The 56999-nt window shown below is 63.7% G+C and carries 50 protein-coding genes, 4 tRNA genes and 1 pseudogene (2 of these 55 running past the window's edge); 40 read left to right on the top strand and 15 right to left on the bottom strand.

What is annotated here, in order from left to right; all coding sequences use genetic code 11:
- Window positions 1-224 carry the 3' end of an isoaspartyl peptidase/L-asparaginase family protein gene (locus tag IGX34_RS09295; protein WP_192555438.1) on the top strand. It extends 817 nt beyond the left edge of the window, so only the last 224 of its 1041 coding nucleotides appear in the window; its start codon lies off the left edge, out of view; its stop codon occupies window positions 222-224.
- A 24-nt stretch (window positions 225-248) separates the two neighbouring features.
- Here the strand turns inward: IGX34_RS09295 and IGX34_RS09300 are convergent, their stop codons facing one another.
- From IGX34_RS09300 to IGX34_RS09310, 3 genes are all read right to left on the bottom strand, one after another.
- A complete protein-coding gene (locus tag IGX34_RS09300) occupies window positions 249-836 on the bottom strand; it encodes a response regulator transcription factor (RefSeq protein WP_192555439.1) in 588 nt (195 codons plus the stop codon).
- Between the two features lie 70 nt (window positions 837-906).
- Window positions 907-2184, bottom strand: coding sequence for an ATP-binding protein (locus IGX34_RS09305; protein ID WP_192555440.1), 1278 nt, complete (start codon window positions 2182-2184; stop codon window positions 907-909).
- Between the two features lie 132 nt (window positions 2185-2316).
- Entirely contained in the window at window positions 2317-3864 is a 1548-nt protein-coding gene (locus IGX34_RS09310) for a peptide MFS transporter (protein ID WP_192555441.1), read from the bottom strand.
- Between the two features lie 247 nt (window positions 3865-4111).
- Between IGX34_RS09310 and IGX34_RS09315 the strand changes: the two genes are divergently transcribed.
- From IGX34_RS09315 to IGX34_RS09330, 4 genes are all read left to right on the top strand, one after another.
- Window positions 4112-4486 carry a diacylglycerol kinase gene (locus IGX34_RS09315; RefSeq protein WP_192555442.1) on the top strand — a complete coding sequence of 125 codons (375 nt, stop codon included), beginning with the start codon at window positions 4112-4114 and terminating at the stop codon, window positions 4484-4486.
- 85 nt (window positions 4487-4571) lie between these two features.
- Window positions 4572-5192, top strand: coding sequence for a LemA family protein (locus IGX34_RS09320; protein ID WP_192555443.1), 621 nt, complete (start codon window positions 4572-4574; stop codon window positions 5190-5192).
- Window positions 5193-5204: 12 nt separating this feature from the next.
- Window positions 5205-6074 (top strand): TPM domain-containing protein, encoded by an 870-nt coding sequence (locus IGX34_RS09325; protein WP_192555444.1) that lies wholly within the window; start codon window positions 5205-5207, stop codon window positions 6072-6074.
- Between the two features lies 1 nt (window position 6075).
- On the top strand, window positions 6076-6579 hold the full coding sequence (locus IGX34_RS09330; RefSeq protein ID WP_192555445.1) for a TPM domain-containing protein: 504 nt from the start codon (window positions 6076-6078) through the stop codon (window positions 6577-6579).
- An 8-nt stretch (window positions 6580-6587) separates the two neighbouring features.
- On the opposite strand, the gene IGX34_RS09335 is transcribed toward IGX34_RS09330, so the two are convergent.
- A complete protein-coding gene (locus IGX34_RS09335) occupies window positions 6588-7109 on the bottom strand; it encodes a GspH/FimT family protein (RefSeq protein WP_192555509.1) in 522 nt (173 codons plus the stop codon).
- A 187-nt stretch (window positions 7110-7296) separates the two neighbouring features.
- On the opposite strand from IGX34_RS09335, the gene uvrB reads away from it, so the two are divergent.
- The gene (gene uvrB, locus IGX34_RS09340) at window positions 7297-9333 is read left to right on the top strand and encodes an excinuclease ABC subunit UvrB (RefSeq protein WP_192555446.1); all 2037 of its coding nucleotides are present in this window, start codon (window positions 7297-7299) and stop codon (window positions 9331-9333) included.
- Between the two features lie 52 nt (window positions 9334-9385).
- Window positions 9386-9460 (top strand) — tRNA-Val (locus tag IGX34_RS09345).
- A gap of 149 nt (window positions 9461-9609) precedes the next feature.
- Here IGX34_RS09345 and IGX34_RS09350 read toward each other — a convergent pair.
- The gene (locus IGX34_RS09350) at window positions 9610-10986 is read right to left on the bottom strand and encodes a HipA domain-containing protein (RefSeq protein WP_192555447.1); all 1377 of its coding nucleotides are present in this window, start codon (window positions 10984-10986) and stop codon (window positions 9610-9612) included.
- Between the two features lie 512 nt (window positions 10987-11498).
- On the opposite strand from IGX34_RS09350, the gene fliE reads away from it, so the two are divergent.
- The 5 genes and pseudogenes from fliE to fliI all read left to right on the top strand — a co-directional run.
- The gene (gene fliE, locus IGX34_RS09355) at window positions 11499-11816 is read left to right on the top strand and encodes a flagellar hook-basal body complex protein FliE (RefSeq protein WP_192555448.1); all 318 of its coding nucleotides are present in this window, start codon (window positions 11499-11501) and stop codon (window positions 11814-11816) included.
- A 15-nt stretch (window positions 11817-11831) separates the two neighbouring features.
- Window positions 11832-13454 carry a flagellar basal-body MS-ring/collar protein FliF gene (fliF, locus tag IGX34_RS09360; protein ID WP_192555449.1) on the top strand — a complete coding sequence of 541 codons (1623 nt, stop codon included), beginning with the start codon at window positions 11832-11834 and terminating at the stop codon, window positions 13452-13454.
- Window positions 13447-14490 (top strand): FliG C-terminal domain-containing protein, encoded by a 1044-nt coding sequence (locus IGX34_RS09365; protein WP_225737341.1) that lies wholly within the window; start codon window positions 13447-13449, stop codon window positions 14488-14490. The genes fliF and IGX34_RS09365 overlap by 8 nt, the downstream gene beginning before the upstream one ends.
- Window positions 14490-15143: a FliH/SctL family protein gene (locus tag IGX34_RS09370; RefSeq protein ID WP_192555450.1), complete on the top strand. Its 654-nt coding sequence runs from the start codon at window positions 14490-14492 to the stop codon at window positions 15141-15143. Before IGX34_RS09365 ends, IGX34_RS09370 begins: the two co-directional genes overlap by 1 nt.
- A 443-nt stretch (window positions 15144-15586) precedes the next feature.
- A pseudogene (fliI, locus tag IGX34_RS22480) lies at window positions 15587-15916 on the top strand (flagellum-specific ATP synthase FliI); the annotation flags it as partial.
- Here the strand turns inward: fliI and IGX34_RS09380 are convergent.
- Both IGX34_RS09380 and flgB read right to left on the bottom strand, forming a co-directional pair.
- Window positions 15899-16213: a flagellar basal body rod protein FlgC gene (locus tag IGX34_RS09380; RefSeq protein ID WP_192555451.1), complete on the bottom strand. Its 315-nt coding sequence runs from the start codon at window positions 16211-16213 to the stop codon at window positions 15899-15901. The pseudogene fliI and the gene IGX34_RS09380 sit on opposite strands and share 18 nt — an antisense overlap.
- A 2-nt stretch (window positions 16214-16215) precedes the next feature.
- Window positions 16216-16578, bottom strand: coding sequence for a flagellar basal body rod protein FlgB (flgB, locus tag IGX34_RS09385; protein ID WP_192555452.1), 363 nt, complete (start codon window positions 16576-16578; stop codon window positions 16216-16218).
- A 192-nt stretch (window positions 16579-16770) separates the two neighbouring features.
- Here flgB and flgA point away from each other — a divergent pair, with 192 nt between their 5' ends.
- Both flgA and IGX34_RS09395 read left to right on the top strand, forming a co-directional pair.
- Window positions 16771-17496: a flagellar basal body P-ring formation chaperone FlgA gene (gene flgA / locus IGX34_RS09390; protein WP_192555453.1), complete on the top strand. Its 726-nt coding sequence runs from the start codon at window positions 16771-16773 to the stop codon at window positions 17494-17496.
- Window positions 17497-17583: 87 nt separating this feature from the next.
- Entirely contained in the window at window positions 17584-18030 is a 447-nt protein-coding gene (locus IGX34_RS09395; RefSeq protein WP_192555454.1) for a CopD family protein, read from the top strand.
- Window positions 18031-18146: 116 nt separating this feature from the next.
- Here the strand turns inward: IGX34_RS09395 and IGX34_RS09400 are convergent, their stop codons facing one another.
- Window positions 18147-19157, bottom strand: coding sequence for an NAD-dependent epimerase (locus IGX34_RS09400; RefSeq protein ID WP_192555455.1), 1011 nt, complete (start codon window positions 19155-19157; stop codon window positions 18147-18149).
- A gap of 266 nt (window positions 19158-19423) precedes the next feature.
- Between IGX34_RS09400 and thrS the strand changes: the two genes are divergently transcribed.
- From thrS to IGX34_RS09460, 12 genes are all read left to right on the top strand, one after another.
- Window positions 19424-21325 (top strand): threonine--tRNA ligase, encoded by a 1902-nt coding sequence (thrS, locus tag IGX34_RS09405; protein ID WP_192555456.1) that lies wholly within the window; start codon window positions 19424-19426, stop codon window positions 21323-21325.
- Window positions 21326-21368: 43 nt separating this feature from the next.
- Window positions 21369-21896: a translation initiation factor IF-3 gene (gene infC, locus IGX34_RS09410; protein ID WP_338015446.1), complete on the top strand. Its 528-nt coding sequence runs from the start codon at window positions 21369-21371 to the stop codon at window positions 21894-21896.
- Window positions 21897-22011: 115 nt separating this feature from the next.
- Window positions 22012-22182 carry a hypothetical protein gene (locus IGX34_RS09415; protein WP_192555457.1) on the top strand — a complete coding sequence of 57 codons (171 nt, stop codon included), beginning with the start codon at window positions 22012-22014 and terminating at the stop codon, window positions 22180-22182.
- A gap of 140 nt (window positions 22183-22322) precedes the next feature.
- Window positions 22323-23429 (top strand): MvdC/MvdD family ATP grasp protein, encoded by a 1107-nt coding sequence (locus IGX34_RS09420; RefSeq protein WP_192555458.1) that lies wholly within the window; start codon window positions 22323-22325, stop codon window positions 23427-23429.
- Window positions 23430-23614: 185 nt separating this feature from the next.
- Window positions 23615-23812, top strand: a complete 198-nt coding sequence (rpmI, locus tag IGX34_RS09425; RefSeq protein WP_019467379.1) for a 50S ribosomal protein L35 — start codon at window positions 23615-23617, stop codon at window positions 23810-23812.
- A gap of 16 nt (window positions 23813-23828) precedes the next feature.
- Complete coding sequence (rplT, locus tag IGX34_RS09430; RefSeq protein WP_128898432.1) at window positions 23829-24188, top strand: 50S ribosomal protein L20; 360 nt, start codon at window positions 23829-23831, stop codon at window positions 24186-24188.
- A gap of 300 nt (window positions 24189-24488) precedes the next feature.
- Entirely contained in the window at window positions 24489-25484 is a 996-nt protein-coding gene (gene pheS, locus IGX34_RS09435; protein WP_192555459.1) for a phenylalanine--tRNA ligase subunit alpha, read from the top strand.
- Between the two features lie 24 nt (window positions 25485-25508).
- Entirely contained in the window at window positions 25509-27887 is a 2379-nt protein-coding gene (pheT, locus tag IGX34_RS09440) for a phenylalanine--tRNA ligase subunit beta (protein ID WP_192555460.1), read from the top strand.
- Between the two features lies 1 nt (window position 27888).
- The gene (gene ihfA / locus IGX34_RS09445; protein WP_126674889.1) at window positions 27889-28191 is read left to right on the top strand and encodes an integration host factor subunit alpha; all 303 of its coding nucleotides are present in this window, start codon (window positions 27889-27891) and stop codon (window positions 28189-28191) included.
- Window positions 28172-28528, top strand: a complete 357-nt coding sequence (locus IGX34_RS09450) for a MerR family transcriptional regulator (RefSeq protein ID WP_115477489.1) — start codon at window positions 28172-28174, stop codon at window positions 28526-28528. Before ihfA ends, IGX34_RS09450 begins: the two co-directional genes overlap by 20 nt.
- Before the next feature lie 60 nt (window positions 28529-28588).
- A tRNA-Pro gene (locus tag IGX34_RS09455) sits at window positions 28589-28665 on the top strand.
- Complete coding sequence (locus tag IGX34_RS09460) at window positions 28638-29555, top strand: hypothetical protein (RefSeq protein WP_192555461.1); 918 nt, start codon at window positions 28638-28640, stop codon at window positions 29553-29555. The genes IGX34_RS09455 and IGX34_RS09460 overlap by 28 nt, the downstream gene beginning before the upstream one ends.
- A 106-nt stretch (window positions 29556-29661) precedes the next feature.
- Here IGX34_RS09460 and pbpC read toward each other — a convergent pair whose 3' ends face one another.
- The 4 genes from pbpC to serA form a co-directional block, all read right to left on the bottom strand.
- The gene (pbpC, locus tag IGX34_RS09465) at window positions 29662-32070 is read right to left on the bottom strand and encodes a penicillin-binding protein 1C (protein ID WP_192555462.1); all 2409 of its coding nucleotides are present in this window, start codon (window positions 32068-32070) and stop codon (window positions 29662-29664) included.
- A 114-nt stretch (window positions 32071-32184) separates the two neighbouring features.
- Complete coding sequence (locus tag IGX34_RS09470; RefSeq protein WP_192555463.1) at window positions 32185-37170, bottom strand: alpha-2-macroglobulin family protein; 4986 nt, start codon at window positions 37168-37170, stop codon at window positions 32185-32187.
- A 120-nt stretch (window positions 37171-37290) separates the two neighbouring features.
- Complete coding sequence (locus IGX34_RS09475) at window positions 37291-38961, bottom strand: methyl-accepting chemotaxis protein (protein WP_192555464.1); 1671 nt, start codon at window positions 38959-38961, stop codon at window positions 37291-37293.
- A 174-nt stretch (window positions 38962-39135) separates the two neighbouring features.
- Entirely contained in the window at window positions 39136-40368 is a 1233-nt protein-coding gene (gene serA, locus IGX34_RS09480; RefSeq protein ID WP_192555465.1) for a phosphoglycerate dehydrogenase, read from the bottom strand.
- A 148-nt stretch (window positions 40369-40516) separates the two neighbouring features.
- On the opposite strand from serA, the gene IGX34_RS09485 reads away from it, so the two are divergent.
- Entirely contained in the window at window positions 40517-41902 is a 1386-nt protein-coding gene (locus tag IGX34_RS09485; protein ID WP_192555466.1) for an FAD-binding oxidoreductase, read from the top strand.
- 114 nt (window positions 41903-42016) lie between these two features.
- Window positions 42017-42976 (top strand): prolyl aminopeptidase, encoded by a 960-nt coding sequence (gene pip / locus IGX34_RS09490; RefSeq protein WP_192555467.1) that lies wholly within the window; start codon window positions 42017-42019, stop codon window positions 42974-42976.
- Window positions 42977-43141: 165 nt separating this feature from the next.
- On the opposite strand, the gene upp is transcribed toward pip, so the two are convergent.
- The 3 genes from upp to IGX34_RS09505 form a co-directional block, all read right to left on the bottom strand.
- A complete protein-coding gene (gene upp, locus IGX34_RS09495; RefSeq protein WP_192555468.1) occupies window positions 43142-43786 on the bottom strand; it encodes a uracil phosphoribosyltransferase in 645 nt (214 codons plus the stop codon).
- A 105-nt stretch (window positions 43787-43891) separates the two neighbouring features.
- Window positions 43892-44218 carry a PsiF family protein gene (locus IGX34_RS09500; RefSeq protein WP_192555469.1) on the bottom strand — a complete coding sequence of 109 codons (327 nt, stop codon included), beginning with the start codon at window positions 44216-44218 and terminating at the stop codon, window positions 43892-43894.
- 162 nt (window positions 44219-44380) lie between these two features.
- Complete coding sequence (locus IGX34_RS09505) at window positions 44381-45877, bottom strand: aminotransferase class III-fold pyridoxal phosphate-dependent enzyme (protein WP_192555470.1); 1497 nt, start codon at window positions 45875-45877, stop codon at window positions 44381-44383.
- A 277-nt stretch (window positions 45878-46154) separates the two neighbouring features.
- On the opposite strand from IGX34_RS09505, the gene IGX34_RS09510 reads away from it, so the two are divergent.
- The 12 genes from IGX34_RS09510 to secD all read left to right on the top strand — a co-directional run.
- Entirely contained in the window at window positions 46155-47072 is a 918-nt protein-coding gene (locus IGX34_RS09510) for an ABC transporter ATP-binding protein (RefSeq protein ID WP_192555471.1), read from the top strand.
- Window positions 47072-47866 (top strand): ABC transporter permease, encoded by a 795-nt coding sequence (locus tag IGX34_RS09515; protein WP_192555472.1) that lies wholly within the window; start codon window positions 47072-47074, stop codon window positions 47864-47866. Before IGX34_RS09510 ends, IGX34_RS09515 begins: the two co-directional genes overlap by 1 nt.
- Before the next feature lie 37 nt (window positions 47867-47903).
- Window positions 47904-49112: a sensor histidine kinase gene (locus IGX34_RS09520; RefSeq protein ID WP_192555473.1), complete on the top strand. Its 1209-nt coding sequence runs from the start codon at window positions 47904-47906 to the stop codon at window positions 49110-49112.
- A complete protein-coding gene (locus IGX34_RS09525) occupies window positions 49109-49711 on the top strand; it encodes a response regulator transcription factor (protein WP_192555474.1) in 603 nt (200 codons plus the stop codon). The genes IGX34_RS09520 and IGX34_RS09525 overlap by 4 nt, the downstream gene beginning before the upstream one ends.
- 712 nt (window positions 49712-50423) lie before the next feature.
- Window positions 50424-50496 (top strand) — tRNA-Arg (locus IGX34_RS09530).
- A 2-nt stretch (window positions 50497-50498) separates the two neighbouring features.
- Window positions 50499-50564, top strand: a tRNA-His gene (locus tag IGX34_RS09535).
- A 406-nt stretch (window positions 50565-50970) separates the two neighbouring features.
- A complete protein-coding gene (locus IGX34_RS09540) occupies window positions 50971-52095 on the top strand; it encodes a slipin family protein (RefSeq protein ID WP_192555475.1) in 1125 nt (374 codons plus the stop codon).
- Window positions 52096-52147: 52 nt separating this feature from the next.
- Window positions 52148-53371 carry an RtcB family protein gene (locus IGX34_RS09545; RefSeq protein WP_192555476.1) on the top strand — a complete coding sequence of 408 codons (1224 nt, stop codon included), beginning with the start codon at window positions 52148-52150 and terminating at the stop codon, window positions 53369-53371.
- A gap of 90 nt (window positions 53372-53461) precedes the next feature.
- On the top strand, window positions 53462-54493 hold the full coding sequence (gene queA / locus IGX34_RS09550) for a tRNA preQ1(34) S-adenosylmethionine ribosyltransferase-isomerase QueA (RefSeq protein ID WP_192555477.1): 1032 nt from the start codon (window positions 53462-53464) through the stop codon (window positions 54491-54493).
- Between the two features lie 125 nt (window positions 54494-54618).
- Entirely contained in the window at window positions 54619-55743 is a 1125-nt protein-coding gene (gene tgt, locus IGX34_RS09555) for a tRNA guanosine(34) transglycosylase Tgt (protein ID WP_192555478.1), read from the top strand.
- A gap of 164 nt (window positions 55744-55907) precedes the next feature.
- Window positions 55908-56237: a preprotein translocase subunit YajC gene (yajC, locus tag IGX34_RS09560; protein ID WP_192555479.1), complete on the top strand. Its 330-nt coding sequence runs from the start codon at window positions 55908-55910 to the stop codon at window positions 56235-56237.
- An 82-nt stretch (window positions 56238-56319) separates the two neighbouring features.
- Window positions 56320-56999 carry the 5' portion of a protein translocase subunit SecD gene (secD, locus tag IGX34_RS09565; RefSeq protein WP_192555480.1) on the top strand. It continues 1213 nt past the right edge of the window, so only the first 680 of its 1893 coding nucleotides appear in the window; it begins with the start codon at window positions 56320-56322; its stop codon lies off the right edge, out of view.

The following is a 56999-nucleotide window of genomic DNA, read 5'->3' on the forward strand; positions in this document are numbered from 1 at the left end:
GCGCTGCCGCCGAAGTGATCAATCAGGAAATCCCTTCGATGGGCGGCAACGGCGGCGCCATCGCGCTGGACAGCGACGGCAATATCGCGATGCCGTTCAACACCGACGGCATGTATCGCGGCTGGATCGGCGCCGATGGCGTGCCGCACGTGGCGATCTATGACGACGAGCCGGATCCGTCGAACCATGCGCAGCCGCCGGCCGAGGCATCGTCGGCCGATTAGCTTCTGCGCGTCGGGCCGGCGCGATCAGTCGGCCTGCGCAGGCCGCTCGCGTACCGGATGCTTGCTCAGCTTGCGCTGCAAGGTGCGGCGATGCATGCCCAGGCGGCGCGCCGTTTCGGAAATATTGCCGTCGCATTCGGTCAGCACGCGCTGGATGTGTTCCCACTCCAGCCGGCGCAGGGCCAGCGGCGCTTCGGGCGCATCGATCACTTCGTCATCGCCGGGCTGTGCGCTTTCCCCTTCGAGCAATGCGCGCACTACCGCATCGGCATCGACCGGCTTGGCCAGGTAATCGTGCGCGCCACGCTTGATCGCTTCGACCGCGGTGGCGATCGAGGCGTAGCCGGTGAGCAGCAGGATGCGCATGTCCGGCACCAGTTCGTGCAGCTCGGGAATCAGGCGCAATCCGTTTTCTTCGCCGAGCTTCAGATCGAGCACGCAATGGCGCGGCTGATGGCGGCGCGAGAGCGCGCGGGCTTCGTCGGCACGGCTGGCGGTGAGAACTTCGAAACCGCGGGAGGTGAGGGCCCGGCTGAGTACACGTACAAAGGTGGCGTCGTCGTCCACGATCAACAGTGGACGGGTGCTGCTTGCCTGATTCGGGGGGATCATGTGTTGCTACCGGTCATAATTGCCCGCCTATTTTGCCGGATTCGCGGACTGCGTGCGCGGCAATGCGGGATCAGTGCTGCGTGATCACCGATAAAGGCAGGCGCAGGCGCATTTCCGCGCCGCTGTCGGTATTGGCGGCGATCAGCTCGCCATCCAGCCGTTCCGCCGTGGCTTCCGCCAATGCCAGGCCGATGCCGAGGCCGCTCTGCTTGTCGCTCTGGCCGATCGACGCGGTATGGCCGGCGGGGTGGAAGCCCGGCCCATGGTCGCGCACGATCCATTCGAGCCAGCGCTGATCGCGGCGCACTTCCAGCGCCACATGCTGCGACGCGCGCAGGGCCGAGGCATCGGCGGCGTTGTTGAGCAGGTTGATCAGGGCGTGGCGCAGGCCCGGCGGGGTGTGCAGGCGCAGGGGTTCGAGCGCCGCTGGCACCAGCAATTCCAGTTCTGCTTCTGGGCGCAGCAGTTTGAAGCGTTCCACGAAGCCATGGATAAATGCCTGCAGGCTGATCTGCTCGGGCTCCTGCGAGAGCTGCGCTTTGCCGAAGGCGACCATCTCGCGCAGGATGGTGCGGCAGCGTTCGACCTGGTCTTCCAGCAGCTCCAGGTCTTCATTAAGCACCGTGTCGGTGGCATGTTCGCGCCGCAGTTCCGGCAGCAGGGTGCGCATGGTCGACAGCGGCGTATTGAGTTCGTGCGCCGCGCCGGCAGCCTGGGTGGCAATCGCCAGGATGCCTTCGTCGCGCAAGGCGCGCTCGCGCACGCGCTGCACTTCCAGTTGCTGCAGGCGTACCGCGGTGGCCAGTCGGTTGATGAAAAAGCCCAGCAACAGCGCGCTGATCGCGAAGTTCACGCCCATGCCGACCACGTGCAGCGAGTAGCCGTGATCGCTGTCGCGCAGCTCGTTCATCGGCAAGGGCACGTACCAGCGCAGCAAGGTCAGATAGGCGAGCCCGGCGATCGACGCTACCGACAGCACCGCCGGCACCGACAAGGCCGCCGCACTCAAGGCGATCGGCACCAGCAGCAAGGTGACGAAGGGATTGCTGGCGCCGCCGGTGTAATAGAGCAGGTAGCTGAGCACCAGCGTATCTGCGGCAACATGACACACCGTTTCCCATTCGCGCACCGGCCACGGCTGGCTGATGCGCCAGGCGGCAAACACCGCGAACACCGCCAGCAGATCGATGCCGAGCAGCAACGGAATCTCGGGAATATCGATGCGCATCCACCAGGAGCAGACCATCACCGCCATGCTCTGGCCGGCGATGGCACACAGGCGCAGCCACACCAGGGTGCGCGTGAGCGCAAACGGGCCAATGGCTTGCTTGAGTGGGTGCGGCGACATAAGCGTGCGGGCGGGACTCATCGTTTCCCTGGCATGGCGGGGGAACCGGGAGGGTGTGGCATGGGCTGCTTCAACGCAAGCGTGGACAACCACGCCGAACCCTCCCCTGCTTGGCAGGGGAGGGCGATGACATCAGGCGTTGAATTCCTCGCTGCGCACGGCGGGCAGCGAGTCGTGGTTGGTGGCCGGATCCGAATGGCTGGCCGACAGGCGGTTCATCAGCGGCAGCATCAGGATGGCGATGGCGGTGCAGCCGATGCCGACGAAGCCGAGGATATTGAACAAGTGCGTGTAGATCGCCAGCGACTGCATCGGGTCGGTGATGTTGTCCGGGATATGCGCAATGTTGGCGATCACGCTGCCCAGGTACTGCGAAATACCCACCGCCACAAAGTAGGCGCCCATCATGAAGCCGCCCATGCGCTCGGGCACGTAGCGGGCGATCATCGCCAGGCCCAGGCCGCTTACCAGCAGCTCGCCCAGCGAATACAGGCCGTAACCCCAGACCATGATCCAGGACGAAACCTGGCCGTTCACCGCCGAGCGCGCGCCCACGCCATACATGAAAAAGCCCAGCGCCACGGCGGCGAAGCCCCAGGCGAACTTGGCCGCCACCGACGGATCCTTGCCGACGCGGCCGAGCGAGTTATAGATGAAGACCAGCACGGGGCTGAGCAGCACGATCCAGATCGCATTGAGGTTCTGGTACTGCTCGGGAATCCAGGTGAGCATGTGCCAGCCGAACAGGTTGAACGACAGGTCCACATTGCGTTGCGCGAACAGATTCAGCGACGTCGCCATCTGCGCGTAGAAGATGAAGAAGAAAATGGTCTGCACCGTCAGCACCAGTGCGGCGATAAGACCGGCGCGTTCGCTCTGGCGGCTGCCGCGGATCAGATGCACGAAAATACCGAGGATCACCACGCCGGCGCCGTACACGCACCACTTGGCCACCGTTTCGCTCTGCAGGATGAAGGCGGAAACGAACACCGTGCCGATGCCGGCCAGCATTACCAGCGCCAAAAGCTTGAGGTCGACCGGACGATCGTCGGCCGGCGAACCGATGTGCGACAGCGTGCGGCGCATGAAGCTGTAGTTGAACAAGCCCGCGATCAGGCCGACCGAGCAGGCGCCGAATGCGGTATGCCAGCCCATCGAATCGCCGTACAGGCGCGCCACGTAGTCGCGGATCCACGGCGTGGCGGTCATCGAGATCATCGAGCCGACATTCACCGCCATGTAGTAGATGGTGAATGCGCTATCGATGCGGGTTTCGTCGCCTTCGTAGATCTTGCGCACCAGGTTGCCGGCATTGGGCTTGAAGAAGCCGTTGCCGACCACGATCACGCCCAGCGCCAGATAGGTGGCATACGCGTTGTCGGAAGGCATCCACAGCAGGCCATAGCCCAGCGCCAGGATGACGGCGCCGATCAGCATGGTGCGGCGCGTGCCCAGCAGTTTGTCGCCGACCCAGCCGCCGATTGCCGGCGTGGCGTAAATCAATGCGGCGGCGGCGCCCCAGACCAGGTTGGCCCGGGTGTCGACGAAGCCGAGCTTCTTCATCATGAAGGTGACCATCAGCACCTGCATGCCGTAGAAGCCGAAGCGCTCCCACATCTCGATCAGGAAGACCGTAAAGAAGGAGCGGGTTTGAGAAACGGGGCGTAATTGATTTGCCATGAAGTAGTCCGGGTACGTGTACTGCCGAGGCCGGAATCGACCTGTAATTCAGTGCTTTGCTACAAGCACAATCGGCGAAGGGTAACCCATTCGTCATTAGCTTGAAGTTGCAATGCGGCATACAAAAACCTGCGGCCCGGGGCCCCCGGCCCGGCTTGTGGCATGATGGCGCGCTTGTTGCCGCCCCAGGGGAGCCCGCCTGCCATGCCGAACCATGCCGTAACTCCCCGCGCGGCCGGTCTCCGCCATGCCCGGTAGCGGTTTTCGCGGCGACCCGCGCCAGCTCTGGCGCGCTTTCCGCTGGTCGATGAACGGCCTGCGCGCCGGCTGGCGCCATGAGGCCTCGTTCCGGCTGGAGGCGATGCTGACGGTGATCCTGCTGCCCATCGGCCTGTGGGTGGGCAATGGGGCGCTGGAAAAGATCGCCCTGGTCTCGCCGGTGATCCTGGTGCTGTCGGTGGAACTGCTCAATTCCGCCATCGAGGCCGTGGTGGACAAGGTCAGCCCGGAATTCCACGAGCTGGCCGGGCGCGCCAAGGACATGGGCTCGGCCGCGGTCTTCCTGCTGCTGGTGCTGGTGATGCTGTGCTGGGGGCTGATCCTGGGCCCGCGCTGGTTCTAGCCGGGCGCCTGCGCGGCATTCGCAAAAGATTGCATCCACTTAGTCCAGATGCTGCAATGGCCGCTCACTGGAAGGGAGCACTCCGATGAATACCGTACGCATGCTGCTCGTGCTGCTGCTGGTCGCGATGCTTTCGGGTTGCGGCTACAACGCGATCCAGCAACAGGACGAGGCCGTCAAGGCCCAGTGGTCCGAAGTGCTCAATCAATACCAGCGGCGCGCCGACCTGGTGCCCAACCTGGTCAATACGGTGAAGGGCTATGCCGCGCATGAAGAGAAGGTCTTCAGCGACGTCACCGAAGCGCGCTCGCGCGTAGGCAGCATCCAGATCAATGCCGACGATGCCCAGTCCCTGGCCAAGTTCCAGGCCGCACAGGGCCAGTTGGGCGGCGCGCTGTCGCGCCTGATGGCGGTGAGCGAGAACTATCCCAACCTCAAGGCCGACGGCCTGTTCCAGAACCTGCAGGCGCAGCTGGAAGGTACCGAGAACCGCATTACGGTAGCGCGCAATCGCTATATCCAGGCGGTGCAGCAGTACAACACGCTGCTGCGCACCTTCCCGAACAATCTCACCGCAAAAATGTTCGGCTACCAGGTCAAGCCCAACTTCACGGTGGATAACGAGAAGGCCATTTCCACGGCGCCGACCGTGGATTTCGGCACCAGCGCACCGACCAGTCCGGCTCCGGCCGCGTCGGCGCATTAAGCGAGGCGCGCCATGCTGCGGCGCTGGCTGAGCGGGTGGATGGCGTTGGCAATAGCGCTGCTGTTGCCATGCGCCGTGCTGCATGCGGACGATCAGCCGGCGGTGCCCACGCTGTCGCGCCATGTCACCGATCTCACTGGCACGCTCACGCCGCAGCAGATTGACCAGCTCGATGCGCAGCTGGTCAATCTGGAAAAACAGAAGGGCGCGCAGCTGGTGGTGCTGATGGTCGGCACCACCCAGCCGGATGATTTCGACGATTACTCCCTGCGCGTAGCTGAGCAGAACAAGCTCGGACGCAAGGGTGTCGATGACGGCGTGCTGCTACTGATCGCCAAGAACGATCGCCAGGTACGCATCGAAGTCGGCTACGGCCTGGAAGGCGCCATTCCCGACGCGGCCAGCGCACGCATCATCCGCGAATACATTGCGCCGAAGTTTCGCAGCAACGACTACGCCGGCGGCATCAACGACGCAGTCGGCGCACTGACCCAGCTGATCGATGGCGAGCCGTTGCCGCCGCCCGTGCATGGCAACGACGTCGAGCGGCGCGGCACCGATCTGCACGGCGTGTTCTTCCTGGCCATTTTCGCCGTGCTGTTCCTGCGCGGCGTGTTCGGGCGCGCACCGGCGCTGGTGCGTGCGCCGATCGGCGGCCTGGTGGTGGGCGGCCTGTTGTGGCTGCTGGCGTCGGCGGCGATCGGAATTTTTGGCGGCCTGATCGGTGCCGCGTTCATGCTGCTGCCGGCTGGCGCTGGCCGTTCCATCGGCGGCGGTGGTTGGGGCGGTTTTGGCGGCGGCGGTTTCGGCGGCGGCGGTGGCGGCGGCTTCAGCGGTGGCGGCGGCAGCTTCGGTGGCGGCGGCGCGTCGGGGAGCTGGTGACATGGCGCATATGCAACGGCTGTTTGCCAATCTGTTCGATGGCTGGTTCCAGATTCACCGGCGGTTTCCGGCCGAGCTGCTCGACGACATGACCGCGGCGATCGCCGATGGTGAACGCACGCATCTGGGCGAAGTACGTATCGCGGTTGAATCGCGCCTTGGCCCCGCAGCGGTGCTCGCAGGGGTGGATGCGCAGGCACGCGCGCGGCAGCTGTTCGCTCAATTAGGCGTGTGGGACACCGAGCACAACTGCGGTGTACTGCTGTATTTGCTGATGGCCGAGCATCGCATCGAGATCGTGGCCGATCGTGGCATTGCGCACCGCGTGCAACCGCACGAATGGCTGGCGATCTGCGCGGCGATGCAGGCGAGTTTTGCGGCCGGGCAGTGGCGCGCGGGCAGTTTGCGCGGCATCACGGAAGTACATGCCTTGCTGGCCAAACATTTTCCGAGCCATGGCAAGCCGCGGCCGGACGAACTGCCGGATCGGCCGATCCTGCTGTAAGCCACGCCTCAATCCGCATCGGCGCAGCGCGCCGCATCCGCAGCAGTGGCGCGCGAGCCACGCACACGCCCACGCCGGGCGATCACCACGCTCAAGGCCTGCGCTGTATCGTGTCGCAGGCACAAGGTGAGCGTCTGATTGCTGTTGCCGACGGTGCCGTCGGTCTGGAAGCGAATGCCTTGCCCACTGCTGCTGACGATATTCAGCCGGCCCGAATACGGGCCGCCGCGGTACCAGGGCGATCCATCCGCCTGTCCGGCATGGCCGCCATCGTGCGCGATCAGCCAGCCGCCGCTCCATGCGCCATCGGCATTGCAGCGTTGCATGTCGCGGCTAGGACAGAACAACAGCGCAACTTGCTCGTTCACCGCCAGATGACGCGCATGCGACAGTGCGTTGAGGTAATCGCTCTGCGCCACCGCCAGCTCCTGCCGCGCCAGCAAGTGCGCGAAAGCCGGTACGGCGGCCGCCGCAAGCACGGCCAGGATGGCCAGGGTCACGATCTGTTCGATCAGCCCGAAGCCCTTCATGGCCGTGACTCCGGCAGGCGGGGCGCGGTTTACCGGTATGGCGCGATCGGATTTCATGGCAGCCCATGCTAGGCGGCCTCGCGGCAGCTTCCAGCTGCTGCGGGCCGGCCCGGCTGTCAGGTCCTGCTGACAACCCCTGTCAGCACCGGGCATTTAAAATGCACGCTCAAGCCCGCAGAGTAAGCCCATGACCGATCGCGACCGCTTCGAACTCGTTTCCGATTACCAGCCCGCCGGCGACCAGCCCGATGCGATCCGGCGTCTGGTCGAAGGTTTTGACAATGGCCTGGCCGCGCAGACCCTGCTCGGCGTGACCGGCTCGGGCAAGACCTTCACCATCGCCAACGTCGTCGCACAGGTGCAGCGCCCGACCATCGTGCTGGCGCCGAACAAGACCCTGGCCGCGCAGCTGTATGGCGAGTTCAAGGAATTCTTCCCGCACAACGCGGTGGAGTACTTCGTCAGCTATTACGACTACTACCAGCCGGAGGCTTACGTCGTCGCGTCGGATACGTTCATCGAGAAAGATGCCTCGATCAACGAGCATATCGAGCAGATGCGCCTGGCCGCCACCAAGGCGCTGCTGTCGCGCAAGGATTCCTTGATCGTCGCCACAGTATCGGCGATCTACGGCCTGGGCGATCCGGAGGATTACCTCTCGCTGCGCCTGATCCTGGCGCGCGGCGAGCGCATCGACCAACGCGCACTGATCCGCCAGCTCACCGAATTGCAATACACGCGCAACGAGATGGAACTGCGCCGCGGTACTTACCGCGTGCGTGGCGAGATCATCGATGTGTTCCCGGCCGAATCGGAAACCGAGGCGCTGCGCATCGAGCTGTTCGACGGCGAAGTGGAAAACCTTGCAGTGTTCGATCCCCTTACCGGCGAAACCATCCGCAAGGTGCCGCGCTTCACGGTGTATCCGCGTACCCATTACGCCAGCACGCGCGAAAGCGTGCTCAACGCCATCGATACCATCAAGGAAGAATTGAAGGAAAGGCTGGAATATCTCTACAAAGAGAATCGCCTGGTGGAAGCGCAGCGCCTGGACCAGCGCACCCGTTTCGACGTGGAAATGATGGCCGAAGTAGGCTATTGCCAGGGCATCGAAAACTACTCGCGCCACCTCACTCGCCGCGCGCCGGGCGAACCGCCGCCGACCTTGTTCGACTATCTGCCGGCGGATGCCTTGCTGGTGATCGACGAATCCCACGTCACCGTGCCGCAGCTGGGCGCGATGTACAAAGGCGACCGTTCGCGCAAAGAAACCCTGGTCGAATTCGGCTTTCGCCTGCCTTCGGCGATGGACAACCGTCCACTGCGTTTCGAAGAATTCGAGCGCCGCGCACCGCGCAGCATTTTCGTTTCCGCCACGCCGGGCAAATACGAGCTGGAAAAATCCGGCGACGCCATCACCGAACTGGTGGTGCGCCCAACCGGCCTGATCGATCCGGAAGTGGAAGTGCGCCCCGTGCGCACCCAGGTCGACGATTTGCTGGGCGAAGCGAAAAAGCGCATCGCCATCGGCGACCGCGTGCTGGTCACCACCCTGACCAAGCGCATGGCGGAAAACCTCACCGAATACCTCAGCGAACACGATGTAAAAGTGCGTTACCTGCATTCGGATATCGAAACGGTGGAGCGCGTGGAAATCATTCGCGACCTGCGCCTGGGCGAATTCGATGTGCTGGTGGGCATCAACCTGTTGCGCGAGGGCCTGGACATGCCCGAGGTCTCGCTGGTGGCGATCCTCGATGCCGACAAGGAGGGCTTCCTGCGCTCCACCGGCTCGCTGATCCAGACCATCGGCCGCGCGGCGCGAAATGTACGCGGCAAGGCGATCCTCTACGGCGACGAAATCACCCGCTCGATGCGGGCGGCGATGGAGGAAACCAGTCGCCGTCGCGAAAAGCAGGTCGCCTGGAACGAGGCCCACGGCATCACCCCCAAATCGGTGGTGCGCCGGATCGCCGACATCATGGAGGGGGCGCGCAGCGAGGCCCCGGGCCGCGGCCGGGGCAAATCGTCTCGCGGCCGGGGCACCGCCATGGCGGTGGCCGAGGAGGCCGCCGACTACGCCGGCCTCAGCGCCGATCAGGCCGCCACCCTGATCAAGCGGCTGGAGGCGGACATGCGCAAGCACGCGGAAAACCTGGAATTCGAGGAGGCCGCCCGCCTGCGCGACCGGATCCACCAGCTGCGCGAACAGGCTTTGCGGTAGCCAGGCGGATCGGCTAGACTACGCGGCTCGCGCGGTACGCCGGGCGAGCTATGGGCGGTTAGCTCAGCGGTAGAGCACTTCCTTGACATGGAAGGGGTCACAAGTTCGATCCTTGTACCGCCCACCAATTTAAGCAGTGACTTGGTCTGGATCCGGTGTTTGACGGAACGGCGAGTACGAAAAGCTACGAAAACCGCTCTGTAAAAAGGGGCGGTTTTTTCGTTTTGGATGACAGCTTGGGCAACACCAGTACACCTAATGAAGTGAGATGCGCAATCAGCCGGACGATCGGCCCTCGATGCGCATGGCAGCGCGATTCACAGCCTCTTTCAGATGGCGCGCACGATCCTTGGCCCATTCGGCCCATTCGGGCGTGACTTCGTCATGATCCGCTACAACCTCCCACACCTCGCGAGCGATGTTCATGGCTTCGCTATCGTCCACTTGCGGCGGCGCTTCCTTCATTAGTTCTGGAACGACTCCCGTTGTGGACGACGGCGCCCAGCGCATGGGGGCCATGTCATAGGCGGGTGCAACGGACAGCGGTGACTTGGCGTCGTTGGAAAGAAGGAACGACAGATTGCCCATATGCATATCGGTGTGCGCCATCAAATGCCCAATGTTGGCCAGGCGCTGTGTCCGCGCCACCTGTTCGGCATCGATGGCATTGCGCTGATACAAATATTCCACTGCATTCACCCAGCCATTTTGCGGGCCGTTATATCCAAAGGTCTGCGCTAGCGAGCGCAATGAGGCCATGCCTTTGCGCCCGCGTTCGTTGATGCGATCAAAGCGTGTTGTTTCCAGCCAGATACGATCTTGGTGGCGCCAGACCTGCGTTGGAGCAGCGCTCATGCCATGCAAGGTCATGACCTGCGCAACCATCCCCTCGGTCACCATGATGTCGCCCCACCGCCGGGCCGCAGGATCATGGGCGAGTGGTGGAGAAAATTTGACCAGCACTGAGCGCGGAGGCTGCCCCTTGCCGTCGTCGACCACCGCTGCAAACTTTGGCTGTTCGCCGTCGGCTGAGGCACCCACCATCACGCCGTTCAGTAGCTGATTGGCGAGCTCGGCATAGCGCTCGAATCTGTTCTCTGCGAGCACTGCGGTGTCCGCGGCATCGGCTATGCGAGCGAGCCCGAGGTTGCCGCGCCAATCCCATGCTTCCTGCAGCGCCGCGGAGATGACTTGATCATCCGTCCAGGCATTGGCATCTAAGGTCCAGCCGTGTGCTTGAGCGTGTTCGCGCACCCATGCACGTCCAAGGAAACCGGCCGGCCGGAAGGGCTCCAAATACCACGGCAAGCCCTGGAATACGCCGGGTGTCCCACTGCGTTCACCCAGCAGCATCCAGTCTGGTGCCTCAGCTGTTGGTTCCACCCACCATTGACCTGCCGCGAGAGCGACCAGTGTGGCAACGGTGTGGTCGCGGCCTTGCTCGTCCCGGAGCAGGATGGGTACAGGCGCTATCTCCGGCCGGCGCAACGCGTACGCGCTCCGCTTGGTGTGCCCCAGGCGCAGCACATGGGCGTCGGTTTTGATGGCGCGCTGCATAGTTCGCTCAGAGCCGATCTCATCGGCCACGTATTTGAGCAGCTCCTTCGAAGGCAAGGCTCCCCAGCGGGCTAGGATTTCGGTGATGGCGGACATAGGTGCGTGACGGTAGATGGCTGACGAAAAATCCTTGTAGGTCAGAAGTCTATGAATTTTTTGTCGGAAGACGTGTGGAGTATGGTAATTTTATTCAGCTTTCATTTAACTTTCTGGGCCGGCCGAAACACTTCGAAATGAGCGTCGAGAAATCTCCTGGTGCTCTTATCCAGTCCTGATCACGGCCGAGGGCCTCGGCCCTTTCGGTTTACGGTTGAGGGGTTCTTTTAGGGCGCTCTGGCAGTCTTTCTATTGCATCAGCGAACTTCTTCGTTTCGCCGGCTCGTATGTATCGCCCGGATTCTTTTGTGCGCGCATGCCTTTATGGTGTGACACAAGGTCGGCGGCTGCCCGTCAAGAATTATTGTTACTGATCGCATGTCGTGGTCTTGCGCGCCGCACTGCACGTGCAAGGCGCACACATTCATATTCGCTTGAGATTGCTTCAGACCGGTCATTCCGACCCGGACAATGCGCGGCCTTCCCGCCAAGTCCTATCTCCGGAATCCGTCATGAAGATCGAGCTTTCCAGTCCGATGCTCCAAGCCATGCTTGCTACGCGTACCACGCTTGCTCCCGGTGTGGCGGAGCAGGGCGACGGGACTGGCGGCACCGGCTTTGCGCAAGTCATGAAATCGGCGATCTCCCAGGTCGACGGGCAGCAGCATGCCGCCAACGACACTACCGCCGCGGTGGAAAGTGGGCAGAGCGATGACCTGATCGGCGCCATGCTCAGCAGCCAGGAGGCCAATCTGTCGTTCTCGATGATGATGCAGGTGCGCAACAAGCTGATGTCCGCGTTCGACGACATCATCAAGATGCAAGTCTGACGGGTGCGCTGAGTCATGTTTGCGAAACTCAAAACGATGGCGGTGGAGGCCGGCAAGAGCGTGAAGCTGCCGTCGTCGTCCACACTTGCCAAATTGCTGCCGCTGCTGGTGCTGGCGATCGGCCTCACTGCACTGGCGATGATGTTCATGTGGCGCAGCGAAGCCGGCTACAAGCCGTTGTTCGGTGCGAACGAAAGCGTCGCTGCGGCCGACACCATGGCCGTGCTCGATGGGGAAAAAATTCCGTACCGCATTCATCCGCAGACCGGCCAGGTGCTGGTGCCCGAAGCCAAGCTCGGCCAGGTGCGCATGCTGCTCGCCGCCAAAGGCGTGGTTGCCAAGCTGCCCGAAGGGCTGGAGCTGGTCGACAAAAGCGATCCGCTGGGCGTCAGCCAGTTTGTGCAGGATGTGCGCTTTCGGCGGGGCCTGGAAGGCGAGCTGGTCAAGAGCATCGCCAGCCTGGATTCGGTCGAATCGGCGCGCGTGCATCTGTCGATCGCCAAGTCATCGTCATTCATCCTCAGCGACGGCGAGAAAAGTTCGGCCTCCGTGATGCTCACACTCAAGCCCGGGCGCAAGCTGGGCAAGGAGCAGATCAGCGCAATTGTCGGCCTGGTTTCCGGCAGCGTCGCCAATCTCGAGCCGGGGCGGGTCACGGTGATCGACCAGCACGGCAATTATCTTTCCTCCTCGATCGATCCCAGCGATCCGGCCGCCACCAGCGAAGGCGAACTGGGCGCGCGAGTGCGCGAGGATACCTTGCACAACATCCAGGAGTTGCTGGCCCAAAGCATCGGCAATGGCAATTTCAAGGCCAGCGTCGCCGTCGATACCGACAACGATCGCGTCGAGGAAACGCGCGAGCAGTATGGCGAAGCGCCGCATATTTCCAATGAAGCAACCCGCGGCGAGCAGGACAATGGCGAAATTGCGCTGGGCGTGCCCGGTTCGCTCTCCAATCGGCCGCCTCAGGACAAGAGCAGCGATCCGGCCGGCGGCAAGGACAAGCCTGGTCCGCATTCGCAGAAGAATGCAATCAGCCGGCAATACGTGTACGACCGCAACGTCGTGCAGATCAAGCACAGTCCCACCCGCGTAAAACGGGTCAGTGTCGCGGTGGTGTTGAGCAATACGGCAGCACCGGATGGCAAGGCCTGGACGCCGGCGCAGCTGCGCAATATCGAAACCATCTTGCGCAGCGGCATCGGCCTGGATGAATCGCGCAAGGATCAGCTCAGCGTATCGGCCATCGATTTCCACGATCCCAAGCCGGAAGCGCTGCTGCCGTGGTGGAAGCAACCGGAGAACATGCTGACCATGGGCGGTTACGCTGGCTACGCGCTGCTGGCCTTGCTGGTATTCCTGTTGGTATTGCGTCCGCTGCTGAAGATCCTGCGCCAATGGGTCGCCAGTCAGTACCCAGTGGCGATCGCCGCGGATACCGCGGATGGCAACTTTGATGCAGCGCTGCCGGCAGAGCAGCGAACCGCTTCCTCTCCGTTGGACGAAGACGAACTGCAGTTGCCGCCGGTCGGATCCAGTGCGGATGTACTGGTTGAACACCTGCGATTGCTTGCTGTGCAGGCTCCCGAGCGTGTCGCTGACGTGATCAAACCCTGGATCCGCAAACATGGATAACGCGATCAACGAATTGTCTGCCGATATGGCTGGCATGCAATCTCCCGCCGTGGTGCTGAGTTCGATCGAGCGTGCCGCAATCACCTTGCTGAGCATGGGCGAAGAAGCCGCCGCGGCCGTGTTGCGCTGCCTTTCGCGCGAAGAACTGCTCGATGTCACTCTGGTGATGGCGCGTATGAGCGGCGTGAAGCTGGACGCCGTGCAGCACACCTTGTCAGGTTTTTTCGATGCCTTTCGGGAGCAGAGCGGCGTGCGTGGCGCATCGCGCCAGTTCCTGCAGCGCTCGCTGGACATGGCGCTTGGCAGCGTGGTCGCCAAGAATGTGCTTAGTCATATCTACGGCGATGTGATCGGCCCCAAACTGGCGCGCCTGCAGTGGGCGCAGCCGCGCTGGCTGGCCGAATGCCTGGCGCGCGAACACGTGCGCATGCAAGCGATGTTCCTGTCGCTGCTGCCGCCGGAACAGGCCAGTCAAGTGCTGCATGCATTGCCGGCCGATAGTCGCGATCTGGTGCTGCTGCAGATCGCAAAGCTGAAAGAAATCGATTACGAGCTGCTGCACGACTTGGAAGCAGTGGTCGATGCCTGCATTGAAAATCTCGGCAAGCAGGGCACGGCCGTGGAGGGTGTGCGCCAAGCGGCGGATATCATCAACCGCTTGCCGGGCGACCGCGCCCGGGTGGTGGAGCTATTGCGTGCGCACGATCCGGACGTGGTGTCGGAGGTGGAAAGCCGCATCTACGATTTTCCGATTCTTGCCTACCAGAACGACGCCACCGTCGCCGCCATTCTCGACCGCGTCCCATTCGAGCAATGGGGTATTGCGCTCAAGGGCGCCGATCCGAAGATTCGCGATGCGCTGGCGCGGGCAATGCCCTCCCGCCAGGTGCAGGCCTTCGACGACATATTGCGGCGTACGCCAGCCACCCCACTCAGCCGGATTGAAGAAGCGCGCAACGACATCATGGCGCAGCTGCGCGAGATGTCGGCCGAAGGCGAAATCGCCCTGCAATTGCTGGCTGAGGACGTGGTGTGATGACCGTCTATCGCCGCTATCACTTTCCGCCGCTGACCCGTTTATTGCTTGGCGATGCGGAGGCGCCGTCCGAGTCGGCGCCGGCCGATCCAGCGTTGACGGAAGAAGTACTGGAGGAATACCGCAAGGCCGGCTATGCGGAGGGCCTTGCGGACGGTCTTGCCGAGGGCGGCAAGGCTGGCAGGGAGGGCGCGGCGCGTGCAGCAAAGGAAGCGCGCGCCGCGCTGGATGCGCTAAGTGGGCCATTCGAAGCGCTAATGGCAGGCTTTGGCCAGCTGCAGAAAGATCTTCGCACCGATCTGCGTGAACAAGTCGCCGGCCTGGTAGAACAGGTCGCCAGGCAGGTGATCCGCACCGAGCTCGAAGCGCAACCAGGCCAGTACCTGGCCCTTATCGACGAGGCGCTGGCGGAACTGCCTGCACCCTCGGACAGCGTGCAGGTACGCCTGCATCCGGATGACTATCAGCGCGTGCTGGACGCGGCCCCGCGCCGCGCCAAGCGCTATGGCTTGGTACCCGATCCGCAATTGGAGCCCGGCGAGTGCCGCATCAGTGCCGGCGAGCGCGAGCTCGATGTCGGCTGTGCGCAGCGGCTGGTCCTGTGTATGGAGCAGGTCCGCAAACTGCTCGGCGAGCAGGAGCAGAGTGAATGAGCAATCCACTGCGCGGACTTAAGTTGGACGACGTTCCGGTCGCTCGTGAAATAGGAAGGCTCCATGGCGTAACCGGCATTCTGCTTGAAGCAACCGGCTACGCATTCGAGACCGGACAGCGCACGCGCATTGAAACGACTTCCGGCGAGTGGCTGGACGCGCGCGTGGTGGGCTTCCGCAACAACGTGTCGTATCTCATGCCTTTCCGCAAATCCCATGGCTTGGTGGCCGGCGCTCGCGTCGTGGCCGATACGAGCGAGCGCCAGCTGCAGATCGGCCCGGCCTGGCGGGGGCGCATCATCGACGGGCTAGGTACGCCGCTCGATGGGCTTGGCCCGTTGCTCGGCGAGTATCCCCTCGACCTGCATCCGCCGAGGATCAACCCGATGAAAAAGCAGCCCGTTTCGGGTGTGCTCGACGTCGGCGTGCGGGCGATCAACGGCATGCTTACGCTCGGTCGCGGCCAGCGCGTAGGGCTGTTCGCAGGCAGCGGCGTCGGCAAGAGCGTGCTGCTGGGCATGATCACGCGTCAGGCCGAAGCCGATGTGGTGGTGGTGGGCCTGATCGGCGAGCGCAGCCGCGAGGTACGTGAGTTCATCGAGCACTCACTCGGGCCAGAGGGCCTGCGCAATGCCGTAGTGGTAGTTGCGCCGGCAGACGACTCGCCATTGATGCGCCTGATGGCCACAGAACTGTGCCATGCGATCGCCGCGTATTACCGTGATAGCGGCAGCAACGTATTGCTGCTGGTCGATTCACTTACGCGGTATGCCATGGCGCAACGGGAGGTGGCGCTGGCCCTCGGCGAGCCGCCGGCTACGCGTGGTTATCGGGTGATCGGGCTCGTAGCGCGCATTGAGCGGCTCGTCGCTGCTGATCACGTCGAGTACCTGCACACGTGCGCCTGCGCCGTCGAACACGCTGGCGAACACCGGCTTGCGTGCGCGGTAGGCGCTTTGTTCGGTGCCGGTGGTATTGGCGTTGGCGAGGTTGCTGGCCACGGTATTGAGGCGTACGGTCTGTGCGCTCATGGCGGAACTGGCGATTTGGGCGATGCTTTTGAAGCTCATGCTCAGGTGCTCCCATTGATCGCGGCGGACAGGCCTTTCAGCTTCATGTTGAGGAAGGTCAGGCTGGTCTGGAAATCGACGGTGTTCTGTGCGAACTCGGCCTGTTCGGTGGCGAGATCCACGGTGTTGCCGTCTTGCGACGCGCCGCTGGGGACGCGGTATTGGATCTCGTCGGACTCGAAGCGCAAGGCCGACGAAGAGCCCTGTGCGGCTTCGCTCAGGCGCGCGCGGAAATCGATATCGTGCGCCTTGAAGCCTGGCGTGTTTTCGTTGGCGAGATTGGAGGCGATGATTTCGCCGCGTTCAGCGCGCAACTTCAGTGCGGCAGGGTGAACGCCCAGCGCCTGCTCGAGACTCAGTCCCATCGTGGATCATCCTGGTTGGGAAATACGAAGGGATGCGATGGTAGGAGCGGCTGTGGCGAAGCTTGAGGAATCTAAAAGCACCTTAAAGCACCGCGCGGCTTGAGCAATCTAAAAGCATCCTGAGCGTTGCATGCGGATCGGTGCCGGCATAATTCGCGGCCGATCTCACAGCATAGGTAATAGGTGTAGCCGATGTGTTCTTTGCGCTTGCGTTTCGGGCTGGCCATGGCCGCCGGTCTGCTGGCCCCGATGCACGCCATGGCCGGCCAGGTGCAGGATGTGGTTGCCAGCGCTGCGCGCACCTGGCTGGTCGATTGGGCGCGGCAGGCAAATTGGCCTGATCCGGAGATTGATGTAGTGGTGTTGCCGCTGCGTCGCCCCGAGCCGTCATGCGGGCAGTCCTTGAAGGTGATGCCGGCGGATACGTCTCAGTTGGCGCGGCTGCGTTTTTCGGCGCGTTGCCCGGATGGCGCGTCCGAAACGTATACGGTGCGCGCTGCTGTGCATAGCAAGGCTTTGGCTGTGATCAGCGCCGTCCCCGCCGGCAAGCCGATCGACAAAAGCGATGTGCAACAAGTGGATGTCAATGTGGCATTGACGCCGGATGCCGTACGCGATCCTGCCGAGGTTGCCGGGCGTGCCAGCCAGCGCCCGCTGCGTGCGGGGCAGGTGGTGCAGGCGCGGTTTCTGAAGGCGGGTGCGAGTGTGCGGCGCGGCCAGCTCGTGCAGATCGTTTCGCGGCAACAGCATTTTCAGGTCAGCACGCAGGGTACGGCGATGCAGCGTGGGGAAGGAAATGAGCTGGTGCGCGTACGCGTCGATGCGAGCGGCAAGTCGATCCTCGCATGGGTGGTCGGGCCCGGCGTGGTGGAGCCGATGACGGGCGACAGCAAGGCCCCCGGACATCCCGAGGATTGACGGCTGCGCGGCGCTTCGCCGCAAACGCTGACGGCAGCCGCGGATCCTCGTACCATCGCCGGGTCATCCCCACCGCCCGGAGCCGCCATGACCTATCTATGGATCAAGAGCCTGCATGTGCTGTTCGTGATGGCCTGGGTGGCTGCGGTGTTCTATTTGCCGCGCATCCTGGTGAATATCGCCGAGGCGGGAGCGGAGCCGGCGGTCAAGGCGAGGCTGGAGCTGATGGGGCTGCGGCTATATCGCTTCGGGCACATGATGTTTGGCATGGCCTTTCTGTTCGGGCTCACGCTGTGGCTGGGTGCCTACGTTTTTCCGAACAGCTTGCCGCATTGGGGCGAGATGGGCTGGCTGCATGCCAAGCTGGGGTTGGTCGTAGTGCTGCTGGCGTATTTTGTGTGGAGCGGCCGGTTGGTCAAGCGCAGCGTGCAGGGTGGCGTGTTGCCGCCGGCACGTACGCTGCGGCTGCTCAATGAGTTGCCGGTGTTTCTGTTGCTGGGTGTGATCTTTCTCGCGATTGCCAAGCCTTTTTGAGCATATGGTTCTGGGGCTTGGGTTGCCTCGGATTTGATCTGGGGTGACCCGGTGATGCTTGGCGGTTTCGGTGGAGATTTGTCGGGTTACGCTGCGCTAGCCCAACCTACGGTGTGTCAGGTGAGGTGGTGGTAGTCGCGATACCAGGCGACGAAACGCTTCACGCCTTCTTCGATGCTGGTGTTTGGTGCGTAGCCGACATCGCGGCGCAAGGCCGACACGTCGGCCCAGGTATCGGGCACGTCGCCGGGCTGCATCGGTAACAAGCGCTTTTCCACGCTGCGGCCCAGGTTCTGTTCCATCAGTTCGATAAAGCGCATCAGCTGCACGGGCTGATCGTTGCCGATGTTGTAGAGACGATACGGTGCGCTGGACGTGCCGGGGTTGGGCTGTAGCGGATCGTAGGCGGGATCGGGCTGCGCGACATGGTCGAGCGTGCGGATCACGCCTTCGACGATATCGTCGATATAGGTGAAATCGCGGCTGTGGTTGCCGTAGTTGAAAACGTCGATCGGTTCGCCGCGCACGATGCGGTCGGCGAACAGGATCGGCGACATGTCCGGTCGGCCCCAAGGGCCATATACGGTGAAGAAACGCAGCCCCGTGGTGGGCAGGTTGTAGAGATGGCTGTAGGTGTGCGCCATCAGCTCGTTGGCCTTCTTGCTGGCGGCGTACAGGCTGACCGGATGATCGACCGCATCTTCCACCGCAAACGGCAGTTTGCGGTTGGCGCCATAGACCGAGCTGGACGAGGCATACACCAGGTGTTCCACCTTGCCGTAGCGGCAGGCTTCCAGCACGTTAACGAAGCCGACCAGATTGCTTTGCGCGTAGACCTGCGGATTTTTCAGTGAGTAGCGCACGCCGGCCTGGGCGGCGAGATTGACCACGCGCTGCGGCTGGAAATCCTGGAACGCCTGCTGCACGGACGCGGCATCGGCGAGATCGGCGCGCCGGTGGGTGTATCCGGCGTGGGTGGCAAAACGCGCCAGGCGCGCTTCTTTCAGTGCAGGGTCGTAGTAGTCGTTGTGATTGTCGATGCCGAGCACTTCATCGCCACGGGCCAGCAGGCGTTCGGTAAGAGCGGCGCCGACAAAACCGGCCGCACCGGTGACGAGAATGCGCATCGAAAAATCCCTGAGATGATTCCCGGCTGGCGCCGGGCGACTGCACATTATTGTAGCGGCAGCGGGCGGTGCTGAATTGACAGTGGCGGCGTCCTGATCTAGCGTTGCACACCTCAATAATCCCCGGAGACAAGGTGGCCCGCGCCGAAGGCGCCGGTCGAGCGTGTGACATGGCAACTATCCGCCTCCAACACTGACTCCTGCCACGCCTTGGTCTTCCCAAAGGGCGCCGCGTGGTGCCCTTTTTGTTTTCAGAGAAAGCTCCCATGATCGAAATCACGCTACCCGACGGCAGCAAGCGCCCCTTCGACCATCCGGTCACGGTGCAGGATGTGGCCGCCTCCATCGGCGCCGGCCTGGCCAAGGCGACCCTGGCCGGCAAGGTCGACGGCAAACTGGTGGATGCCAGCTTCCCGATCGGTCACAACGCCAGTCTTGAAATCGTCACGGAAAAAAGCCCCGAGGCGCTGGAAATTCTGCGCCACTCCACCGCCCATCTGCTGGCGCAGGCCGTGCAGCGCTTGTACCCCGGCGCGCAGGTGACGATCGGTCCGGTGATCGACAACGGCTTTTATTACGACTTCGCCTACGAGCGCCCCTTCACGCCGGACGATCTGCTCAAGATCGAAGCCGAGATGGAGAAGATCGTGAAGGAGCAGCTGCCGGTGACGCGCAGCGTGAAATCGCGCGACGACGCGGTAACGTTTTTCCGCGGCCTGGGCGAGGAATACAAGGCCGAGATCATCCAAAGCATTCCGGCCAACGAAGAGCTGTCACTGTATACGCAGGGCGAATTCACCGACTTGTGCCGCGGCCCGCACGTGCCGAACACCGGCAAGCTGCGCGCGTTCAAGCTGATGAAGGTGGCCGGTGCGTATTGGCGCGGCGATTCCAACAACGCCATGCTTACCCGCATCTACGGCACGTCCTGGCTCAACGACAAGGACCTGAAGGCCTACCTGCACCAGCTGGAAGAGGCGGAAAAGCGCGACCATCGCAAGATCGGCAAGGCGCTGGACCTGTTCCACCAGCAGGAAGAAGCGCCCGGCATGGTGTTCTGGCATCCCAATGGCTGGGCCATCTGGCAGGTGGTGGAGCAGTATGTGCGCGGCGTCTACCGCAGCAGCGGCTACCAGGAAGTGCGCGGTCCGCAGATCATGGACGTGAGCCTGTGGAAGAAGTCCGGCCACTGGGACAACTACCAGGAAAACATGTTTTTCACGGAATCGGAAAAGCGCACCTATGCGCTCAAGCCGATGAACTGTCCCGGCCACGTGCAGATCTACAACACCAGCCTGCACAGCTATCGCGACCTGCCGATCCGCTACGGTGAGTTCGGCGGCTGCCATCGCAACGAGCCCTCGGGTGCGCTGCACGGCATCATGCGCGTGCGCGCTTTCACGCAGGACGACGGTCACGTCTTCTGCACGGAAGAGCAGATTGAATCGGAAGTTACGGCGTTCCATCAGCAGGCCATGAAGGTGTATGCCGATTTCGGCTTCGACGACATCGCGTTGAAAATCGCCCTGCGCCCGGACAAGCGCATCGGCAGCGACGAGGTGTGGGATCGCGCCGAAGACGCCCTGCGCGCCGCGCTGCATGCGGCCGGGGTGGAATGGGAGGAGCTGCCGGGTGAGGGCGCGTTCTACGGCCCCAAGATCGAGTACCACATGAAGGACTCGATCGGCCGTGCCTGGCAGGTGGGCACCATGCAGATGGATTTCATGATGCCCGAGCGCCTGGGCGCCGAGTACGTGGACGAGCACAGCCAGCGCCGGCACCCGGTCATGCTGCACCGGGCCATCGTGGGCTCGATGGAGCGCTTTATCGGCATCCTGATCGAGCACCATGCCGGCAATCTGCCCGCCTGGCTGGCGCCGGTGCAGGCGCAGGTGTTCAGCATTACCGACGCGCAGGCCGATTATGTCCGCGAGGTGGCGCAAACCCTTGTCGATAAAGGCTTCCGGGTCAAGGCCGATTTGCGCAATGAAAAGGTCGGCTATAAAATCCGCGAACATACGCTGCAGAAAGTGCCCTACCTGCTTGTGGTCGGCGATCGCGAAAAGGAGTCGGGCCAGGTTTCTGTGCGTACGCGTTCGGGCGAAGATCTGGGCAGCATGCCGCTTGCCAGCTTCATCGAACGTCTGGAGGCCGAGACGCGGCGCTGATGCCGCCCGGCCGTACTGAAAACACCTTCTGGAGGATAGTGGTATCGCCACCACAGAAACTAAGGGCAACCGTCGCAACCATGAGATCCGCGTACCGCGCGTACGTGTGATCGGACCGGATTCCGAGCAGCTAGGCATCCTGACCCGCGACGAGGCACTGCGTGCTGCCGAGGAAGCGGGGCTCGACCTGGTCGAGATCCAGCCCAACGGCGACCCCCCGGTCTGCCGCATCATGGATTACGGCAAGTTCAAGTTCGAAGCCCAGAAGAAGGCCCAGGCCGCCAAGAAGAAGCAGAAGCAGGTCGAGATCAAGGAAGTGAAGTTCCGTCCGGTCACGGACGTGGGCGACTACCAGATCAAGCTGCGCAATATGCTGCGATTCCTCGAGGAAGGCGACAAGGTCAAGGTCACCATCCGCTTCCGTGGCCGCGAAATGTCCCACCAGGACCTCGGCCAGGAACTGGCCAAGCGCATCCAGGAAGATGTGGGCGAGATCGGCGTGGTCGAATCCTTCCCTCGCCTGGAAGGACGCCAGATGGTCATGATGATCGGGCCGAAGAAGAAGTCCTGAGTCGCGCCCACATCCGGGCGACCCCGACCGTGCTATAAGCCGCGAACCCCGCAACCCTCTGGGCTGCGGGGTTTTCTGCGTTACACACTTTTCTCTAATGGAAGGAGCAGTGTTTATGAATGCAGGTCTTGAGGCAGTACGTCCGTTTGCACGCATGCTGGCCCGCGAAGTCAGCGTGGCCGACGAAGCCAAGCGCGCTGCGGCCGAGCGAATCGGCACCACCACCGGCGTAGGGCGCGGTGAAAACATGTCCGACGAAAAACCCGCCGACATGATGCCCTGGTAACCGTGTGGCGAAGCGAAGGGGGCCAATCCGCCCCTTCGCTTTTTCTGGCCGGCAAGCCGCCGGCTGCTCGATGGCCCCCTGTGACGACCTCCCGCTGACGCGGGCGGAACGCTGTTTTCCCTGGATGGAGAGCTTGGCTTATGCGGCACGTGCTTCTGTTTGCCCCGGCCTACGATATTCACGCTTCCGCCGTGGCCTGGGCCTTGCGGCGCATGGGCGTCAGCGTGCGGATGAGCGAATCCCTGCGCCATGACGCTTCCACCCGGCTGGCGGTGCATGCCGGCGAGCGGGGGCTGGCGGCCTGGATGCCGGATGGTCCGCTCGATGCGCTGGCGTCGGTCTGGTACCGGCGGCCGGCGTCGCCCGATCTGCGCGATCAGAACGAAACCGATCGCATGTTCTCGTCCCAGCAGTGGACCTTGTTTCAAAAGAATTTTCTGGCCGTGGCCAGGGACCTGGTGCCGGCTTTTTGGGTCAACGACCCGGGCGCCGCGATCGCGGCCGAGAGCAAGCTGCTGCAGCTGCGGGTCGCCGCGGAAGTGGGGCTGGAGTTCCCCGAGGCGGTGGTGACCAATGACGCGGGCAAGGTCGCCGAGTTGGTGGCCCGCTGGGGCAGGGTGGTGTTCAAGACGTTTGTCGGGCACGCCTGGGAAGACCAGGCCAGCCAGCGCATGTACAACACCGACGTGGCGGTGCTCGACGCCGCCACCGAGCTGCCGGAACTGCCGATCGCGTTCTGCCCGGGGATTTACCAGCGCTATATCGACAAGGTCTGCGATCTGCGGGTCACCGTGATCGGCGAGCGCTTTTTCGCGGCCCGCATCAGTCGCCGCTCCGGCGGCGCCTACGTCGACTGGCGCCCGTCCATCCTGGACGATGACATGCTGGTCCAGGCCGTGCGGCTGCCGGAGGTGGTCGAGCTCAAGCTGCGCCAGCTAATGCGGCGGCTGGGCCTGGCTTTCGGTTGCATCGACCTGGTGGAGGATGCCGCCGGGCAGCTGCATTTCCTGGAGGTAAACCAGCAGGGGCAGTTCCTGTTCATCGAGAAGATGCTGCCGGAGCTGCAGCTGCTCCAGGCCATAAGCGCCATGCTGGCCGCCGGCGATGGCCGTTATCCGCTGGACCTGGATGCCCGCACCGTCACCTATGAGCAGTACCTGGAGTCGGCCGACTATCAGCAGGCGCTGGCGGCCCCGGATACCCAGCAGCCCTGGTCCTACACGGTGGAACCGGCCCCGGCTGCCTGAACACGGGAAGTGGTTTCGGCCTCTGGCGTAGGGCGCTGAATTCACGTAAACTTTCCCGTTCGACCCGCAAGGAAGGGTCGTGAACCGATCATGGCAGGACGGAAAGCGTGGCCCAGGCCACCGCCAGATCAGTCAGAAACCGGGGCAGCCCCCAACCAGGGCCAAGCCCATCAAGGAGCATACCCATGCCCAAGATCAAGACTAACCGCGCGGCGGCGAAGCGTTTTCGCAAGACCGCGTCCGGCAAGTTCAAGGCCGGTCACGCCTTCAAGTCGCACATCCTGACCAAGAAGTCGACCAAGCGTAAGCGCAACCTGCGCGCCACCAACCACGTCAAGGCATGCGACACCAAGGGTGTAGCACGCATGTTGCCGTATCTCTAAGGCGGAGGACTAAACCATGGCTCGTGTAAAGCGTGGCGTTACCGCCCGTCGTCGTCACAAAAAGATCATCGGTCGTGCGAAGGGCTACTACAACGCCCGTCGCAAGGTCTTCCGCGTTGCCAACCAGGCCGTCATCAAGGCCGGTCAGTACGCCTATATCGGCCGCAAGCAGAAGAAGCGTCAGTTCCGCGCCCTGTGGATCGTGCGTATCAATGCTGCCGCCCGTCAGTTCGGCCTGTCCTACAGCCGCCTGATCAATGGCCTGGCCAAGGCCGGCATCACGGTCGACCGCAAGGTGCTGGCCGACATCGCCGTGCACGACATCAAGGCGTTTGGGGCCATCGCAGAAAAGGCGAAGGCCAGTCTGGCCGCTTGATCGTCGAACACTGACGAGTGAAGTGAATCAAGCGGGGAGAAGGCCTTAAGCCTTCTCCCCGTTTTTGTTTTGTGCTTTTGGTTTTTGCACTTCAAAAGCAGATGGGCATACATATTTCCGTAATGCTCTTGTGCCGTCATTCCCGCGAAAGCGGGAACGACGGCTTAGGAAGATGGCGTTACATCGTTAGATTCCGCTTCCGCGGGAAGCGCGGCGCGGTAAGAATGGAGGGCCTGGCAACGGCTCCCTACTCGCCAGGTAAGTGCTATCAACACCATGAATCAAGCCGGGACTGCATCGATGGAAGATCTGGATACCCGCGCCGCGCAGGCGCTGGCCGAAATCGGTAACGCCGACACGCTCGATACGCTCGATGCGCTGCGCGTAAGCCTGCTCGGCAAGAGCGGCATTGTGACCGCGGCCCTGAAAGCGCTCGGCACGCTGTCGCCGGACGAACGCAAGGCGCGCGGCGCCGATGTGAATCGGCTGAAGGAGCGCCTCAACGATGCGCTCGGCGCGCGCAAGCAGACGCTGGAGCAGGCCGAACTCGATCGCCGGCTCGCTTCCGAGAAGCTCGATATCAGCATGCCCGGCCGTGACGGCGAACGTGGCGGTATCCATCCGATCACGCGTACTCTGGAGCGCATTGCCGCCATCTTCGCGCGCCTGGGCTACCAGCGTGCCGACGGCCCGGAAATCGAGGACGACTGGCATAACTTCGAGGCGCTGAACTTTCCGCCGCATCACCCGGCGCGCGCCATGCACGACACCTTTTATTTCGGCGATGGCCGCCTGCTGCGCACGCATACCTCGCCGGTGCAGATCCGTGCGATGAAGGGGCGTCAGCCGCCGATTCGCGTGATTGCGCCCGGCAAGGTGTATCGCAGCGATTCGGATCAGACGCATTCGCCGATGTTCCATCAGATCGAAGGCCTGCTGGTGGATGAAACCTCCAGCTTCGCCGATCTGAAAGGCACGCTGGCCGAATTCATCCGCGCGTTCTTCGAGCGCGATTTCGAAATGCGCTTCCGGCCCAGCTACTTCCCCTTCACCGAGCCTTCGGCCGAAGTGGATATCCGCTGGGATGCCGAAGACGGCAGCACGCGCTGGCTGGAAGTGCTCGGCTGCGGCATGGTGCATCCGAACGTACTGAAGAACTGCGGCATCGATCCGGAGCGCTACACCGGCTTCGCTTTCGGCCTGGGCGTGGAGCGTTTCGCCATGCTGCGCTATGGCGTGTCCGACCTGCGCGCGTTCTTCGAGAACGATCTGCGCTTCCTCAAGCAATTCGCCTGATTCGCCGGTTAGGAATCGACAAGCATGAAATTCTCAGAAAACTGGCTGCGCGAGCTGGTCGAGATCAAGGCCGACCGGGCCGCCCTGGCGCACGCGCTGACCATGGCCGGGCTGGAAGTGGAAGAGCTCACGCCCCTGGGTGACAACCTCACCGGCGTGGTGGTGGCCGAGATCGTCGCGGCGGAAAAGCATCCCGAGGCCGATCGGCTGCAGGTGTGCAAGGTGAACGCCGGCTCCGGCGAAACCTTGCAGATCGTCTGCGGCGCACCGAATGCGCGCGTGGGCATCAAGGTGCCGCTGGCGACCGTGGGCGCGAACCTGCCCGGCGGTATCGCGATCAAGGCGGCCAAGCTGCGCGGCGTGGAATCGTTCGGCATGCTGTGCTCGGCCAAGGAGCTGGGCATCGACAACGACGCCTCCGGTTTGCTGGAGCTGCCGCAGGATGCGCCGGTGGGCCAGGCGCTGGCCGATTACCTGGGCCTGCCCGACGCCAGCATCGAACTGAAGCTCACGCCCAATCGACCGGATTGCCTGGGCCTGGTCGGCCTCGCACACGACGTTGCCGCGCTGTTCGGCAGCCACGTCAAAGTGCCGGCACAAGCCGAAGCACCGGTCACCGGCACGGCACAGCGCGGCATTCGCCTGGAAGCCGGCGCCGATGCACCGCGCTATCTCGGTCGTATTGTCGAGGGCATCGATCCGGCTGCACGCACGCCGCTGTGGTTGGCCGAACGCCTGCGCCGCGCTGGCCTGCGTCCGATCAGTGCGGTGGTGGACGTCACCAACTACGTGATGCTGGAACTCGGCCAGCCGCTGCACGCGTTCGACAACGACACGCTGACGGGCGACATCGTCGTGCGCCATGCACATGCGGATGAAACGCTGAAGCTGCTCGACGGTTCGGAGGTAAAGCTCGATCGCGGTTTTCTGCTGATCGCCGATGAGCAGAAGGGCCTGGCGGTAGCCGGCGTGATGGGCGGCTACGATTCGCGCGTTACCGATGCCACCCGCAACATTTTCCTGGAAGCGGCGCACTTCGCGCCTGCAGCGATCATGGGTCGCGCCCGCAAGCTGGGCATGCATACCGATGCTTCGCACCGCTTCGAACGCGGCGTCGATCCGGAGCTGCCGCGCCGCGCCCTGGAGCGCGCCACCGAACTGCTGCTGGCGATCGCCGGTGGCAAGGCCGGCCCGGTGCTGGCGGCGGAAAATCCGGCCGACCTGCCCAAGCCGGCGGCTGTCGGTCTGCGCCGAGCACGCCTCAAGCGGGTGCTGGGCGTGGAGGTGGCCGACGCCGAAGTGGCACGCATCTTCACCGCGCTCGGCATGCAGGTGGAAGCCGGCGCCGACGGCTGGCGCATCACTGCGCCTAGCAGCCGCTTCGATATCGAGCGGGAAGAAGACCTGATCGAGGAAGTGGCGCGCATCTATGGCTACGACCGCATCCCCACGCATATTCCGGCGGGCGAGCTGGCGCTGGCGATCGAGCCCGAGGCGCGCCTCAACGAACTGGCGGTGCGTGAGCATCTGGCGACGCGCGACTATCACGAGGCGGTCAACCTGGCCTTCGTCAGCCATGCGCTGTTGCAACAGTGGGGCATGACCGAGCAACTGGTGCCGCTGGCCAATCCGCTGTCCGCCGACCTGGCCGTGATGCGGCCTTCGCTGCTGCCCGGCCTGATCGAAGCCCTGTCGCATAACCGTGCGCGCCAGCAGGAACGGGTGCGCCTGTTCGAGCTCGGCCGGGTGTTTGCGGCGGGCGATCCGCCGGTCGAAACGCCCAGCCTCGCCATTGTGGCCAGCGGCCACGCGCGCGCGGAACAGTGGGGCGAGGCAGCGCGGCCGCTGGATTTCTTCGACCTCAAGGGCGACCTGGACAGCCTGATCGTGTGGGGTGGCGAGCCGCAGCGCTGGTCGGTCCATGCCGACGGCCTGCCGGGCTGGCTGCACCCCGGGCGCGGTGCCCGTGTCGCGCTCGACGGCCAGACCGTGGGCTACCTCGGCGCGCTGCATCCGCAGCTGGCCAGGCAGCTCGACCTCGGCCCGGACGTGCACGTGCTGGAGCTGGCGCTGCAGCCCCTGCTGGGCCGCCGCCTGCCCAAGGCCCAGCCGGTACCCCGCTTCCCGTCGGTGCGCCGCGACATCGCGGTGGACGTGCCCGAACACATGGCCTGGGCACAGGTCGAGCAAGCCGTTCGCGGCGCCCTCGGAGCGCTGCTGGCGGAGCTGCGGCTGTTCGATCGGTATAGCGGCAAGGGGGTCGAAGCGGGCCGAAAGAGTCTCGCTATGGGCTTGATTTTACAGGACGGTTCCCGCACCCTTACCGACGATGACGCGGATCGCTGCGTGCGAAATGCGGTGGATGCGCTGGAGAGGTCATGCGAGGCAAAGTTGCGAGGGTAAGATGGCGGCGCTGACAAAGGCGGAGATGGCCGAGCGCCTCTTCCTCGAGGTAGGCCTTAACAAGCGGGAAGCTAAAGAATTCGTGGACGCCTATTTCGAGGTGGTCCGCGAAGCGTTGGAACGCGGTGAACAGGTGAAGCTGTCAGGATTCGGCAACTTCGATTTGCGCAAGAAGAACCAGCGACCGGGTCGCAATCCCAAGACCGGCGAAGAGATTCCGATCTCCGCCCGTCGAGTGGTGACGTTCCGGCCAGGGCAGAAACTCAAGGTGAGAGTCGAGGGCTATGCTGGATCAGGGGAATAACACCGAACTGCCTGCCATCCCGGCCAAGCGCTACTTCACTATCGGTGAAGTCAGCGATTTGTGCGGGGTGAAGCCGCATGTGCTGCGCTACTGGGAGCAGGAATTCCCGGCGCTGAACCCGGTCAAGCGCCGGGGCAATCGCCGCTATTACCAGCGGCACGACGTGCTGATGATCCGCCAGATCCGCTCCCTGCTGTACGACGAGGGCTTCACCATCACCGGCGCCCGCGCCCGGCTGGAAGGTCCGCAGGCCCGCATGGAGGCCAGCATGTCGCACCAGATCGTGCGCCAGGTGCGCATGGAGCTGGAAGAAGTGCTGGCGCTGCTGCGTCGCTGAGCGTCGCCTCTACCGGCCACTGCGCCGGTACTGCTACAATTTCATCTCTTTGCGGTCAGTCGGGGTGTAGCGCAGCCTGGTAGCGCATCTGCCTGGGGGGCAGGGGGTCGTGGGTTCGAATCCCGCCACCCCGACCATTCCGCAAGAACACGAAAACGGCGCCTCGGCGCCGTTTTTTGTTGCCGGTAGGTTGGCTTGGCGCGGACTCGGTCCGGGCGAACCCAACGAGCTGTCCTCGTCGCAACATCGTTGGGTTACGCTGCGCCAACCCAAGCTGCGCCGCTGCGAAGAAAGGGAGATGCCGCCGATGCCGTCCAACACCTGTCATCCGAACGCTCCGCACGTAAAGCTGAAAGCGCCCGACTGGTATATCTCGTCATTGATGCTCGACCGCGCGCTCGACGCCATCCTGCGCCGGGTGAAAAAGCTCGACCGCGACCACGACATTCCTTATCTCGCCGGCTACAGCCAGGACGGCAAGACGATCTACATCGATCGCCACCTGCCCAAGACCTTCACCTTCCGCGGCCGCACGATCGAAGTGGACCGCTTCCTGGTGCTGCACGAGGAAGTGGAAAAAACCTTGATCGATCAGTTGGGCCTGCACTACCTGCATGCGCACCAGATCGCCACGCGGGCGGAAGAAGCCGCCGTGCATGCACAGCACATCACCTGGCAGGCGTATGACCGCTTCATGCAGAAATACGTCAAGGCGATCGGCGACGAGCGCCTGCGCAAAGTGCCGGTGGATCTGGACCTGAAGCCTTATCGCGACTATCACGACTACGATCTGCTGCGGCAGATGGAACAGCATCTGGAGCGCGGCGCGGGTATAACCGCCAGGCAGAAGACCGAATTGAAGAGCTATGCCGATGCGTTCCGCGAGGAATTGCGCGTGCAGCATCGACACGAACTGCATAGCGATGAGCCGGCGCCCAAGCGACGCAAGCCTGCTGCGAAAAAGACGGTAGCGAAAAAGGCGGCGACGAAGAAGTCGGCTGCAAAAAAGGTCGCCAAACGCAAATAGACCGGGATGCGCGTAGGCTGGGTTAGCGCCGCGTAACCCAACGAACTCCACCGAGGCGTTGGGTTGCCCCCGGATCAAATCCGGAGTAACCCAACCCCGACACGCACTAGGACTTGTCGACCGACAACCTCAACTGCGCAAACGCACCGTTGCGCGTCAGCGCGGTGATCTGATGATCCCCTGCTTGCGGCAATGCCAGCTGCATGTTCGCGTTGCCCACGCTGCTGCCCTGCAGGCGGCCATCCAGCAGCCATTGCACTTCGCCGATCGCCCCCAACGCCTGCAACGTAACGCGCAAAGGCTGCGTGCTGTTCGGTGCCTGCCGCAGGTGAACGCCCTGGGTCAGCCCCGCAATGCGGATCGGGCTGGCGACATCGAGCGAATCCGGCGCGCAGTTTGGCGCCAGCGGCGGCAGTGTGGCGCGGGCGGCATCGTCGTCATGCAGCCATGGCGAGGCCAGCGCCGGCCAGCGGGCGATCTGCACGGTGTGTTCCTGCTTGCCATGGCAGGTGGCGCTCAGGCGCTGGCCCTGCGCGTTCACGCGCACGCTAACCAGGCCGGCCGACCAGGCGGTGACGTCGCGTTCGGCAAAGGTGGGCGGTACCGCTCCATCGAGCACCCAGGCGGTGCGTCGCTGACGGCACAGGTCGGCAGGTGTCGAACTCGCCGCACCGCCCAGGGGCCAGCAGATATCCACGCTGCGTACGCTCAGCGGCTGCACATTGCGCGCACGCGTACGATCGTCCGGCAGCATGTCGACCACGGCGAACATCAGCGGCAGTGAGGTCACCGCACCGTATTGCCCCGGCGACGGTGTGCCGTCGGGGCGGCCGATCCATACCCCCACCGTCCAGCTGTTGGTAACGCCAACCGCCCAGGCATCGCGATAGCCGTAGCTGGTGCCGGTTTTCCAGGCGACTGCGCCGTGGCGATCGATGGTTCCTTCCAGTGGCGCGCCTTCCACGTCGGCCGGATTGGTGGAAAGAATAGTGCGGATGATCCATGCCGCACCCGGCGACAGCAGATGCCGCGCCTGCTGCGCTTGCTCGGGCAGGTAGCGTGGCGTGCCGGCGATCCCGCCGTTGGCGAAGGCCGTGTACGCACCCACCAGATTTTCCAGTCGCGTGGATGCGCCGCCCAGAATGATCGACAAATTCGGTTGCGCGCCCTGCGGTAAGCCGAGATCGATGCCGCCATTGGCCAGCCGCGCAACGAAGCGGTTCGGCCCTACATGATCGAGTACATCCACGGCCGGTACGTTGAGCGAGCGCTGCAAGGCTTCGGCAACACTTACCGGACCGCTGAAGCTGTCGTCGAAATTGCCCGGCTTGTAGCCGTTGAAATCCTGCGGCGCATCGACCAGCAGGCTTTGCGAGGTGATCAGGCCGTCATCCAAGGCGAGGCCATACAGGAAGGGCTTGAGCGTGGAACCGGGCGAGCGTGGCGCGCGCACCATATCGACATGTCCCAGCCGCAAGGGGTCGGCAAATTCGGCGGTGCCGACGTAGACGCGTGCTTCCAGGGTGGCGTTGTCGACCACCAAGATGGCCGCGGATGTGCGTGGCGGCAGGCGCGAAAGATAGTCGCTGACCCGATCTTCCACCGCGCGCTGCAGATTGGCGTCGATGGTGGTGACAATGCGTCGCGCCTGCGGCTGCTGGCGATGCAGGCGTTCGGCCAGCAGTGCCGCCTCCAGCGGCGCGCGCAATGAACGCGCCACCACCGGCTCGATTTCCGCATCGCGGATCTGCGCATCGCTCCACAGGCCTTCATCGCGCATGCGTCGCAGCACCTTGTCGCGTGCCTGCCGTGCGGCATCGGGATGGCGATCGGGACGCAGCAGGCTGGGCGTTTGCGGCAGCACGGCCAGCAAGGCGGCTTCGGCATGCGAGAGCCGGCTCGCCGGTTTGCCCAGATACGCCCACGAAGCCGCTTGCACGCCCTGGATCGGGCCGCCGAAGGGGGCGTGGTTGAGATACAGCTCCAGAATCTGCGCCTTGCTCAAATGCGCTTCCAGTTGCAGCGCACGGAAGATCTGCACCAGCTTGCCGCCGAAGGTATGCGGGATCGGTTCGATGATGCGCGCCACCTGCATGGTCAGGGTCGAACCGCCCGACACGATATGGCCATGGCGCAACGCGGTTGCCGCACCACGAAGCAGGGCATACGGATTCACGCCCGGATGGCGATAGAACCAGCGGTCTTCGTAGGTGAGCAGGGCTTGCAGGTAGAGCGGAGAAACTTGCTGTGGGGTGATGGGATAACGCCAGACGCCATCACTGTCGGCAAACGCGCGCAGCGGGGTGCCGTCGCGCGCGAGCACGACAGTACTGCCGGTGTCCGGGGCAGGGAGTTGCAGCGGGAACAGGCGATCGAGTGCGAAGGCCAGCAGGGCGAGCGCTCCAAGCACCGGCAGCACTAGACGAAGCGTGCGAATCGCATATCGCCCGATCCATCCCCTCTCCACTGCGGGGAGAGGGTTAGGGGGAGGGGGCGAGCTTGCGGGAAACTTCATGATCGGCGGATTTTTTCATGGCGCAACGAAGCGACTTTTTCGCGAGAGTGGCCGCTCACCCCAGCCCTCTCCCCGCAGGGGAGAGGGCGTGATCTGCGCGCTGATTTTGACGTGCTACGGCTCCACCACCTTCAGCTGCGTCAGCGGTATGGCGCCGATCCCGCGCAGCGCCGGCCGGTACATGTCTTCCACCAGCGGCGGCGGCACGGTGTACGTGCCCGGCGTTACTGCACGCACCAGATAGAACACATGCGCCGCCTGTCCGCCTTGCAGCTTCAGCGCGGCGTCGTAGCGGTCGTCACGGTATTCCTCGTGCACGATATCCGCCGCATCGGTGCGCTGATCCAGGGTGATGCTGTCGATCACCACATCCGACCATTGCTGCGCACCGCTGAGGTTGAGGTTCTCCACTTCCAGGCCGCCGGGCAGCAGGTCGGTGACCAGCGCATCGGGCATGTCCTTGCGCGCCTCGATGGTCAGCTCGACGATCAGCGTATCGCCTTCCTTCAGCGTGTCACCGCTCCAGGCCTTGCCGTCGGTGGTGTAGTAAGCGCGACGCACATCGACCTGGCTGGCATCGGCAGCCGGCGCCTTGGCCGGGATGCCGGCAATATCGAGCGTGGCGAACACCGCCGCCTTGCTTTGCGGCTGCACGCTGACACCGCTGGCCAGTTCGGCGGAACTGAGATTTCGTGTCCACAGGAACTTGTCGTCCGGCACCGCTTCGCTCTTGCCGCCGACCGTCAGCGCCGCCGACAGCGGCCTATTGCTGCCGGCGTTGAACACATGCGCCACCCGCGCAATGGCTACTTGCTCCTGCGTGCTCAGATACGACCACGACCAGTGGTAGTACGGGATCTTCTCCTGCGTGGCGCGCACATCGGCAGTGGCATTGCGGGCCCAGTCGATCAATTTGGCATCGTAGGCGGGCTTGTTCATGCCGTAGGTGTGGGTGAGCGCCACCATCGTGGCCAGGTCGCGCAGGTCGGAACCGTAGTCGCCCACATACCAGGGGCGCTCCTTGTCCCAGGCAAAGGCTTCGTCGATCGCTTTCTGGGCGCGGTCGTTATCGCCCATCAGCTTCAGGGCGATGCCCAGGTGCACCAGCGGCAGCGGCGCCACCAGTTTCTGGCGGTCGTTGTCGAAGATCGCACGTAGCGTACCCAGCGGCGCCCGATTGACGCGGGCCAGCACAAAGCCCGAATAAGCCTCGTCGGCGATGCGCAGGTGATCGTGATGCTCGTAGTCGTAATACGGATGGCCGCCGGCCAGCAGGTCGTCGCTGAGCCGTTGCAGGGATTTCTGCAGCACATCCTGCGGCACGGCAAAACCGGCATCGCGCGCGTCGAGCATGAAGTCGACCACGTAGGGCGTGATGAAGGTTTCGATCGGACTGGTGCCACCCCAGAAACTGAAGTGGCCGTTGCTGGCCTGGAACGAGGCGATGCGCGCAAGCGCGCCTTCCACCGCGGCCTGCCGTGCTGCATCGCCAAGCCCCTGCACGCCGAGCCCCTTGGCTGTCTTGTCGTCCATGTAGAGCGCGGCGTAGCCCTTGCTGGTGGTCTGCTCGATGCAGCCGTAGGGATAGCGCAGCAGGTCGCGCAGGGCGCTGCTGTAGGGCAGTGGCGGCAAGGTGCTCAGCGTCAGCTGGGCATGCACGGTGACGGGAATCAGGCCGGCCATCGAGCCGTCGATGTGCTGCGGCTTGCCGTCTTCGATCGCCATCGGCACGGTGGTGACCTGTTCGGGCCACGCCGGACGCACGGCGAATTCGAAATGGCGGTCGACCTGGTAGTCGTTGAGCTGCGCATGGATGTCGACCGTGGCCACGCCCGCACCACCGGCCGCGGTGACCGGCATCAGCAGGGTAGTGCCGCCGCCATCCTTCAGCGGCACATCGCGCGCGGCGTTATCGAGCTTGATCAGGTCGTTGGTCTTGACGCTGATCTTGGCCGTGCCGTCCTTGCCGGAGAGGTTTTTCAGATCGATGCTGATCTGTGCCTTGTCGTCCGCGGCCATCACACGCGGCGTGCTCGGCTCCACCACCAGGGGCGCGCGCACGGTGATGTTGCCATCGGTATTGCCGAAGCGTTCGTCGGTATAGGCCAAAGCCGCCAACCGCAGGCTGCCGTTGAAGTCCGGCACCTGCACATGCAGCGTAGCCTTGCCCTGCGCATCGAAGGCGACCGGGCCAGCAAACAGGTCCACGATCTGTACATGCGGATTCAGGCGCGCCGCATGCGGCAGGCCCTTGCCGCTCATGTCGCCGCCGTAGCGCAGCTTCGCTTCGGCGCCATCCATCGCTTCAATCACGCGGCTGTAGAGATCGTAGGCATCCACGCCCAGTGCGCGTTTGGCGAACATCCAGGCCCACGCATCCGGCACCGGGTAGTTGGTGATGTTGAGCACACCCTGATCCACCGCAGATAGCGTGACGTAGGCGTGCTGGCCGGACAGCCCTTGCGCCTGCACGCTGACATCCAGCGGATTGCCCGGCCGCATCATGGCCGGCGCGGTGAGCTTCAGCGGAATGCGGCGATCGTTGCGATCCATTGCCACATGCTCGATACCCATCGCCCGCGCGGGCGTGGTGTGCTCGGTGGCGTCGCCGCCGCGGAATACCAGGGCAACGATATACACATCGTGCCGCTCCCAATCCTTGGTGACCGGGATATCGAAGCTGGCGCCGGCCTTCGCATCGATATTGCGCGTATAGAGCAGATGATCGGATTCCACCAGCAGTACGCCGGGGCCATCGTGCGGCGGCGTCACCGTGACCTTCATGGTATCGTCGGCGCGATAGCGCGCCTTGTCCAGCGCCAGTTTCACCTTGTCCGGACGCGCTTCCTTGCCGAGGTTTTCGTCGTCCCAGCTATAGCCGGCGAAGAACGGATACACGGTGGTGAGTTTGGTGTCGGGGTCGTAAACCTCCAGCCGGTAGCCGCCCCATTCGACCGGGAAATTCAGCTGCACGCGCTGGCCAGCTGCAACATCGACGTCTTTTTCATCGATCTGTTGCAGTTGCACGTTGTCGTTGGATTTCCAATCGTCGCCGTGTTCGTACAGCCAGTAGAAGTCGCGGATCTCGCGCTGCAGACGCACCTTCAGGTGCGAGCCGGCGACCAGCTTGCCGTCGACATTGGCGCGCATGATTTCGAAGGCGGCGTTGCCTTCGCTCTCCGCGCCCTGGGTGGGATCGAACAAGGGGCGCACGCCGACCAGTTGCTGCGCCGGCCAGTACACGCGATCGAGCATGCGGGTCACCGCGCGGCCACCGCTCTCGTACACGCTGCCGGATACCGTCACGGTAAACGGCGCCACCGGCTTCACGTCGTCGGGCAGGCTGATGTCCTGTTCGAGATGGCCTTGCGCATCGAGTTTGTCGTCGACCGCATCGGCGGCATCCTTGGACACATCGGTGAGCGGATTGCCGAAGAACACATCGGGCAGGCTGGGCAGCGGATGTACTTCCGGTTTCACCAGGAGCTTGGCGGTGAAGCGGTTGCCGTCGGCGGGCGCGCCATACAGATAGCTCGATTGCACCGTCAGCTTCAGCGGCTCGCCCGGTGCCAGCCTGGCTTGCGGGCTGCCCAGATCCACCTTCAGGCGTTCGGGCAGGAATTCCTCCACATGGAACGGGAACGCCTGCACCGCCTGCTTGCTGGCTGGATCGAGGCGGAATTCAAGCTGCCACAGGCCGGTCGGCGCGTCGTCCGGAATCACTTGGCTCAGCTCGAAGTAATTCAAGTCGTGCGGTTCCAGCCGGGTGTCGACCAGGCTGCGGCCATCGGGCTGCTTCAGGCGTACGAACAGCGCCTGCGGCTTCATCGGCTTGCCGTCGTAGTCGCGCAGCAGCGCCGACGCGCGCAGCGTTTCGCCCGGGCGATACAGATCGCGGCCGGACCAGGCGAACACCTCGAACGGCGCCTCGGTGCGGCCGGTGATATCGAAGTTGGAAACATCCAGTGCCGGCTTGTTGAACGGCAGCACCGACACATCCTTGCCATGCCGCGCAATCAGCACATCGGCTGGATTGACCTTGTAGGCGATCAGCGCATTGCCATCGCCGTCAGTGCTGGCCTTCAGCTTGGGCGTGCCGTCGGCACCGTCGATCTCGATATCTACGTTGCCCACCGGCGAGCCGTCATGCAGCGAGGCGACGTGCAACAGCGCGTTGTCGTGATACACGCGCAGATGCAGGCCAAGATCGCTGACGAAGAACACGGCGGTGTCGTAGCCGCCCGTAAACGTACCGCCCTGCTTGAGTACCGCCATATACACGCCCGGCTGCGCCAGCTGCGGCACATCCTGGATCGGGATATAGGTAACGCTGCGCTCGTTCTGGCCGCCGCCCAGGGTGTAATGGTTGGCGTAGACCGAGTCGCCCATGTCGGTGATCGGGCGCTTGGCGCGGTCGCCGTGCTCGCAACGGTCGTACTCGCTCTCTTCGTGCTGCAGCTCGTAGTCGTTGCGATGCTTGTTGTTGGGATAGGCGCAGAACAGATCGGACAGTGCGTCGTCATGCACGCGGAAGAATTCGATATCCGCATCCTGCACATTCACCGACACCAGCGGCAGCCCGCGCGAACCGCGTGCAGGCAGCACGCTGCCGGTAGAGGCGAAACCTACGGCCGGCTGCAAGTCGCCGGAATAGACATCGCGTTTCACTTCATGCCCGAGCGTGCGTCCGTCCGTGGCCATCAGGCCTGCACGCAGCAGCACCGAGTAATGCTGATTAGGCGATACGAACGGGAAGTTGAGCGTCTTGCCGTCATCCTGCAGATCCCAGCTGCCGTTCACCAGCTCGCCATGCGGGCCGGTCACCGCCAGCTGTTGGTCGAAGGGCTGGGCAGACGCCAGCGCTGCGCTGAAATGCAGCGCGATCGCGGTGCGCGAATCGGTGGTCAGCGAGGTGGCGGACAACAGTGCGAACGGCTGGTTGGCCGTATTCGCTGCGGAACTGCTTGCCGCCGGTGTCCCCTGCAAAGCTGGCTTATTTCCATTGTCGTGATGGCAGGCGGCCAGCAGGCCAGCCATGCAGATCACGCCCAGACCTACCCACCCACCGCGGAAGCGGCGGCCGATCGACGTGCGCGTCATAGAACCCTCCCTGAGTCTGAGGGCAGTTTGCCACGCATTTGTGGCCGCTTGGAGGCCGGCGCAGGGCGCCGGCGGAGCGCGCCGGACCGGCTGCTCCGGGGGCGCAAACGGCTGGGTGGGTCAGGCCGCCGCGGGTAGTCCCGGCGCCATGGCCGGCGCGGTGCCGGCGACGCGCGCGGCTGCCTTGGATGGCAGCTGGGCGACGGGTTTGAGGTTGTCGCCCAGTTTGAAGAACGCCACGCTTTCCTCCAGCAGGCGCGCGCGGCGCTGCACGGAATCGGCCGCAGCGGCAGCCTCTTCCACCAGGGCAGCGTTGCTCTGCGTGACCTCGTCCATCTGCTGCACGGCGCGGTTGACCTGCCGGATGCCGGCGGCCTGTTCCGTGCTTTGCGTAGCGATCGCACCTACCGTGCGCGCAACATGGTCCACGCTGTCGAGCAGCTTGCCGACCATCGATTCGGCGCGCGCGATCATCTGTGTGCCGCTTTCGATGATGACCACCGATTCCTCGATCAGCGAGCGGATCGTGCTTGATGCATGGCGCGAATTGCGTGCCAGCGATTGCACCTCGCCGGCCACCACATTGAAGCCCTTGCCGGCTTCGCCCGCGCGTGCCGCTTCCACCGAGGCATTCAAGGCGAGGATATGCGTTTGCGTGGCGATGCGGTCCATTGTCTCGGTGATCTCGGTGATGCGGCTGGCTACGTCCTGCACCTGGCCCATTGCATGCACAGCTTCGGACATGGCCGTGCCGCTCTGCTTGGCGATATCCGTGGCAGCTTCCGCCAGTTGGCTGGCTTCGTGCGCACGCGTCGCATTGGTGTTCACGCTGCTGGTGAATGCCTGCATCGAGGAGGAGGTTTCTTCCAGCGCGGCCGCCTGCTCGCTGGTGCGCGCAGATAGATCCTGGTTGCCGCTGGCGATCTGGCGCGTGGAGGCGGAAATTTCGGTGCTGCCGGTGCGGATGACGTTCACCACCTGGCGCAGCTGGCCGTTCATCGCGTTGAGTGCGCTCAACAGTTTGCCGGCTTCATCGCGGCTGCTGGCTTCCACTTGCGCGGACAAGTCGCCTTGCGCAACGGCCTGCGCCACTTTCACGGCGTGGCCGATCGGTGCGGTAATGCTGTAGGCCAGCAGTCCGACCAGGACAGTGCCGGTAATCATCGCGCACAGCACCACGGCGACCAGGAACATGCATGCGGCACGAAAGGCATCGCGGCTTTGCTGGTCGATCTGGGAGGAGGCAGCCTGCGCCTGCTGCTTCATGGTGGCGACCAGGCCATCGATGGCCGCCGTCGGCGCGCGATCGATGCCGGCGACCATACCGTCCACCAGGTGCACGCTTTTTTCGTCCTTGGCATTGTAGTGCTGGAGTGCGGCGAGGTATTTGGTGCCCAGCTGCGCATGTGTGGACACCGCCGCATCCACGCTGTCGGTCTTGATGCCGAGCGCCGCCATCTGCTGCTTCAGCGTGGCGAGGTCCTGGTCCACCGCACTGGATTGCGCGGCAAAGGCATCGTGATGGGTCTTGAACGCTTCCGCATCGGCACCGCGCAGCAGCAGGTCTTTCCATTCCTGTACCTGCTTTTTGAAGTCGACCTGGGCCACGCGCGCCGTATCCACCGCCGCGGCGAACTTCGCAGCGGTCTCGGTGGACTGGACTTGCAGATCATGTGTGCGCGTGAGGCCGCGCCAGCCGCCCAATCCGACCATGACCGCCGCGGCCAGCATGATGGCGCCGAGCAGGGCGAGACGGATGGCGATACGCAAATCGCGGAAACGGAATTTCATAAGCCAGATCGCAATGGGGGAGGTTGCCGGTTTTAGTCGTTATCGGCATAAGGCGATCTGGCTTGAGCGGCGGGCGTAGATTGGGTTGGCGCAGCGTAACCCAACGGTGTTGCTCGCTTCGGACGGAGAATTGTTGGGTTACGCTGCGCTAACCCAACCTACGGGTGTGGTCTCTCAATACAGCACGCGTGCGCGCAGGGTGCCGGGAATCGCCGCCAGCTTGTCCCGCAACGAGCCCGCCTGCTGCTCATCCGCCGACACGTCGATCACCACATAACCCACGTCCGCAGTGGTCTGCAGGAACTGCGCATCGATGTTGATGTTGCCGGCCGAAAACAGCTCGTTGATACGCGACAGCACGCCCGGCACGTTGCGATGGATATGCAGCAGGCGCCGGCTGCGCGGATGTTCGGGCAGGGTCACTTCCGGGAAATTCACTGCCGACAGGGTGGAGCCGTTGTCGCTGTAGCGCACCAGCTTGCTGGCCACTTCGATACCGATATTGTCCTGCGCTTCCAGCGTGCTGCCGCCGATATGCGGCGTGAGGATCACGTTGTCCATGCCCAGCAGCGGCGAGACGAAAGCATCGTCGTTGCCCTTCGGTTCGACTGGAAACACGTCGATGGCCGCACCGCCGATATGCTCCGTGCGCAAGGCCTCGGCCAATGCGTCGATATCGACCACGGTGCCGCGCGATGCATTGATCAACAGGCCGCCTTTTTTCATGCGCGCCAGTTCGGTCCGGCCGAACATCAGCTTGGTCGACGGCGTTTCCGGCACGTGCAGGGTCACCACGTCGGCGCGTTCGAGCAGGTCGTCCAGGTCGGCGGCGGCGCGCGCATTGCCTAGCGACAGCTTGGATTCGATGTCGTGGAAAATCACCCGCATGCCCAGGCTTTCGGCCAGCACACCTACCTGCGTGCCGATGTGGCCGTAGCCGACGATGCCCAGCACCTTGTCGCGCACTTCGAAGCTGCCGGCTGCCGACTTGGTCCAGCCGCCGCGATGGCATAGCGCGTTCTTCTGTGGAATGCCGCGCAACAGCATGATCGCTTCGGCAATCACCAGTTCCGCCACGCTGCGTGTATTGGAGTAGGGGGCGTTGAAGACCGGAATGCCGAACTTGGCGGCGGCGCTCAGTTCGACCTGGTTGGTGCCGATGCAATAGCAGCCCACCGCGATCAGGCGCTTGGCATGCTCGAGCACGTCGGCCGTGAGGTGCGTGCGGGAGCGGATGCCGATGATGTGCGCGTCGGCAATGCGCGCTTTCAACTCGTCCTCGGGCAGCGATTTGGCGTGGTACTCGATCTGGCTGTAGCCGGCGCGCTGGAAGGTTTCCACGGCCGTGCGGCTGACGCCTTCGAGCAACAACACCTTGATGTCCTGCTTGGGGAACGAAGTCTTCATGGCGGCCCTGGATTTGGATGTAAGAGCCTGTCTGCGGTCTCTGCATGGCCCGCAGACAGGCTCATCACTATGCCAGATTTTGCCGCGGTGCAGCACTGGACGCCTGCCGCCGGCGCTGGCAGGCTGGGACTCCGCATCTGGAGCCGCCATGACCCACGAAGCCCTCGCCGACCTCGCTGCCCGCCTGCCCGACCTGCGCCTGCTCACCGATGCCGGCGACCTGGAGCACTACGGCCGCGACTGGACCCGGCGCTGGACGCCCGCCCCGCTGGCCATCGCGCTGCCGGCCTCGGTGGAGGAGGTGCAGGGCATCGTGCGCTGGGCCAACCAGCACAACGTGGCGCTGGTGCCCTCCGGCGGCCGTACCGGCCTTTCGGGCGGGGCGGTGGCGGCGAACGGCGAGCTGGTGCTGAGCCTGGCGCGGATGAACCGCGTGCTCGGCTTCGACGCGGTGGACCGCACCCTGACCGTGCAACCGGGCATCGCCCTGGAAACCGTGCACACGGCAGCGCGCGAGCACGGGCTGATCTATCCGGTGGATTTCGCCGCGCGCGGGTCCTGCTCCATCGGCGGCAATATCGCTACCAATGCCGGCGGCATCCGGGTGATCCGCTATGGCAATACGCGCGAGTGGATTGCCGGTCTCAAGGTGGTGGCGGGCAATGGCGAGCTGCTCGATCTCAACCGCGGCCTGATCAAGAACTCCAGCGGCTACGACCTGCGCCAGCTGATGATCGGCGCGGAAGGCACGCTGGGCATCGTGGTGGAAGCCACCTTGCGCCTGACCGATCCGCCGCCGCCGTCGCAGGTGATGTTGCTGGCGCTGCCGGATATGGATGCGCTGATGCAGGTGTTCGCGCTGTTCCGCGCACATCTCTCGCTGCAGGCGTTCGAGTTTTTTACCGACATTGCCTTGAAGCACGTGCTGGCGCATGGCGCGCAGCGCGCAATCGACGGCGATCATCCCTATTACGTGGTCACCGAATTCGACGCACCCGATGAACGCACCCAGGAAGCTGCGCTGGCAGCGTTCGAGCAGTGCGTGGAACGGGGCCTGGTCAGCGATGGCGTGATCGCGCAAAGCGAAGCCCAGGCCGCCGCGCTATGGCGGCTGCGCGAAGGCATCACCGAAAGCCTGGCGCCGCATAAGCCCTACAAAAATGATGTTTCCGTGCGCATCGGCGCCGTACCCGGATTCCTGCACGAGATTCAAGCGCTGCTGACGCGCGAATATCCGCAGATCGAAGTGGTGTGGTTCGGCCATATCGGCGACGGCAATTTGCACATCAATGTGCTGAAGCCGGAGACGCTGGCCGATGCGCAGTTCATCGCCCAGTGCGAACACGTGACCAAGCTGCTTGCGCAGACCCTGCAGCGGCATGGCGGCAGTATTTCCGCCGAGCATGGGATCGGGCTGGTGAAGCGGGCTTATCTGGAGAGTACGCGCAGCGCCGAGGAAATTGCGCTGATGCGCGGGGTGAAGGCGGTGTTCGATCCGAATGGCTTGCTCAATCCGGGCAAGGTGTTTGCCTGACCTGCACATCCGGCCCCCGCGCCCTATTGCCATAGGGCAGGGAGTCATTCGGTCCGCTTGGGTTGTACAGCGCCCACCCGTACCATGTCGTTTCCCCCTGTAAGGCCGTCAGCCATGTCCCAGCACCGCCGCAGCTTGTACCCCGAGATCGAACCCTATGATGTCGGGCAACTCAAGGTTTCCGACCTGCATACGCTCTACTACGAGCAGAGCGGCAACCCGAATGGCAAACCGGTGGTGTTCCTGCATGGCGGCCCGGGCGGCGGTACCAATCCGAAGTGCCGGCGTTTCTTCGATCCGGCCGTTTACCGCATCGTGCTGTTCGACCAGCGCGGCTGCGGCAGGTCCACGCCGCACGCGGAACTTGCCGACAACACCACCTGGCATCTGGTCGGCGATATCGAAAAGCTGCGCGAGCATCTGAGTATTCCGCGCTGGCAGGTGTTTGGCGGTTCCTGGGGTTCCACCCTGGCGCTGGCATATGCGCAGACGCATCCGGACAAAGTCACCGAACTGGTGTTGCGCGGCATCTTCATGCTGCGCCGCTGGGAGCTGGAGTGGTTCTACCAGAAGGGCTGCGACGCGCTATATCCGGATGCCTGGGAAACCTATCTGGCCGAGATTCCTGAAGTGGAGCGCGGCGACCTGATGAGCGCCTACCACCGTCGCCTGACCAGCCCGGATGTAAAGACGCGGCTGGATGCGGCGCGGGCATGGTCGGTGTGGGAGGGCGCCACCAGCTTTTTGTTCCAGGACGATGGCTATATCAGCAGCAGCGGCGAAGACGAATTCGCCCTGGCTTTTGCGCGCATCGAATGCCATTACTTCGTCAATGGCGGTTTCTTCGAGCACGACGATCAGTTGCTGCGCCATGTCGAGCGCATCCGCCGGATTCCCGCAGTGATCGTGCAGGGGCGTTACGACGTGGTGTGTCCGATGCGCAGCGCCTGGGATTTGCATCGCGCGTGGCCGGAGGCGGATTTGCGCATTGTGCAGGATGCGGGGCATTCGGCGTTCGAGCCGGGTATTACGCATGAGCTGCTGGAAGCGACGGATCGGTTTGGCCGCTCGTAAACGTGCAGGTTCGATCTATCTCGATATCGCTGCTTTAGCCCACCGTCATCCCGGCGAAAGCCGGGACCCAGTGTCTTTACGCGGTCGCCAGTCGCTGGATCCCGGCTTTCGCCGGGATGACGGTGCGGTGTGACTGGAGCTTTTTGACGAAAGCCCGCGTGCTTTTTATTCCGCCGAAGGCAATTGCTTCGTGCCGAAAATCTTGTCCCCCGCATCCCCCAGCCCCGGCAGGATGTAACCCTGCTCGTTGAGCCGTTCATCGATCGATGCGGTATAGATCTCGATATCCGGATGACTGGCTTCGATGCGCTTGAGCCCTTCCGGCGCGGCCACCAGGAACAGCCCCTTGATGCGCTTGCAGCCGGCCGCCTTGAGCATGTCGACGGTCGCGACCAGCGTGCCTGCGGTAGCTAGCATCGGGTCGACGATCAACGCGATGCGCTCATCCATGCGCCCGGTGAGTTTTTCGTAGTAGGCGATCGGTTGCAGGGTTTCTTCATCGCGCTGCAATCCCACCACGCTGACCTTGGCCGCCGGAATCAGCTCCAGCACGCCAGGCAACATGCCCAGGCCGGCACGCAGGATCGGCACGATGGTGATCTTCTTGCCCTTGATCTGTTGCACCTTCACGGGGCCGGCCCAGCCTTCGATCTGCGCTTCGATGGTTTCCAGATCCTTGGTGGCCTCATAGGTGAGCAGCGAGCCCACTTCGGACGCCAGTTCGCGAAATTCCTTGGTGCTGATGCCGGCGCGGCGCATCAGGCCGAGTTTGTGCTGGATCAGGGGGTGGCGGACTTCGACGATCTTCATGCGCAAGGTATTTTTCAGAGTGAGGCCGCAAGCATAGCGGCAAACGAAAAGGGCGCCGCCGGCTGGCGACGCCCTCGATGGGCCGGCATCGGCAATGAACCGCTCTCAGGAGCCGCTTTTCAGGCAACTGCTCATCGCAGTCTTGTAGTCGGCGCCCTTCTTGCCGGCATTGGCATGGCTGCAGTCGGCCATTTTCTGCTGCTGGGTTTTCTTGGCGTCGGCGGCCGGGGCGGCGGTGCTGTCGCCCTTCATGCAGCCGGCGACGGCGGCCTTGTAATCGGCGCCGGTCTTGCCTGCGTTGGCGTGGCTGCACTGGCCCAACTTGGTGGAATGCCCCGCCGTGCTGGACGAGCTCTGCGGTGCGGCGAAGGCGGTAGTGGTCGCGAGGGCCAGGACTGCACTGGCGGCGAGCAGGCTGAAACGCATGGACATGATGCTTCCTCCTGAAGTTATGGCCGGCGGTTGTGCCGGCTGAGGCAGTCTATGCCCTGGGCATGACAGGGGAAAGCTACTTAGCGCGCATTGCCTTGCTCGCCGTCATCCCGGCCTGCGCCGGGATGACGGGAGTGGTGTGCGGGTTTTACGCGGGGAGGCTTACGCCGCGCGCGCTTCGCTCTTGCGCGGCCCTTCCAGCAGCGCATGGCGCACATGCGCAATCACCATGTCCACTTCCGCGCTGGTGATCTTGAAGTGCGGCGTAAAACGCAGCGAGTTGGCGCCGCCATGGATCACGCCCATGCCGCGCTCGCGCAGATACTCCTCGGTGGAGCCGGCGCCGTAGCACTTGAACTGCGGCGCCAGTTCGCACGAGAACAGCAGGCCGGTGCCCTGCACCTTGGTGATCAGGCCGCCCAGCTCGTCCTTCAGCGTATTGAGCTTGTCGACGAATTCCTTGCCGCGCACGCGGATATTGGTGCGCACTTCATCGGTGAGCTGGTCGAGCGTGGCCAGCGCCACATCCAGCGCCCGCGGATTGGCGGTCATGGTGTTGCCGTAGATGCCCTTGCGGTACAGGCCGGCAGTGCGGTCGGTCACCGCCAGCACCGACAGCGGATACTGGCCGGCATTGAGCGCCTTGGAGAAGGTTTCCAGATCCGGCGGCGCCAGCTTTTCGAAGCCGGGATAGTCGGTCAGCGACAGCACGCCATGCGCACGCAGGCCAGCCTGGATCGAATCGACCAGCAACAGCGAGCCGTGTGCTTCAGTCAGCGCGCGCGCCGCCTGATAGAACGCGGGCGTCACTGCGCGGCCGGGATCGCCTTCGCCCATCACCGGTTCCAGGAACAGCGCCTCGATAAACCAGCCATGGCGATCGGCATCGGCGAACACCGCTTCGAGCTGGGCGATGTCATACGGCGCCACCGTAAGCAGCGTGTCTTCATGGCGATAGCTGGCCAGGTGCTGCTGATAAGTGCGGCGCGAAGAATCCGAATACAGCGCCGGCTTGTCAGTGCGGCCATGGAACGCGCCTTTCACCGCCACGCGCTTGATCGTGCGGCCGGCATAGCGGCCACCGGCGTCGGTCATCAGCTTGGCGTTGACGTCGGCAATGCGGCAGGCCAGGCCCACCGATTCCGAACCCGAATTCAGGCACAGGTACTGCACATACGGATTGGCGCCGCGGTTGCGGCCGAGCTCGCGCTGCATCGCCTGGGTGAAGCGCATCTGCGACACGCTCGGCGTCATCACGTTGGCCATCACCTGCGGGCGCGCCAGGGCCGCATCGATTGCTTCGTTGTTGTGGCCGAAACCCAGCATGCCGTAGCCGCCGTTGTCGTGCGCCACCGCGCCTTTCAGCGTAATCACCCACGGCCCGCGCGCGCTGGCCGGCAAGTACGGATTGATCGCATCGTCCGGATAGAAATTCACGAATCCGGCCTGCGCCTGGGTCAACTGCTCGGCTTCGTCGAGCTTGAGGAAATCGGCCAGCTCGGCACGCAGTTCCTGATGACGCGCAACCGCTTCGGTGATCGCCTTGCCCAGTTGTGGATCAAGCGCGGCCATGCGCTCGATGGTGGCGTCGTCCAGGCCAGTGGTCCGCGGCTTGCCGCCAAATTCGCGCAATTCGCGCAGCTGATCGATCACACCCATGACTACTCTCCTCGACTCTCACCGGCGCCTCGCACACCCAGCGCAAAGCAGGCCGACATAACTATTGCGTGCGGGATGGGCGCTAGGGGCCCGAGGGCAAGAAACCCGATTCGCACTCGCCGCGTGGGGGAAACCGCTGGCGTACGCCCATCAGGATAACCTGCGGGCAGGGGCCGCCGGTACCCCCGGATGACGCCTGTCATCAGCGATGGCTGACGCTGACAACTGGGCTGGAACCCTTGTGCTGCCTACGCTGCAGTGCAAGGAGGGACCACCCATGAACACCACATCCGATGTCGTTGCCCGGCTCTCGGGCGCAGTCAAACGCTATGGCCAGCTCACCGCGCTGGACGGCGTAGATCTCGTGTTGCACCGCGGCGAACTGCTGGCGGTACTGGGTCCCAACGGGGCCGGCAAAAGCACCAGCATCAGCCTGCTGCTGGGCCTGATCCGCCCCGATGGCGGGCGGGTGGAGCTGTTCGGTCGCGATCCGCAGCAGATCGAGGCGCGCCGGCGCATCGGCGTGATGCTGCAGACGGCGATGCTGCCGCTGACCTTGCGCGTGGGCGAGCTGCTGCGCCTGGTCGCCAGCTATTACCCGAATCCACGCCCGCTGCAGGAAAGCGCTGCACTGGCCGGTGTCACCGATCTGTTGCAGCGGCCTTACGGCAAGCTGTCCGGCGGCCAGCAGCGGCGCGTGCAATTTGCGCTGGCGCTGTGCGGCCGCCCCGAGCTGGTGTTTCTGGACGAACCCACGGTCGGCATGGATATCGATGCCCGCCAGAAGCTCTGGGCCGCCATGCGCAGCCTGGTGGCCGAAGGTTGCTCGGTGGTGCTGACCACCCACTATCTGGAAGAAGCCGAAGCGCTGGCGCAGCGCGTGGTGGTGATGGGCAAGGGCCGCGTGCTCAGCGAAGGCACGGTGGATGCACTGCGCGCGCAAGTACCGCTTACGCGGATCCGCTGCGTTAGCGATATCGATGCGTCGACCGTGGCGAATTGGCCGCAGGTGGCCAGCGCCGAACGCGATGGCGCGCGCCTGCGCATCAGCACGCATGCGGCGGAAAACGTATTGCGCCGCCTGCTGGCCGCCGATGAGACGCTGAGCGAACTGGAAGTGCAGCGTGCCGGCCTGGCCGACGTTTTCACCGAACTCACCCGTGACGAACCCGCGCTGGAACAGGAGGCTGCGTAATGAACGCCGTAACCATCACCAACACCGCTGCGGCCGCTGCAGGCAGCATGGGTTTTCGCCGTGTGCTCGGCGCCTACCTGGCGGAGGCGCGCAGCGAATGCCTGCGCTATATGCGCAATCCCGGTTTCATGCTGCCAATCACGCTGTTCCCCACCATGTTCTATTTGCTGTTCGGCATCGTGATGAATCACGCCGCCGGTCCCGACGTAGCGCGCTACCTGCTGGTGAGCTACGGCGTATTCGGCGTGATGAGCCCGGGGCTGTTCGGCTTTGGCATCTCGCTGGCGCTGGAACGCGACGGCGGCCTGCTGACCTACAAGCGCGCATTGCCGATGCCGCCGGGCGCCTATCTGCTCGGCAAGATGCTGATGGCCATGCTGGCGGCGGCGGCCGTCATCCTGCTGCTGCTGGCGATGAGCGTGGGCATGGCGCACCTCGCCATCACGTTGCGCCAGGCCAGCTTGCTGTTGCTGCTGGGTGTGCTGGGCGTGGTGCCGTTCTGCGCCCTGGGCATGCTGGTGGGCACCTTGATCAAGGGGCAGGGCGCGCCCGGCGTGCTCAACCTGATCTATCTGCCGATGTCCTTTCTTTCCGGCTTGTGGATTCCGATGAATCTGCTACCCAAGGCGCTGCAGCAGATGGCGCCGGTGTGGCCGAGCTTTCACCTGCACGAACTGGGGCTGGTAGCGCTGGGCGTGCAGCAGGGCAATATCGCAGGCCATGTGCTGGCGCTGCTGGGCTACACGGTGGTGTTCCTGGTCATCGCCGCCCGTCGCCTGCGCCGTTACGGTTGACGTACGATACCGGCCATAGCAATCGGGGATCCTGACCATGTCTTTCTCACTACCCGTGCCAGCATGGTTGAAGCCCGCTCCGGATTCGGAGGCGGCGGAGAATATCCGCAAGGGCCATAACCCCTGGATCGATGCGGTCCACTTGCTATGGTCGGTGTGGATCTTTTTCGGGCCCTTGATGGACAGCCGCGGCTTCACGCTGCGGTGGCTGTTCACCGTGGTGGCGACCTATCCGGTCTTCCTGCTGCTCTATGCGTTTTGCATCATTCGCCCGCAGCGCTCGATCTACTTTTATTCCTGGTGCATTGCCTTGCTCGGCTACGTGACCCTCGGCTTCGATGGCGGTGCCGGCGGCTGCTACTTCATTTACGGCTGCGTGATGTTGCGTGTCTGCGAATATGCCTGGGGCAGATATCTGCTGCATGTTGCCGGCATGTGCGCAGTCTTTGCCGTGATCGCCTCGCTGGGTCATATGCCGTGGCAGGTCGTGGCCTATTTGATCGTGATGGTGGCGGTGATCAGCACCGTGGTAAACGTCGGCATCCATGCAGCAAAAAAGAATGCGGCGCTGAAGTTGTCGCAGGATGAAGTGCGGCGGCTGGCGGCGACAGCCGAGCGCGAACGGATCGGTCGCGACCTGCACGACCTGCTCGGACACACCTTGTCGCTGATCACGCTGAAACTGGAGTTGTCGCGCAAATTGTTCGACCGCGATCCGACCGCTGCGCGCCGTGAACTGGAAGAGGCGGAAAACGTAGCGCGCCATGCCCTTGGCGAAGTACGCGCAGCGGTTACCGGCATCCGCGCCACCGATCTTGCCGCCGAACTCGCCTCCGCCCACCTGCTGCTGGAATCTTCGGCCGTGCATCTGGACTACGGTCAGTTGCCGCCGTCGCTGCCGGTCGAAGTGGAACGCGGCCTGGCGCTGGTCATACGCGAGGCGGTCACCAATATCCACCGGCACGCAGGCGCCACCGAGGCCAGCGTGCGATTCGACCTCACCACGGAAAAACTGCAGATGCAGATTTGCGATAACGGGCGCGGCGGCCAGAGCGCCGAGGGCAACGGCATCAACGGCATGCGCGAACGCGTAAGCGCACTGGGCGGCACGCTGTCGATCGACTCCCCGCCCAAGCGTGGTACCCGCCTGCAGGTATGCGTGCCGCTCGGCGCGAAGAACCGCGCCCTGCACAGCCATGCGGCGCAGGCCGATGGCGGCGCCGGTCTTGTGCGAGGTGCCGCATGATCCGCGTGCTGCTGGCCGAAGACCAGGCCATGGTGCGCGGCGCCTTGTCGGCGCTGCTGAACCTGGAATCGGATATCGAAGTGCTGGGCTCGGTAGCCGATGGCGAGTCGGCGTGGCGCGAAGTGCAGCGCCTCAAGCCGGATGTGCTGGTGACCGATATCGAAATGCCCGGCATCACCGGCCTGGAGCTGGTGCAGCGCATCCAGCGCTACGAATTGCCGATCAAGTCGATCATCGTCACCACCTTCGCGCGCCCCGGCTTTTTGCGGCGCGCCTTGGACGCGGGTGTGTCGGGCTATCTACTGAAAGATGCACCGGCCGAACATCTCGCCGAAGCACTGCGCACCGTACATCGCGGTGGCCGCTCGATCGATCCGCAGCTCGCACTGGAGGCATGGTCGGAAGCCGATCCGCTCAACGATCGCGAACGCCAGGTGCTGCGTCTGGCCGGCGAAGGGCAGTCGGCGAGCGATATCGCCAGCCATCTCAATCTCTCGCATGGCACGGTGCGCAATTATCTTTCCGAGGCGATCGGCAAGCTGGGTGCGGGTAATCGGATCGAGGCGTATCGCCTGGCGCGTCAGAAAGGCTGGCTTTGATTTTCTGAAACACCATCAATGCGAATACACGCTTTAATCGAAAGCGTGGATAAAAAATATTTTGAATGCAGCGTGTAGGAATTATTCCTACACGCTTAAAAAGCACTTGCAAGCTAAATACGGCTCGCGTAATGTTCGCGTCCTTCGCCGGTGCCGGCGATATTCTCAGTGGAATTAATCATGTCGTATCACTTTGCCAACATTGCTTCGCTGCCGCGCCCGATGCGCGACGCGATGCCGTGCGTGCGACGTGAAGGGCATGCACTGCGGAAAGATTTCTTCTAAACGACCGATGCTCTTGTGGAGATCGGTCACCCGATCTCCCGAGGCGAACGCGAACGCCCTCGGGTCAATGCCCGGGGGCGTTTTGTTTTAGGCGTTCGCAAGGGATGTGCATGCATCGAACCAGGTTTTTGTATTCGATTTTCAGGAATTTACTTCCGCCCCGAAGTATCCGGCCGTAGCAGCGGCCGAGGCAGGGGCGCGGCTGCGACAAGCGCATGTGCGCTGCGCCTGGATGCTTCGGCGCGGGTGGTGCGGGAAATCGAGTTCATCAATAACAGGCGCTTGCGCCTTCATGAATTGCCGATGGAATGTCGGCAATACGCAGCATTTATCGGCAGGTTTTCAGCGGTTCGGGTTCTCATGCCCGTCTGGTGCGCGCGGCTGTGCCGTGGCGTATGCCGAAACATGTACGAGAGTGTTGCGACTGTGACGTTAGCTCAGAGGTAGAGCAGCGGCATTCGATGCCGTTGGTGGCCGGTTCGACTCCGGTACGTCAACCACTGGATAGCTCAGTAGGGTAGAGCATCGGTCTATGAAACCGAGTGTCGCGGGTTCGACTCCCGCTCCACATGACTTCTAGTCATGACCGGGAACGCAAGTTCCCACCCCAGGAAACACCTCGTGTGTCGGCTGGGTCGACCGCCACGGAAAGGCAGTCGCCATTCGATGCAGCGGGTGCGTAGCCGGGTGTACGTCCCGCGTGCGGGCGGGTTTTCGCGCAGGATGGCAGTACGGTGCGCCGTATTGCCGGCCACGCGGCGACCTCCCCGCGCAAGGCACGAACGTTCCGCCACGCATGCGTGAAGAGGTGTTTCCACCTTATTCGTTTCGATCGAGGTCCGCGCCATGCGGACACGATGATCCCGCGAGGGAGGCCGTGGTGCGCCCTGCATCACGCCACTGCACGGCAATGGTCCACCTGTGCAGGCGGCGCAAAAGACGTGGACCGCGAAGAGATTGCAAGGAGCATTCCCATGTTCTGGATCAAGCAAATCGTAATCGGCGACGGCGAGCGCGGTTTGCTGTATCGCAACCGTCGATTGCAGGATGTCCTGGATGCAGGCGTCTATCGTTACTTCGACCCGTTCAAGCGCATCAGCGTGGCGGTGCACAACATCGCGCGCCCGGAATACGCCGGCAACGATGCGGAGCTGTTGATGGGTTCGATGAACGCCAAGCTGGCCGCGCATTTTGTGCTGGCCGACGTCGCCACCGACCAGGTTGGCCTGGTGCTGAAGAACGGCAAGCTGGAGGATGTGCTGGCGCCGGGTACGCGCAAGCTGTACTGGAAGGATTTGGTGCGCATCGACGTGCGGCTGGTCTCGATGACGGCGTCGCTGGAGGTCGAGGCGGACGTGGTGGCGCGCTTGCGTCAGCTCGGTCTGCTCGCCAAGGTGGCGGTAGCGGTGGACGTGCCGGCCGAGTCGGCTGGTCTGCTGTTTGTCGATGGCAAGCTGATGCGCACGCTGGCGTCTGGTGCGCACGCGTTCTGGAGCTTCCGCAAGAACGTCAGCGCAGAGGTGATCGACTTGCGCGTGCAGTCGCTGGAGGTGTCGGGCCAGGAGCTGTTGACGCGCGACAAGGTCAGCTTGCGCGTCAACCTGGCCGCCAGCCTGCGCGTGACCGATCCGGTTGCCGCGCGTACCAAGGTCGCCAAGTACGGCGACTACCTGTATCGCGAACTGCAGTACGGACTGCGTAAGGCCGTTTCGGCCAAGACGCTGGACGAACTGCTCGGCGACAAGGCTTCGCTGGACGCCGATATCTATGCCTACGTGCACGGCCGGGTCGGCGAGCTGGGTCTGGAGGTGCTTGGCGTAGGCGTGAAGGACGTGATCCTGCCGGGCGAGATGAAGGACATCCTCAACAGTGTCGTGCAGGCGGAGAAGACGGCGCAGGCCAACGTCATCCGTCGTCGCGAGGAGGCGAACGCCACGCGTTCCCTGCTCAACACTGCCAAGCTGATTGAGGAGAGCCCGGTATTGATGCGCCTGAAGGAGCTGGAGGCCTTGGAAAAGGTCACCGAGAAGATCGACAAGCTCACCGTGTTCGGCGGCCTGGATGGCGTGCTGAACCAGTTGGTGACGTTGAAGCAATAAACACCGGCACAGCGCAGGGAAGCGTTGCGCCGGCTCAGCAAGGATGGACGAGATGAGTACAAGTTCACAGTATGAATGGCTGCACGCCGAAGGCAGCGCCACGCCGATCAAGGGCTGGGTGCATGGCGTGCCGCTGGAAGAGCAGGCGCATCGCCAGCTGCAGAACATCGCGGCGTTGCCGTTCGTTGGCCCGTGGGTGGCGGTGATGCCGGACGTGCATCTGGGCAAGGGCGCCACGGTCGGTTCGGTGGTGCCCACGCGGGGCGCGATCATCCCGGCGGCGGTAGGCGTGGACATCGGCTGCGGCATGGCCGCGGTGCGTACTACGCTGCGTGCGGGCGATCTGCCGGACAATCTCGCGCAGTTGCGTTCGAGCATCGAGCGCGGGGTGCCGGTGGGCAATGGGCGTGGCGGCGATCATTGCCGGTTGCCTGACAGCATCGGCACGCGCGTGGCCGAGTCGGGCTTGGTCGAGCGGCTGGACCTGATCAAGGCTAAACATCGCAAGATCCGCACCGACAAGCTTGCGCAGCAGCTGGGCACCCTGGGCGGCGGCAATCACTTTATCGAGGTCTGTCTGGACGAGGCGGATGCGGTATGGGTGATGCTGCACTCCGGTTCGCGCGGCACCGGCAACCTGATCGGCACGTATTTCATCGAGCGTGCGCGTGAGCAACTGGCCCAGCGGGTGCTCGGCTTTCATCTGCCGGACAAGGACCTGGCTTTCTTCATGGAAGGCGAGCCGCTGTTCGACGACTACGTGGAAGCAGTGTCCTGGGCGCAGGACTACGCGCGGCACAACCGTGAGGCGATGACGGCGCGGGTTTTGAACGAGATGCGTCATCGCCTGCCTTCGTTTCAGTTGGAGAAGATGGCCGTCAATTGCCACCACAACTATGTGCAGCGCGAAACGCATCAAGGCGAATCGTTGTTGGTCACTCGTAAGGGCGCAGTCAGCGCACGCGCGGGTGAGCTGGGGATCATTCCGGGCAGCATGGGCACGTGCAGCTATATCGTGCGTGGCAAGGGCAATCCGGACAGCTTCCACAGCTGCAGCCACGGTGCCGGCCGCGTGCTGAGCCGTACCGCGGCGCGCCAGCAGATCACGCTGGCGCAGCACCACGAGGCGACCCGCCACGTGGAATGCCGCAAGGACGCCGCGGTGATCGATGAGTCGCCGGCCGCCTATAAGTCGATCGACGCTGTGATGGCGGCGCAGACCGACTTGGTGGAAGTGGTACATACCTTGCGCCAGGTGCTGTGCGTCAAGGGTTGATGAAGTTCGGCGCCGTCCCTCGGGGCGGCGCTTTTTTATGCGGCGCCCGCTTTGGGCGATAATGGCCCATTCGACGCTGAATTCCGCTCCGTGAAGAAATCCGACTTCCATTTCGACCTGCCGCCCGAGCTGATCGCGCAAGCCCCGCTGGCCGAGCGCAGCGGCAGCCGTTTGCTGCTGCTGGATGTGCCGGGGCAGACCTGGCAGGACCGGATGTTCCGCGAATTGCCCGGATTCCTGCGCAAGGGCGATCTGCTGGTGTTCAACGATACGCGGGTGCTGCCTGCGCGCCTTTACGGCCACAAGCCCAGCGGCGGTGCGGTGGAGATCCTGATCGAGCGGGTTACCGGCACGCATGAGGCGATCGTGCAGCTGGGCGTGAGCAAGAAGCCGCGTCCCGGCACCACGATCGAGCTGGCCGATGGCAGTCATGCCACCGTGCTGGGGCGCGAGGAGAGTTTTTTCCGCTTGCGCTTCGAATCGCCCGAGCCGCTGGAGCGCCTGCTGCTGCGCCTGGGCGAAATGCCGCTGCCGCCGTATATCTCGCGGCATGCCGATGCCAGCGACATGGAGCGCTACCAGACGGTATATGCGCGCGAGCCCGGCGCGGTGGCGGCGCCTACCGCGGGGCTGCATTTCGATACCGGCTTGCTGCAGCAATTGCGCGATCAGGGCGTGGACTTCGGCTACGTCACCTTGCACGTGGGCGCGGGCACCTTCCAGCCGGTGCGCGCGGACGACCTGTCCCATCACCAGATGCATCGCGAATGGCTGAATGTCGGTGCGGGGCTGGTGGATCAGATCCACCGCACGCGCCGTGCCGGCGGACGCGTGATTGCGGTGGGCACCACGGTGGTGCGCGCGCTGGAAAGCGCCACGGTGGAAGGTGTGCTGCGGCCGTTTGCCGGCGAAACGCAGATCTTCATTTTTCCCGGCTACCACATCACCAGCATCGATGGCCTGATCACCAACTTCCACCTGCCGCAGTCGACCTTGCTGATGCTGGTGTCGGCCCTGGCGGGGCGTGACTACATGCTGGGCGCCTACGCGCATGCGGTGCAGCAGCGCTACCGGTTTTTCTCGTACGGCGACGCCATGCTGATCCTGCCGCACGGCCCGTAGGTTGGGTTAGCGCAGCGTAACCCAACAAATCTCCACCCGAGACACGCAACATTGTTGGGTTACGCTTCGCTAACCCAACCTACGGGCAGCGGGGCTTGGGGGGCGAGAAATGTCATAATTCACCGATGACCTCCATGCATTTCGACCTCCTCGCCACCGACGGCGCCGCCCGTCGTGGCCGCCTCAGCTTCGACCGCGGTACCGTGGAAACCCCGGCTTTCATGCCGGTGGGCACCTACGGCTCGGTCAAGGCCATGACGCCGCGCGACCTGCTGGAAGTGGGCGCCGAAATCATCCTGGGCAACACCTTCCACCTGTTCCTGCGGCCGGGGCTGGAGATCGTCGGCGAATTCGGCGGCCTGCACCGCTTTATCGGCTGGAACAAGCCGATCCTCACCGATTCCGGCGGCTTCCAGGTGTTCTCGCTGGCGCACAAACGCAAAATCACCGAGCAGGGCGTGACCTTCGCCTCGCCGGTGGACGGTTCCAAGGTGTTCTTGTCGCCGGAAGAATCGATGCGCATCCAGACCGTGCTCGATTCGGATATCGCGATGATCTTCGACGAGTGCACACCGTATCCGGCGACTGAAAAGGTGGCGGCCGAGTCGATGGAGCTGAGCCTGCGCTGGGCCGAGCGTTCGCGCCACGCCTTCAACGAGCAGAAGAACCCCAATGCGCTGTTCGGCATCGTGCAGGGCAGCGTCTACGAAAACTTGCGCCGGCGTTCGGCCGAAGGCCTGGTGCAGATCGGGTTCGACGGTTATGCGGTGGGCGGCCTGGCGGTGGGCGAGCCGGAGGCCGAGCGCAACCACACGCTGGATTTCACCGTGCCGCTGCTGCCGCAGGACCGCCCGCGCTATCTGATGGGCGTGGGCCGGCCGGAAGATATCGTGGAGGCGGTGCGGCGCGGCATCGACATGTTCGATTGCGTGATGCCTACCCGCAATGCGCGCAATGGCTTCCTGTTCACCAGCGAGGGCACGCTGCGCATCCGCAACGCCAAGTTCGCCAGCGATACGCGGGTGATCGAGGAAGGCTGCGCGTGCTATGCCTGCCGCAACGGCTTCAGCCGCGCCTACCTGCGCCACCTGGACCGCTGCAACGAGATTCTCGGCAGCCAGCTGGCCACCATCCACAACCTGCACCACTACCAGCAGCTGATGGCCGGCTTGCGCGAGGCTATCGCGGCAGGGCGGCTGGACGATTTCGTGACGCAGTTCTATGCCCGCCGGCAGGGCGCCCGCGACTAGGCGGAAACCCGGGCTTGGAAACATTGTCCCAAGGCCACATGGACTGGCCTTGGGGCGGATTGCCGTGCCGTGCATAGCACCGGGGCGCATGGCATAATCCAGGGTCTTTTTATTGGCTACGCGGCAAAAACTCCTGCCACGGCCACAACTTGCGGGACAAGATGATGAGCCTTTCGACGAATTTCGTGCTGGCGCAGGCCGCGCCGGGCGCTGCCGGTGGCAGCCTCTCCATGCTGATCATGATGATCGTGCTGTTCGGCCTGATGTATTTCATGATGATCCGCCCGCAGATGAAGCGGCAGAAAGAGCACCGCCAGCTGATCTCGGGCCTGGCCAAGGGCGACGAAGTGGTCAGCAACGGCGGCATCGCCGGCCGTGTGGACGATGTGGGCGAAACCTTCATCACCGTCGAAATCGCGCCTAACGTGAAGATCAAGCTGCAGAAGAGCGCAGTGCAGCAGGTGTTGCCCAAGGGCACGCTGAAGTCGTCCTGACCGTTCCGCTGGACGGACCGGTTTCCTATCACATTGACGCTATTCCGCGGCCCTGGCGCCGCGGATTTTATGGATGCAGGGCATGAGTGATTTTCCTCGCTGGAGATACTTTCTGGTCGCCGTGGTGCTGATTGCCGGCACCTTGTACGCGCTGCCTAACTTGTATATCCCCAAGCCCGCGGTGCAGGTCGCGGCGACGCATAGCGCGGCGGTAGACCAGGCCTTGCAGCAGAAGGTCACCGCGGCGCTGCAGGCAGCCAAGATTGCGTACCTGGACACCAGCCTCAAGCACGACGTCACCCACGGCGATTCGATCCTGATCGGCTTTGCCAACGGCGATCTGCAGAAGGCCGCCGCTGATGCGCTGAAACCGGTGCTGGGCGACGACTACACCGCCGCGTTCAACCTGCAGTCGACCGTGCCGGCGTGGCTCACCGCCATCGGCGGCCGCCCGATGCCGCTGGGCCTGGACTTGCAGGGCGGCGTGCGCTTCCTGATGGCGGTCGACCAGGATGACGTGGTCGACAAGCAGGAAATCCGCTACACCCAGGACATCGCCTCGCTGCTCAAGGGCAAGAAGATTTCGTTCGTATCCGTGGCGCGCGATCCCACCCGCGGCCAGGGCGTGAACGTGGTGCTGGGCTCGGCCGCCGACCGCAGCGCGGCCAGCGATGCGATCGCCACCGAATTCACCGATCTCAACGTCACCGACGGCGCCAGCACCGGCAACCGCTTCGTGCTCAATGCCTCGATCAAGCCGAA

Source organism: Dyella acidiphila, from assembly GCF_014863405.1.
Lineage (GTDB): Bacteria > Pseudomonadota > Gammaproteobacteria > Xanthomonadales > Rhodanobacteraceae > Dyella_B > Dyella_B acidiphila.

Excerpts from the sequence above, each read along its gene's own strand:
- IGX34_RS09545 (WP_192555476.1), top strand. The coding sequence starts at position 52,148 with ATGAGTACAAGTTCACAGTATGAATGGCTGCACGCCGAAGGCAGCGCC.
- IGX34_RS09415 (WP_192555457.1), top strand. The coding sequence starts at position 22,012 with ATGAATGCAGGTCTTGAGGCAGTACGTCCGTTTGCACGCATGCTGGCC.
- IGX34_RS09365 (WP_225737341.1), top strand. The coding sequence starts at position 13,447 with ATGGATAACGCGATCAACGAATTGTCTGCCGATATGGCTGGCATGCAA.
- tgt (WP_192555478.1), top strand. The coding sequence starts at position 54,619 with ATGACCTCCATGCATTTCGACCTCCTCGCCACCGACGGCGCCGCCCGT.
- IGX34_RS09330 (WP_192555445.1), top strand. The coding sequence starts at position 6,076 with ATGGCGCATATGCAACGGCTGTTTGCCAATCTGTTCGATGGCTGGTTC.
- IGX34_RS09515 (WP_192555472.1), top strand. The coding sequence starts at position 47,072 with ATGAACGCCGTAACCATCACCAACACCGCTGCGGCCGCTGCAGGCAGC.
- flgA (WP_192555453.1), top strand. The coding sequence starts at position 16,771 with ATGTGTTCTTTGCGCTTGCGTTTCGGGCTGGCCATGGCCGCCGGTCTG.
- uvrB (WP_192555446.1), top strand. The coding sequence starts at position 7,297 with ATGACCGATCGCGACCGCTTCGAACTCGTTTCCGATTACCAGCCCGCC.
- IGX34_RS09485 (WP_192555466.1), top strand. The coding sequence starts at position 40,517 with ATGACCCACGAAGCCCTCGCCGACCTCGCTGCCCGCCTGCCCGACCTG.
- pbpC (WP_192555462.1), bottom strand. The coding sequence starts at position 32,070 with ATGAAGTTTCCCGCAAGCTCGCCCCCTCCCCCTAACCCTCTCCCCGCA.
- IGX34_RS09350 (WP_192555447.1), bottom strand. The coding sequence starts at position 10,986 with ATGTCCGCCATCACCGAAATCCTAGCCCGCTGGGGAGCCTTGCCTTCG.
- serA (WP_192555465.1), bottom strand. The coding sequence starts at position 40,368 with ATGAAGACTTCGTTCCCCAAGCAGGACATCAAGGTGTTGTTGCTCGAA.
- IGX34_RS09500 (WP_192555469.1), bottom strand. The coding sequence starts at position 44,218 with ATGTCCATGCGTTTCAGCCTGCTCGCCGCCAGTGCAGTCCTGGCCCTC.
- IGX34_RS09300 (WP_192555439.1), bottom strand. The coding sequence starts at position 836 with ATGATCCCCCCGAATCAGGCAAGCAGCACCCGTCCACTGTTGATCGTG.
- rpmI (WP_019467379.1), top strand. The coding sequence starts at position 23,615 with ATGCCCAAGATCAAGACTAACCGCGCGGCGGCGAAGCGTTTTCGCAAG.
- IGX34_RS09525 (WP_192555474.1), top strand. The coding sequence starts at position 49,109 with ATGATCCGCGTGCTGCTGGCCGAAGACCAGGCCATGGTGCGCGGCGCC.
- IGX34_RS09505 (WP_192555470.1), bottom strand. The coding sequence starts at position 45,877 with ATGGGTGTGATCGATCAGCTGCGCGAATTGCGCGAATTTGGCGGCAAG.
- IGX34_RS09520 (WP_192555473.1), top strand. The coding sequence starts at position 47,904 with ATGTCTTTCTCACTACCCGTGCCAGCATGGTTGAAGCCCGCTCCGGAT.
- IGX34_RS09450 (WP_115477489.1), top strand. The coding sequence starts at position 28,172 with ATGCTGGATCAGGGGAATAACACCGAACTGCCTGCCATCCCGGCCAAG.
- fliF (WP_192555449.1), top strand. The coding sequence starts at position 11,832 with ATGTTTGCGAAACTCAAAACGATGGCGGTGGAGGCCGGCAAGAGCGTG.
- IGX34_RS09395 (WP_192555454.1), top strand. The coding sequence starts at position 17,584 with ATGACCTATCTATGGATCAAGAGCCTGCATGTGCTGTTCGTGATGGCC.
- pip (WP_192555467.1), top strand. The coding sequence starts at position 42,017 with ATGTCCCAGCACCGCCGCAGCTTGTACCCCGAGATCGAACCCTATGAT.
- ihfA (WP_126674889.1), top strand. The coding sequence starts at position 27,889 with ATGGCGGCGCTGACAAAGGCGGAGATGGCCGAGCGCCTCTTCCTCGAG.
- IGX34_RS09420 (WP_192555458.1), top strand. The coding sequence starts at position 22,323 with ATGCGGCACGTGCTTCTGTTTGCCCCGGCCTACGATATTCACGCTTCC.
- IGX34_RS09335 (WP_192555509.1), bottom strand. The coding sequence starts at position 7,109 with ATGAAGGGCTTCGGGCTGATCGAACAGATCGTGACCCTGGCCATCCTG.
- pheS (WP_192555459.1), top strand. The coding sequence starts at position 24,489 with ATGGAAGATCTGGATACCCGCGCCGCGCAGGCGCTGGCCGAAATCGGT.
- rplT (WP_128898432.1), top strand. The coding sequence starts at position 23,829 with ATGGCTCGTGTAAAGCGTGGCGTTACCGCCCGTCGTCGTCACAAAAAG.
- flgB (WP_192555452.1), bottom strand. The coding sequence starts at position 16,578 with ATGGGACTGAGTCTCGAGCAGGCGCTGGGCGTTCACCCTGCCGCACTG.
- IGX34_RS09510 (WP_192555471.1), top strand. The coding sequence starts at position 46,155 with ATGAACACCACATCCGATGTCGTTGCCCGGCTCTCGGGCGCAGTCAAA.
- IGX34_RS09305 (WP_192555440.1), bottom strand. The coding sequence starts at position 2,184 with ATGTCGCCGCACCCACTCAAGCAAGCCATTGGCCCGTTTGCGCTCACG.
- upp (WP_192555468.1), bottom strand. The coding sequence starts at position 43,786 with ATGAAGATCGTCGAAGTCCGCCACCCCCTGATCCAGCACAAACTCGGC.
- IGX34_RS09475 (WP_192555464.1), bottom strand. The coding sequence starts at position 38,961 with ATGAAATTCCGTTTCCGCGATTTGCGTATCGCCATCCGTCTCGCCCTG.
- thrS (WP_192555456.1), top strand. The coding sequence starts at position 19,424 with ATGATCGAAATCACGCTACCCGACGGCAGCAAGCGCCCCTTCGACCAT.
- yajC (WP_192555479.1), top strand. The coding sequence starts at position 55,908 with ATGAGCCTTTCGACGAATTTCGTGCTGGCGCAGGCCGCGCCGGGCGCT.
- fliE (WP_192555448.1), top strand. The coding sequence starts at position 11,499 with ATGAAGATCGAGCTTTCCAGTCCGATGCTCCAAGCCATGCTTGCTACG.
- IGX34_RS09540 (WP_192555475.1), top strand. The coding sequence starts at position 50,971 with ATGTTCTGGATCAAGCAAATCGTAATCGGCGACGGCGAGCGCGGTTTG.
- IGX34_RS09470 (WP_192555463.1), bottom strand. The coding sequence starts at position 37,170 with ATGACGCGCACGTCGATCGGCCGCCGCTTCCGCGGTGGGTGGGTAGGT.
- IGX34_RS09310 (WP_192555441.1), bottom strand. The coding sequence starts at position 3,864 with ATGGCAAATCAATTACGCCCCGTTTCTCAAACCCGCTCCTTCTTTACG.
- IGX34_RS09315 (WP_192555442.1), top strand. The coding sequence starts at position 4,112 with ATGCCCGGTAGCGGTTTTCGCGGCGACCCGCGCCAGCTCTGGCGCGCT.
- IGX34_RS09380 (WP_192555451.1), bottom strand. The coding sequence starts at position 16,213 with ATGAGCTTCAAAAGCATCGCCCAAATCGCCAGTTCCGCCATGAGCGCA.
- IGX34_RS09325 (WP_192555444.1), top strand. The coding sequence starts at position 5,205 with ATGCTGCGGCGCTGGCTGAGCGGGTGGATGGCGTTGGCAATAGCGCTG.
- IGX34_RS09370 (WP_192555450.1), top strand. The coding sequence starts at position 14,490 with ATGACCGTCTATCGCCGCTATCACTTTCCGCCGCTGACCCGTTTATTG.
- pheT (WP_192555460.1), top strand. The coding sequence starts at position 25,509 with ATGAAATTCTCAGAAAACTGGCTGCGCGAGCTGGTCGAGATCAAGGCC.
- IGX34_RS09400 (WP_192555455.1), bottom strand. The coding sequence starts at position 19,157 with ATGCGCATTCTCGTCACCGGTGCGGCCGGTTTTGTCGGCGCCGCTCTT.
- IGX34_RS09320 (WP_192555443.1), top strand. The coding sequence starts at position 4,572 with ATGAATACCGTACGCATGCTGCTCGTGCTGCTGCTGGTCGCGATGCTT.